We start from the raw sequence: 46,338 nt of genomic DNA on the forward strand, positions 1-46,338 counted from the left end.
TAACCATAACATTTTCAAAAAACTCTGCGATAACCTTATCTAAACAAGTCAAAAGCTCTAAAGCATAATTATATTCTCTATTACCTAGATACTTATCAAGATCAGCACTTATTTCTTCTATGCTATAAGCAAGAGCTAGCTCATACTCATTGCCTGCTGTTTTAGCTATCTCAATATTATAAGAGTACTTTTTATCTTCAGATGCGTTCTTAATAAGAATATTAGCAACACGCTTATTTGATGCTATAAGGCTCTGAGCTTTATCTGTAGATATAAAACTAGTTACAGCTATTATTCTAGCTGCAAAATCCTTGATTGAATCATATTTAGTATTAATTACTGATTCAAAGATATTTACAGCAACACCTTCATCTTTATATAGATTTTTTAGTCTATCTAGACAGAATGATACTACTTCTGCTTTTATATCAGAACTAAACTCTAAGTTATTCACTTCTTTATAGCTATCTAATGCAATTTCGATAACCTTTTCTAAAGCTATATCAATATTTGTATCTCTTAGAATACGCAGAATACCAATTGCTGATCTTCTTAGAGCAAATGGATCTTTATTTCCTGTTGGTTTTTGACCAATTCCAAATATCCCAACTAAAGTATCTAACTTTTCTGCTAGTGCAACACAAGCTGCGACATCAGTCCTTGGTAATTCTGCACCAGAATATTTTGGCCAGTACTGCTGTTCTATAGCATCAGCAACGATATCTGTTTCACCATGTGCTTTTGCATAATACTTACCTATTATCCCTTGTAAATCAGTAAACTCAAATACCATATCAGATATCAAATCAGCCTTAGCTAATAAACCAGCTCTGTAAGCTTGTTGGCTATCTACATTATTCAAATCTGCTAATTTCTGTGCTGTATTAGCAATTCTTTGAGCTTTTTGATACATATTTCCAAGTTTATTTTGGAATGTAACATTCTCTAATCTAGGTAATAATTGTTCTAAAGATTTCTTTAGATCTGTATCATAGAAAAATGCCGCATCAGCTAATCTTGCGTTCATAACTTTTTGATTACCAGATGTTACAAGCTCAGGCTTCTTACTCTCAATATTTGAGATTGTAATAAAGTTTGCAACAAGATTATTATCACAATCTAATAATGCAAAACACTTTTGATGCTCCTCCATTGAGGATATTAACGCTTCTTGTGGAACTCTCAAGAAATCATTATTAAAACTACATAGCATAGCATTTGGATACTCTACAATAGCGCAAACCTCTTCTACAAGATCATCATCTAAAACGACCTTATAGTTATTTTCTTTAGCTATCTTTTTAGCCTGTTCAATTAACATCTGCTTGCGTTGCTCCCAATCGATAAGAACTTTGGCTTCAGCTAATAATCTCTCATATTCAGCAATCTCATTGATAGATATTGCATCAGGATGATGAAATCTATGTCCATAAGTAATATTAGAAGCTTTATGTCCTAAAATTTCAATATCAACAATCTCATTTCCATACAACGCTAGTACCCAATGCACAGGTCTCACAAATTCAACAACAGAATCACCCCAACGCATCATTTTTGGAATTGGGAGCTGCTTAAGTGCTTTTGTAATAATTTCTTGCAACAAGGAAACAGTTAGTTGACCAGATTGTATAGTTTTATAAAAAAGTTTGTCACCTTTTGGAGTTTCGATTCTATCTAATTGATCAAGCTCTACTCCACAAGAACTTGCGAAACCTAAAGCTACTTTTGTTGGTTCACCATCTTTATAAGCAATACTAACTAGCGGACCCTGCTTTTCAACAACTATGTCTTCTTGAGACTCAGCTAAGTCTTTGATTATAAAAGATAATCTTCGAGGTGAAGCAAACCACTTGGTACCGCCAAAACCAACTTTTGCGTCTTTCAATTGAGTTTCTACACTATTTAACAAAGACTCTGCTAAGCCACGTAATGCTTTTGGAGGTAGTTCTTCTGTCCCTAATTCAAATAAAAAATCTTTTGTAACTTTGCTCATTTACAAACCTTATAGATAAATGTTTATTTTACTAATACTCTCAAGATGCTGAAAAGTATAATTGTTATGTATATTGCGCTATATTATAACTTAATAAACCAAAGAATTTAACTAAACATCTATGTTTATTGATACACATTGTCACTTAGATTTTGCTATTTTTGATAAGATACGAGATGCAATATTACAAAACTGTAATGAATTAGGTATTAATCACTTTATAAACCCTGCGACTCGAAGAGATAATTGGGATAATCTGATTCAACTTAATAAACAACACAGTAACGTCGCTATTTGTTTTGGTTTACATCCAGTATTTACAGTCAATCATAGTTTATCTGATTTAGATCATTTAGAAATATATACTCAGAAGTATTCAACTAAAATCATAGGGGAAATTGGTCTAGATAAAAGATTTGAAAATTTTGATAAACAGATAGAATTTTTTTCAGTGCAAATAGCTATTGCTAAAAATCTCAATAAACAGGTAATTATTCATGTTGTAAAATCTCATAATGAGGTATTACGAATCATTAAAGATTTAAAATTTACTAATGGTGGAATTATTCATGCTTTTAATGCAAGCGATACTATCGCACAACAGTATATAGATCTTGGCTTTAAATTAGGCATTGGAGGAATTATCTCTCACCCACAGTCAAAACTTAAACAAACTCTACAAAAAATCAACCCGAAAAATATTGTCTTAGAAACAGACTCACCTGACATGAGACTTTATAATAGTTGTGAAGATATTAACACTCCAGAAAATATACCTACAATTTTTGAATTGCTTAAGGATATTTATCAAGTAAATCCTGATATACTAAAACAACAAATTTATAATACTAGCTTAGAATTTATCTAAAAAATGTATATAGCCAATTTACGCTTACAAAACTTTAGAAATATTCCTATTAAGAGTTTTGACTTTAAAAATAGTATAAATTTTATAGTTGGTAAAAATGGTTCTGGCAAAACATCCATTCTTGAGTCGATATATTTTCTCTCACATAGTAGATCATTTCGTAGCTCACAGCTCAATCGCATAATTAACCATGATAGCGATGAGTTTATAGTCTATACAAAAGCTTATAACCCTGATGAAGTAGTCATATCACTATCACGTAAAAAAAATAGTAATAATATTTCAAAATTAAATAGCGAAATTCAAAAAAATCATACTGAAATAACGCGAGTTTTACCTATCCAATTAATGAATCCTGAAAGTTTCAATATCATAAACTCTGGTGCTCAACAAAGATGTAAAGTTCTTGATTGGGGCGCTTTTTATCTTGATAAAACTTTTTTAAAAATATGGCAACAAACTAAATTTCTTATCAAGCAAAGAAATTCTGCTCTTAAACAAAACTACCCAAAGGCTTATATCAACGGGATAGATAAAAAATTATGCGAGTTTGCTGATATTCTAGATTACAAAAGACAAGCTTATTTTATAAAACTAAAACCTAAAATATATGAAGTTCTGTCACAATTTAATCCAGATTTGAAACTTGATATAGATTACTTCCGCGGTTGGAACTCACATAAAAGCCTAGTCCAAGTTTTAGAAGAATCATTTGACTCTGATAACAGATACAATGTTACTAGTCACGGTCCTCACAAAGCTGATATAGTTTTAACTATAAATCATAAACCAATACAAGATATCTTTTCCCGTGGACAACAGAAACTACTAATTTGTGCAATCAAATTAGCACAAGGAGAGATTCATAATTCAGAAAATGAAAACAAATGTATTTATCTAATAGATGATATAACATCTGAACTTGATAATACTCATACAAAAACCCTTTTTAGCTATCTCAAAAATCTAAAATCACAAGTTTTTATTACGACTACAGAAAAAAATAAAATCATCGACTTTCTTAATTTAGATAGTCATATCATCGAAATATAGGATATAAGACAATGCTTAGAATAATACTCTCACTATTTCTACCAATACTAGTTTTTGCCAATAGTCCAATATGTGATGGTAATACCTATGAGATTAATCAATGCCTTAAGACACAAATGCAAATGTATGATAAAAAACTAGATTCTCTCAAAAACTCTAACATCAAAGAATTTAAAAAATACCGTGATAATATATGCTCAAACATTAGCTCTGCATATAATGGAGGAACTTATGAGTCTATTAAATATGGAAACTGTATAATTTCTCTTGATAGGTGGTTTTTAGAAGAAGTAAAGATGTAAATAAATACTAAATTTAATATTATTATTCTTCTTTAATAGCCGTAAAAAGATCTTGGAATCCTTGAGGCGCTTTTTCTAATGTTTTATTTTTCGCAGGATCTCCATAATCATAGTTTGAATAGACATTTTTTGAACCTAGCCAAGCATCTATACTACCATTATCATGTAAATTAATTGAATAACTATTACCTTCAGCATCTTTTAGACCCCAATAACGATCTCCCCAAGAGTATCTATATCCAACCTTTTCAGGAAGTTCAAGAGCAAGCCTCGAACCATCTGGTGCAGCAATTTCAAGATGTCCCTCCTCAGGAGTACCAACCCACTCAAATCCATGTGTACCCTCTTCATTTAAATAACTTTTCTGATCATTTAATAAAGATTTAGTTGGAATAGCCTGTTGTACAATATCACCAGATGCAATTAATGCTGCTCGAGTATCTTCAATTGTTGGAGCAGATGTTGTATCAGTTGTAGTGTTAGATGCTTCATCTGTTGTATCACTATCATTAGCTACACCAGGAACCATACTACTAGATAAATTCCCTGCAGATTTAGTCACTTCAAGATTTGCAGCATTTGAAGCAATATCACCCAATAAAAAACTACCTAATAAAACTACTATTTTTTTAAATTTCATAACTATACCTCTTAGTTTAATCTCCTACTCAGTCAATACCAAATCATACTGATAGTACGGTTCAGCAACATCAGGTATTAAAGTTGGTTCAACATAAACTTTAATATTTGCATTCTGAGCATCTACTCTTTCTTTACATACTTGTACAACATTATCTTTATTTACTTCAACACATCCCCAAAGTTGAGAGTTTTCATCGGGAAATTTTCCAGTTTCATATGTATAATGAGTAATCTCATTAATATAGCTTCGTGCCGCGATATCTGCACCAGAAAGTTTTGCTCTAACTTGATAGTTTGAATACATTGGTATTGCTATAGTGGCTATGATAGCAATTATCGCTATAACAATTATTAGCTCTATTAGAGAGAATCCTCTACTATTCATATACTCTTATATAGATAAATAAAAATTGACTTAGGATAACTACTATTAATTTACGTGTATATAGAAAAAAATAATGGCACCCATTAAAAGTTAATTAGCGAAGCTACATTTATATATAAAAAATGTTCTCTAAGAATATTTATTCATTAGCCTAATCTGATAATATGTATTATTAATCTTATTATTAATTAATAAAGTAATTTACAACTATGCTTAAGAAAATTGTAGGCTTAATAATTCTAACTTTTCTACTTGTAGGTTGTAAAGATTCCTATAAAAATAATCAGTGGAGCAAATTTCATAGAGATTCATCAACCAGTTCTGATCTTCACTCAAGACTTGTTGAAGTTCATAATCGTGAGAGCATAGGATTCACATACTCACCTTATGGAGCAGATTTCAGAAATAGTCTTAATTAGAAGAAGATCTTGTTTGACAATATTTATTTGCTTGATTTTCAGAGCAATAATTATTAATTTGTTCACGCACGGTTTCTTTTGAACAAAACCAACTACTTCCACAAGGCTTATTTATTATATCACTATCTTCCGAGTCTTGCGTCTCCAAAAAAGCTGCTATTGACTTCTCAAATTCATCAATAACATTAAAGTTGGGAGGATCATAAGGTGAAAAGTCAGTATTAGTATATCTATCAATAATATCTCCAGCATTATGTGCATATGGAGCTGGATTTCCTAATATACCACTATAAGTCTTTAATCTACCTAATGAATCTATAGAAATTCCAAAAATATTCCTATCAAGATAAGTATCTTCCCATACTTCTCCATTACCCGAAACAATATGGAAAACATCATTACCAATTTCCACATAAACTCCATTTGAGTATTTCTTGCAAACTGTTGTAGTTTCTCCACACCTACTAAACCAAGGCATACTAGTTATATTTCGAAAAGTAGGTGTATCATAAAGATAATCTAAACTAGAGTTCTGATTAGTTGTAGATTTATTAGAACCAACTCCTGTAACTAAATTATTAGGTATATTACCAGCAATTTTATTTATATAAAGAACAGCTGCATTTAGTAAAGATATATTCAAAAAAATTCCAATAGTAACTATTAGTGTTTTAGTAAACATATCACTTCTCCTAATATACTAAGGTTAAATTATATTGATAATAAGGTTGCTTTATATTAGGTAATATATCTTGATCAATATATACCCTCATAACAGCATTTTTTGAATCTATTCGTTCTATACATACCTGAATAACATTATCTCTATTAACTTCTCTACACCCCCATAATTCAGAAGTTTCATCAGGAAATGTCTTTTTCCCAGAGGTATAATCTGTGACTTGATTGAGATGGCTATTTGCTATTGCATCTGTTACCGAAATTTTAGCTCTAGTCTTATAATTTGAATACATGGGTATAGCTATAGTAGCTACAATAGCAACAACGACTATTATAACCATTAACTCCAATAATGAAAATCCTGCTTTTGTGCGCATCCAAATGATATATAGAACTATTTCGAAACTGATAATAGCAATTTTTTAATTCGAAACATACGGGAATAATTGACAGTCCTTGTTAAATTTTAATTGATCTAAGCTAGAACTAAATGTTAGAATTAATAATATATTATGTTAATTTAAGCATTAATAAAATATGCTACAGTCTATGATCGCTTACTAACTGCTGCGTTTGTCATATACACACCCAAAAACACAACACCACCAAAAAGTAGTGATAGCATAGAAATTGTTTCTCCATATAATACAAAACCAATCAAAATAACTAAAAATGGCATGGTGTTTTGAAAAACTGCCGTCTTATAAACTCCAATTTCCTCAAGAGCTCTTAGATACCACAAATAAGCTAATACAGTTGCAAATACGGCTATGTATAGCATACTACCCCAGAACTTAATATCTGTATGAGCAAGTTCTGAAAAGTCTGATTTAAATAAACTTACTATAGCAAACATTATCATGCCAACTATAGCACCGTAAGTATTGATTGTAATCATATCAACACCTGCTCTTACACAACATTTACCAAATATCGCATAAGCTGAAAAACATACAACAGCTAATATACTTAATATTTCTCCTAGGTTCATATTGATACCAGTTGAGCATTGCATAGAAGAGTTACTAGAAAACATCACAACACCGATAGTACCTAACAATGCAACCAATATACCAATCTTTGCTTGTTGATTAACTTTCATCTGAAACATATAACTAGACAAGATAGTTATCAAACATGGACTAAATGCAAATATAATCGCAACAATATTCCCAGATATTAGCTTCTCCGCCCATAAGAATACTATGTTATATAGAAACACCCCAAAGAATCCAACAGCTATAACATAAAGCCATTGTCTAAGATTTAAGCGTGGGAAAAATGTTTTGGTAAAAAAATAGTGAACTACAAGAAAAATAAGAGACGCCATAACATAACGAATTAAGCCAACCAAATATATATCTACATATTCTAATGGAAGCGGAGCTATATGATACAAACTAGCCCAAAATACTAAGGCTAGGAATATTTTGACATACCCTTGTAGTAAAGAAGAATTCATGAATTTTAGACTACCTGTTTTTTATCAGATACTCTACTATACTCGGATCTAAAAGTGTAGATGTGTCACCTAAATTATCAAAATCATTTGCAGCTATTTTTCTCAAAATTCTTCTCATAATTTTACCAGAACGAGTTTTTGGTAAATCTGGAGTAAACTGAATCACATCTGGACTTGCTACTGGACCAATCTCTTGTCTAATATAAGATACTAATGTTTTTCTGATACTATCAAGATATTCATCTCCAGCACCTTTGCCATCATGACCATCTTTTAGTATGCAATAGACATAAATCGCTTCACCTTTAATATCATGAGGCATACCAACTACAGCTGATTCTGCAACGCTAGAATGAGTATTCAACACAGCTTCTATTTCAGCAGTTGCCATTCTATGGCCTGATACATTAATAACATCATCCATACGACCTTCTATCCATATATAACCATCTTCATCTCTTCTGGCTGCATCACCTGAGAAATAAAAACCGTTGAAACTGCTAAAGTATGTTTGAATATATCTATCATGGTCACCATAAATAGTTCTAGCCATACCAGGAGTCGCAGTTCTAATACATAGAGCTCCTTTGCCAACTCCCTCAATCTCTTTACCATCAGTATCTAATAAAGCTACGTCAACACCAAAGAAAGGTTTAGATGCCGATCCTGGTTTTAGTTTATGAGCACCTGGTAATGGCAGAATCATATGTCCACCAGTTTCAGTTTGCCACCAAGTATCAACAAGAGGTGCTTGATTATTCGCGCCCTTCTCTACAAACCAGTTCCATGCTTCTGGATTAATAGGTTCTCCAACAGATCCTAATACTCTTAATGAAGTTCTATCTGAATCTTTAAGGTACTGATCTCCAGCTTTGATTAATAATCTGATCAAAGTTGGGGCTGTATATAGGGATTTCACATTATGTCTATCAACTTCTTTCCACATTCTAGAAGCATCTGGGTATGTTGGAACACCTTCAAAGATTAGAGAGGTACAACCATTAGCAAGCGGACCATAAACAGCATAACTATGCCCAGTAATCCAACCAATATCAGCGGTACACCAATATACATCATCATCTTTTAGATCAAAAGCTAATTTATGAGTCATACTTGCGTAAATAAGATAGCCTCCTGAAGTATGAACAAGACCTTTTGGAGTACCCGTTGAGCCTGAAGTATATAGCATAAACAATGGAGTTTCTGCATCAAAGAATTCTATCTTATGTTCATCAGAGACCTTAGCACACTCTTTTTCATAACAAAGATCTATATCGTTCCAAACCATATCTTTTGTCTTAGTTCTACTCACAACTAGGACATTTCTAACGAAGTCTAAACCAGAGATTGCTCTATCTACACTTTTTTTAAGAGGTATTCTCTTACCTGATCTAATACTTTCATCTGCTGTAATTACAAATTTACTATTTGCATTTATAATTCTCTGCTTAAGTGCTTCTGCTGAGAAACCTCCAAATACAACTGAGTGCATAGCTCCTATACGTGCACAAGCAAGCATCGCATATATTGCCTCTGGTATCATTGGCATATATATAGTTACGACATCTCCTTTTTTGACACCATTTGCCTCAAGTATATTAGCCATCTCACATACTCTGTGATAGAGATCTCTGTACGTAATATTCTTAGTGTGATATGGGTCATCTGCTTGCCATACAAAAGCAACCTTGTTCGCCTTGTCTACTAAATGCCTGTCAACACAGTTATAACAAACATTTAGCTCACCACCTTTGAACCATTGAATATCTACAGGATCAAAGCTACTTGCAAAAGCCTTATCAAAAGGTTTATGCCAGCTAATATAATTAGCCTGCTTCGACCAAAATGCTTCTGGATTTTCTATTGATTCTTTATACATAGCTTCATATTGCTCGGCATTAACATTAGCTTGAGCTATAAACTCTTCTGAAACTTGAAAATTTGAATATGACATATCTATTAATTTTAAAACACAATTAAAATCATATTAGCATATTTATTAGAATTTTTGACTATGTTTACCCTATCAATATTTAACAATATTTATCAAATATTGATAAATAATTATCTACTTTGAAGATATTCTTTGAATTTACTACCTAACTCTTTGTGCTGTAGAGCTATTTCATAGTTAGCGATTAAAAATCCAAGCTTACTACCACAGTCATAACGAGTACCTTTAAACTCATAAGATAGAATTTTCTCTTCTTGATCGAGTAGTTTAGCGATTGCATCAGTTAGTTGAATCTCTCCGCCTGCACCTTCTGAAGTTGATTCTAAACATCTGAAAATTTTGTTAGGCAATAGATATCTACCCACAACAGCATTAGTTGATGGTGCTTTTTCTGGAGCTGGTTTCTCAACTATTGCTTTGATAAGATTCTCACTATCTTTAGCTACGATACCATAAGAGCTAGTCTCTTCCTTTTTGACTTGTTGAGTAGCTATACACCCTCTGATATCAGTACCTTCTACAGCTTTCACCATTTGCTTAAGGGTACCAGTACCACAATCATGATTATAGATTAAATCATCCGGCAATATCACCGCAAAGTCTTCAATTCCAACAAGAGGTTTTGCACATAGCACAGCATGGCCTAAGCCTAGGGCTTCTGGCTGACGAACGAAGAAAAAGCTTACATCTTTCGGAATTATGTTTTTGACTAAATCTAATAGTTCATACTTTTGCTTTTTCTCTAACGAATACTCTAATTCAAAATTTCTATCAAAATGATCTTCAAGAGATTTTTTGTTAGAACTTGTAACAAAAATAATTTCCTTACAGCCTGCTTCGATAGCTTCCTCAACAGCATATTGAATCAATGGCTTGTCTACAACAGTTAACATCTCTTTAGGACATGATTTAGTTGCTGGCAAAAATCTAGTTCCCCAACCAGCAACTGGAAAGACTGCTTTTTTGATTTTCATTTAATCTCCTTGATATCAGATATCAGCTATCAGCTATCAGCTATCAGCTATCAGCTATCAGCTATCAGCTAGATGACAATATAAGCTTACATTAGTATTATAACCATTTACAGAGAGGTTGCTCAACATTTTAGACAATCTTTTTAGATCATTTGATCTTTTGACATATAGATCTACTAAGATTTCATTTTCAAAATAATATATAGACATCTTTTTATCTAAAATATTACTTTCATCAATATTATTTTGAGCAAATATCTCTTTTATTTTAGATAATATCTCTATGCGAGAAGGTTCAAAATTTTCAAGCTTAATAACACCGTCTTCATGATTTGTAACATCTACATGTACTGTAATATCCTTGATATTTTCGATATTATGATAAATATTACTCTTAACAATCTCAGCGATATAATGCCCCTCAGAAGCTGTACTATACTTATCAACTAAAATATGAACATCTAGTACAATTTTACCAGCCATTTTTCTAGTTCTTAAAAAATGAAAGTCTTGCACTCCTTCTGAATTAGTAATTATTTCTTTGATACTTTTACGTGTTTCAGCATCAACACCTTCATCGATAAGTTCAGCAACAGCAGAGTAACCCCACTTGACTCCCATCTTAACGATCATATAGCAGACTACTAAGGCGGCGATAGCATCCATCCATGGGAAACCTACAAAAGCGCCTATTAAACCAACTAATACTACTACTGAAGACCACATATCTGAACGACTATGCCAAGCATTCGCTCTTAGCATATCAGAATCAATCTTATTTGCGGCTCTCATAGTGTATTGATAAATAAACTCATTACCTAATATAGAGAAAATTGCTGCATACACAGTAAATCTATCTGGAGTTTCATACTCACCTACAATCAATGTAGCTAATGAGTGATAAACAATCATAAAACCTATAGATATAAGCAAACCAGATAATACTAAAGTTGCTAAGGTTTCTAATCTTTCATGTCCATAAGGATGATTATGATCCTCACCCTTATTAGCATACTTAGCAGCAAATAAAACCATAGCATCACTCAAAAGATCTGAAAATGAGTGTATTCCATCAGCAAATAACGCTGGCGATCGCCCTATGATTCCAATAAATGTCTTTGAAATAGCAAGTAATGCATTTATAAACATACCTACTAGAGTAACTTTTTTAGTAATTTGATATCTAGTATCTGACATCTTTAAGCCTCTTTTATTAGATTAACTAAACAAATTTTAAGCAAGATAATAATGTGATGTATCAAGAATGTCTATTATAAATATAAAATTTATGACTAATCTTTAGTCATAACAAGTTTAAATAATAATATATGTGCAAAGATTGAAAAAATTATTGTCCCTATCCACCAAGCTATAGGATTGTCCAAACCATGTACTGTTAGATAATAAGCTGCAAATATAGATATTACAAGCTGTAAGCTAGCCATTACTAATCCAGGATTCCAACTCTTACGCTTAATACCTTCTGCAATATGTGTTAAACAATTTATAATACTAAAAATTATAATCAATAATCCAAAACCAAGATTGATAAAGCTCAAAGTGCCAAAAACAGCAAATGCTAACCACACCATAAGTATATTTATCCAAAATATCTTAATGTCTGTAAGTTTTTCCTGACCTTGCGGCAGCCCCATAACAGTGCGATTCATAAAATCTTTAAAACCACCTGGTACATAGTGCTCTTCTGTCTGATGAAACAAATACATTGGAATATTAATTAATCCCCAAAAATGTGGATCATATACAGAAAAATTAGCAAATAATAATACAGTGAATAATATACCAGCCCATGGAGCTACTTTTGCCCAATTTTGATTTTTTGCTAAGAAATCTATCATCATCTGACCTCTAAATATAAGTATATTATCGATAATATATTATCTTTTCTAAAAGTTACTATATAAATCTTCAAATATCTTAGTATTTTTGTCAAAAATCACCTTGCAATGCAGACAAATAATTGTATAATATATTCCATCAGTTCGGAGAAATGGCTGAGTGGTCGAAAGCGGCGGTCTTGAAAACCGTTGACTGTAACAGGTCCGGGGGTTCGAATCCCTCTTTCTCCGCCATAAACATAGAGCTCGTCTACTTTGTAGCGGGCTTTTTTTTGTTTCTACCCTACTATAAATCATACTAAAAGATTCCACTAAAAATTACTCATAACTAGCTTTTGTACGTATAATTTCTTAAGCGCTTTCATTGTTTGCTACCACCATATGGAAAGAATACTCATACTCGAGCTAATTGAAAAAAATGGTGCCTAAAATATAGCTATAAGTACTATAGAATGAATGTTTATTTACAACTGCCTCTAAAAAACTAGATTAGAAGCTAGCATTGAATTACAAAAAATATTCAATAGGCTTACTAAAACAATAGAAACTAGATTTTAAAATAAACTACTAAACTGGCATAGCAAGTATGAAAACTTCTTAAATGAAATGACTGTTAATTATGAGACAAAGTGAAGCCACATATACTCATTATAAGCTTAGGGCTGCTTATACAAGTTTGTGTTCAAATTTAGACCATCTATTTACTATAAAAATCTTGCAAATTTATCTGTACTAAATACTACAAATCATCTAAATGGTAGAAAGTTTTTTGATCTGAAAAATAAGATTAAAATACATAAAGGTTTACCAACAAAACTAAAGAAAAAGTAGTAGATTTCTTAATGCTAAATAATGGTTAAAAATTCTAAAATAAGTACCCTTTTCTTCAATTAGCTCATATTTTATATTGGGTTGACAAACAGGTCAGCTCCTACATTTATTTACATTTCTATAATTTGGATTGTAGGGGTAGATTCTATATCTGCCCTTGTATATCTAATCCTGTTAAAAACTATTGCTATATTCTTCTAAAACTCTAAAAATCTCTCGTTCATGCTCCAATTGATTTAACTTCATGCGAAACTCTTTTGAACCAGGTAAATCAGCAAGATAAAAACTTGCATGAGTTCGGATTTCTTTAACAGCTACTTTGGCAGTTTTTAGCTTAATGAGTCTTCTTAGATGTTCTCCTAATACTTCAACACGCTCAACTGGTGTTGGTGGCGGTATTAGCTCGCCTGTATTTAGATACTCAGCAATTTGCCTAAAAATCCAAGGATTACCACGAGATGCCCGCCCTACCATCACCGCATCTACTCCTGTATGCTCCATCATAGCCTTAGCACTATGAGGACAAAAAACATCTCCATTACCAATTACAACTGTATCTACAGCTTTTCTGACATCACGGATAATATCCCAATTTGCTTTACCAGTATACATTTGTTCACGCGTACGTCCATGGATAGCAATAGCACTTACACCAGCATCCTCACATGCTTTAGCAACCTCTATAGCATTGATGTTTTCATCATCCCAACCAATACGCATTTTTACAGTTACTGGTTTATGTACTGCCTTTACTACAGCTGTTAGTATCTCATGGATTTTATCGACATCTTTTAGAAGTGCTGCTCCAGCTTGTAATTTCTTAGCAACTTTTGGCATAGGACAACCCATATTTATATCTAAAAAATCACATTCTGTATTCTCTGCGATATATTTTGTTGCGCCAACAAAACTATCAATATCTGTACCAAATATCTGTATTCCAAGTGGTTTTTCAATATTTTCCATATAGAGCATTTCCATAGTTTCCCAGTTTCGCTCCACTACAGCTTTGTTACTCACCATCTCAGTATATATCAGCCCTGCGCCATGCTCTTTACATATAGTACGAAATGCACTATCACAAAAGCCTGCCATTGGTGCGAGTACAACATTATTTTCAATTTCTATATCTGCAATTTTAAAGCCCATCTTTCACACCATCTAACAGAAACCATTGTCCCATTTGTTTGGGTTTATCAAATTTCATGCCGTATTTTTTAAACTCTTGTTGAACTTCATCAACTTGATTTTCTATGATTCCAGATAGAGCTAATCTTCCACCAAGCTTTAAACTACTAGTTATACTCTCAACTAAGCTTATAAGCACATTTGAGAAAATATTGGCCACTACTAAGTCAAACTGTTGTTTAGGTGGATTATCACTAAAGTGGGTTTTATTAGCTACGCTATTTTCTTGAGCATTTTTGATAGATGATTCTATTGAGTTTGGATCAATATCTATACCTTCAGCATACTTTGCTCCTAGCTTAACAGCCCCAATAGCTAGGACTCCAGTACCACAACCATAATCCAAAACTAAAGAATCTTTTGAAACATATTTTTCCAACCATTCAAGACACATTTTAGTTGTTTCATGATTACCACACCCAAAAGCAATACTAGGATCAACTATTATATAAGTATGCTCATTATCTTGAGGTGGTTGCCTCCAATTTGGATAAACAACTATATTTTTACCAATAGATATTGGATCGTAATCATATAACCATGCAGCTTCCCACTGCTGATCTTTAATTATTTCGTAATTTATTTCACTTTCAATTATGTTTTCAAACTTTTTTTGAATGTTAGCAATAATACTATCTATATTATGATGGTTCTCGTATAAGACTGTAATGCTGACTATATCATCGGATTTATCTATTCTTGTTACAGAACCTGCATCATTATCAAAGAGGTAATTCTCGACTATGTCAAAATATTTAGGTTTTAGTGTAAACTCTAACTGGTGCCATTGTTGCATTTTATAAAAAATAATTCAAAACTTCATATATCGTAAAATAATACTAAATATACTAATTAACAGCTAGATTAAATTACTTATTTGATATCCACTAATTGACCTTATTTCAATAATCTTTATTTTGATTTTTTATTTTGATCTAATTCTTCTTAACCAAAAATGATTAACAATCCTCAATACATGGACTGCTATATATCCAGCACTCGCCACTAAAAGACCAGCAACAAAACTACCTAAAAATAGTGGTTTCCAAAATTCATGTAAATGATTTAGCATATAAGAACCAAATGTTTCCCAGTTAGAGATATCTACCTGTTCTCCAAGCAAAAAGCATCCAAATATATAATTACCCAAATACATTGGCACCCATGTTAGAGGATTACTAATCCATACAGTTGAAATTGCTATTGGTATATTAGCTCTCAAAATTATAGCTGAAATAATTACTGGAGTCATTTGCAAAGGTAATGGAATCATCATCCAAAAAAATCCTATAAAGACACCTCTTGCAATAGTATTATAATTAGCAACCCATAGATTTTTATTTGTAAGTCTATGTGCTACAAAACCCAAAAATTTAGAATTCTCTAGTCTTTTTCTTTTCTTAATTAATTTTCGAGCTCTTTTCGTATTCATATCTCTAGATTTCTTACAAAAAAATGGTTCTATACAGAACTCTATAGTTATTGATATTCTATACTATGACCGTACAAAGTACCTTGAATTTAAACTTAACCAATATCGTCTAATTAATTACGGCTGACTATAAGACCAAAATAGTCTATTTGCATCATCACCAGGACTAAATTCTACTTGTCTATTGTCTATATACTCACCATATCTTGAGTTAATAAACTCTCTATCAGGTGGTACATAAGCAGCACCTTGTGCTCTCTCTTGCTCAACTTCTGGACCATAATACATTGTGTATGGATTAGCTGGTCGCATATAGGCATAGCTCATCGCAACACCCAGCAAACCTGCAGTGATTAAAATTATTTTTTTCATTTGTTTACATCTCCTTTAAAAGGCCTTTAGCCCAAAATTAATTATAACCTTTTTTAGTTAGTTATATGAAAAAAATTTAACTTTAGACTATAGATATTTTGCTACAATTATCCTTAGGTTAAATGTGTACACAAAAGATATGCAACAATACAGTACTAAATATAATAAAAAAGCTATTTTATTAGTTAATCTAGGTACTCCAGATAACTATGATGTAAAATCTATTAGAAAATATCTTAGAGAATTTTTGTCTGATCGTAGAGTAATAGAAGCTAATCCTTTATTATGGAAGCTAATCTTAAATTTAATTATTCTACCAATTCGTTCAAAAAAGAATGTGCATACTTATGAAGCCGTATGGAATAAAGAGCATAATAAATCGCCCTTGCTCTTATACACTGAAAATCTAGCAAAAAAACTAGATCAAAGACTCGATAATTACATAGTAGATTGTGCGATGCGTTATGGCAATCCAAGCATTGAAAGTAAGATTAAAAGCTTACAAGATCAAGGAGTAACTGAGATAATAGTATTTCCACTATATCCTCAGTATTCTGCGACTACTACTGCAACTGTTTATGATGAAATATACAGAGTCCTATCAAAGCTAAGATGGCAACCCGCTATCAAAGCAATAAATCCTTACTATGATAATAAGTTTCATATTCAAACTATTAGTCAACAAATTAGAAATTATCTTCAAGTTACAGACTCATATCTGGATATAATTTTATTTTCTTTCCACGGCTTACCAAAGGAATATTTTGATAAAGGTGATCCCTACTATTGCCATTGTCACAAAACTTATCGCTTGGTCAAAGAAAACCTGCAAAATGAATATCCTGATATAGATTTTGAATTATCATTTCAATCTCGTTTTGGTCCTAAAAAATGGTTAGAACCATATACAACTGTCAAACTAGAAGAATTTGCAAAGCAAAATAAAAAAGTTGTAGTTATAGCCCCAGGATTTAGTGCCGATTGCCTAGAAACATTGGAAGAGCTAGCAATCACTGAAAAAGAAAACTTTATTGAAAAAGGTGGTAAAGAGTTTGTTTTAATTCCATGTTTAAATGACTCTGATGAACATGTCGAAATGTTATATAATATTATAAATGAGGAAATATGCCTAAAAAAATAGCTATACATTGGTTTCGTCAAGACTTACGCCTTGCGGATAATCCTGCGCTACATCAGGCTAGTCAAGCAGATGAGACAATTACAATATTTATACTAGATGAGAATCAAGAGATTGGTGGAGCTAGCAAACTTTGGCTTCATCACTCTTTGAGCAGTCTAAGTAAATCTCTAAATAATAAGCTCAACTTTTTTAGTGGTAATCCCCTAGAAATCATAAAAAAACTTGTCAAAGAAAATAATATCACAGATTTTTATTGGAATAGATGTTATGACAAGTACAGTATTGATAGAGATACTCAGATTAAACAATTTCTGCAAGAGCAAGATATAAATGTAAGTAGTTTTAATGGAAGTCTACTTATCGAACCATGGCAATGTAAAAAAGATGATGGCACACATTATAAAGTATACACTCCGTTCTACAAGGAGCTTATCAAAATTAGAAAATATCGCTCAAATATTGTCAAACCAAGTTTTAATTCCCTAAAAAAACTAGAAACTGCTGATGAATTAGATTCTTTAAAACTACTAGAACCAAAACTTTCTTGGCAAAATATAATAGATCAATGGCAAATTGGCGAAGATGCCTCGCATCAAATCCTTGAGGAGTTTCTAGATGGTAAAGTAAAAGAATACAAAATAGCTAGAGACTTCATGAGTACAGACTCAACTTCTAAATTATCTCCATATTTACACTTTGGTGAGATATCACCTAACCAAATTTTTAATGCCGTGCAGAGTCTAGACTATATTGGTAACAATGAAGAGCACTTTATCAAAGAATTAGTTTGGCGTGATTTCTCTTATTATCAGATATATTATTATCCTGAATTACATAACAAGAACATCAACCAAAAGTTTGATAGTTTTGAATGGGATAACGATGCTACTCTTCTTAAAAGATGGCAAACTGGACAAACAGGTATTCCAATAGTTGATGCGGGCATGAGAGAGCTTTGGCAGACTGGCTATATGCATAATCGTGTACGTATGATAGTTGCTAGCTTCCTTATCAAAAACTGTCTTATCCACTGGAAATATGGAGAAAAATGGTTTTTTGATACTTTATTTGATGCTGATTTTGCTAGTAATAATGCTAACTGGCAATGGGTTGCTGGTTGTGGTCTAGATGCCGCTCCTTACTTTAGAATTTTTAATCCTGTACTACAAGCTGAAAAATTTGAAGCTTATGAATATATTCGTAAGTATGTACCTGAACTTAAGTTTCTACCAAATAAGCTAATTGCAAAGCCATGGGAAGCAAGCGAGCTAGTATTACAAGAAGCAGGAGTTAAATTAGGTGATAATTATCCAACACCTGTGATAGATCTCAAGAAATCTCGAGACAAAGCATTAGAGTTGCATAAGAAATTAAACTAATGTTATCCATATTATTAATTATCTATAGTCTATAGCATTTATATTTGAGATTATTAGTATAGCTGTAATCGAGGAGAATAGTTATGAGTGATAAAATAAAAGCTATTAAAGCAATGGAAATTTTAGATTCACGTGGTAATCCAACGGTAAGAGTTCATATAGAACTTGAAGATGGTACACAAGCTACAGCATCCGTACCTTCGGGAGCTAGTACAGGTGAAAATGAAGCTGTTGAGTTACGTGATGGAGATAAATCACGTTACGGTGGCAAAGGTGTATTAAAAGCAGTTGCAAATGTTAGTGAAGTTATAGCTCCTGCATTGATTGGAATAAATGCTCATAAACAATCACAAGTAGATCGTATAATGATTGAGCTTGATGGTACGAAAAACAAATCTAAACTTGGGGCTAATGCAATACTCGGAGTATCAATGGCTGTTGCAAGGGCTGCAGCATTATCTCATAAAATACCTTTATATCAATATCTTGGTGGTGCTGGAGCTAGAAGAATACCTGTACCATGTATGAATATCCTAAATGGTGGCGAGCATTCAGATAATAATGTTGATTTCCAAGAGTTTATGGCCATACCTATTGGTGCTAAATCCTTTAGTGAAGGCTTACGCTATGTAGCAGAGACTTTTCATACATTAAAAAGTATCCTTAAAGAACGTAACCTAGTAACTAGTGTTGGTGATGAAGGAGGATTTGCTCCAAATGTCGAAAGTAATGAAGGCGCTATTGAACTAATTATCGAAGCTATTAAAAAAGCAGGTTATACACCAGGTAAAGACATATCAATAGCTATAGATTCAGCAGCAAGTTCATTCTCTCCAAACATTGATGATAAATATGATCTAAAATGGTCTGGAATTGGTAAAAAAACTAATCAAGACCTAATATCTTTAGCTAAAGAATGGGTTAAAAAATATCCCATTATCCTATGGGAAGATCCTTTATCGGAAGCTGATTGGGATGGTTTTAGAGATTTTACAGCTGAACTTGGTAAGCATATAGAAGTTGTTGGTGATGATATATTTGTTACAAATACCGAATATATTTCTCGTGGTATAAAAGAAAAAACTGCAAATTCAGCATTAATTAAACTTAATCAAATAGGTACTGTTTCTGAAACTATAGAGGCTGTAAGAATGTGTCGAGATAATGGCTGGCGTTACTTTATATCACATAGATCAGGAGAAACAGAGGATGATTTTTTAGCTGACTTTGCAGTAGCTATGGATGGAGGACATCTAAAAACTGGTTCAGCTTGCCGTAGTGAACGTATAGCCAAATATAATCGCTTATTAGAAATAGAAAGTGAACTTGGTAATAGTGCTCTTTATTATTGGAAATAATATCAATTACTTTAATTTTTTCTAAAATTCAAGCTTAATAAATTGCTTATATTGCTGCCCTTTCTTGAGTTTGATATCTGAATTATCATAGTTTTTGCCAATTACTGGTATAAACTGTGGCTCAAAACATATTGCATGAAATTTCTGTGAATTTAAAACATTTGATAACTTCAAACCATCAGGGAAATTAGTAGTATATATCTGCGTAGCTGGATAAGAACTTGTTACTACAAGCTTTCGACCACTAATCTCATCTGTAAATTTAATAGCTCCATCAACAATATAACAATGATCTATCCCACCACCACTAAAATATTCAAAATTAGTTTCTAATTTATCTGCAATAACTGATTCTTGACTAAAATCCATTTCATAAGGAACTTTTATAATTTGCTTAGGTATACTGTTTGTATTAGTTATTACTACTCTCTCTGCAGATACTTGTAATTTGTGATTTTCTATAGTCGCTTTAAAATCTCCAGATAAATTATAGTAATTGTGATTTGTGAGATTTAGTAATGTATCTTCATTAGCTATGGCTTCAAAATGGATTACTAATGAATTATCTTGTAACTCATAAGTTATATCAATCTGTACATCTGCTGGAAAACCATCATCTGATGATTTTTGAATACGGCTAAATTTAACTTTATTTTGATTAACTCTATAATCAAATCTTTGATGAGAGATATTATTAAAACCTCCATGAAGAGTATTAATAGATTTCTCATTTTTACTAACACTATATTTTTTATTATTTAAGATAAACTCACCATCTTTGATCCTCCCAGCTACCCTACCGATACTAGCACCATAATATGATGGATTATTAAAATAATTTTCTATATCTGCATACTGTAAGACTATATTTTCAAACTTACCATTGTTATCTCTAGTTCTAAGAGAATATACAGTAGCTCCAATGTCTAATAGTTCTAATTGGATATTATTATTTTCTAATGAAATTACATTTAGGAAGTTTTGTGCGATTTTAATTCTTTTAGTAGATACTTTTAGCATAGTCTAATATCAATTTTGCAACTTGTGATTTTGATATATTATTATACTCTTTTAAATTATTTTCAGATAAGATTGTTACACTTGAACTATCATTACCAAATACTTCGGTTGAATTAGCAACTATCATATTTAGATTTTTTTTGACAAGCTTAGATCTAGCATATTCAACTATATTTTCAGACTCGGCCGCAAAGCCTATAGCAAAAATACTTGGATATGATTTTTTACAATTTGCTAAAACATCAGGATTTTTAATAAACTCTAAAGTTAAAGTTTCATCAGTTTTTTTAATTTTATTTGTAAATTTATTTTTGATCTTATAATCAGCTACTGCAGCACAACCAATAAAAATATCACTATCTTTAGCTCTCTCGAGCATTGCTTGATTCATTGCATCAGCACTTTTGGTATCAATGATTTCTAAGTTAGGATGTTTAATATTAAAATTAAAGCTTATTGTAGTTTTTGCTTTTAATACTACAACAATTGCTCCTCTTACAAGTAACTCTCTTACCAATGCAAAACCCATCTTACCAGAGCTGTAATTTGATAGATATCTAACACCATCGATATCTTCTACAGTTGCTCCTACTGTTATCACTACTTTTTTAGCTTTGAAATCTTGAGCAATATTCAATAACTCAAACAAAACTTCAGGCTCATGTAATCTGCCACTACCTATATCTCCACAAGCTTGAATGCCTTGATCTGGAGCAATCAAATTAAATCCTATATTTTGAAGTTTTGTAATATTCATCTGAGTTAATTGATTTTGCCACATATTTACATTCATAGCAGGAGCTATATATACTTTAGAATTATCCTCATTAGCTAATATTGTTTGACTTAATAAATCATCAGCTAAACCATGAGCCAATTTTGCAATAGTATTTGCTGAAGCCGGAACTATAAATATCTTATCAGCCCAACGTGATAAATTAATATGTGCCATACTTTGACTATATTCACTCATATTCAAAGATTCATCAGTGTAGACATTACAGCCTAAAGCTACTAAAAGTTCAGGCTTTATAAACTGCTGTGCTCCTTTAGTGACTATAGCTCTACACTCAACACCACTTTTAATAAAAAGTCTTATCAAATTTATAGTCTTAAAAGCTGATACACTACCAGTAATCCCAAATAAAATCTTATTACTCATAAATATTAATCTCTACTTATTTAATATCTTCTCTCTTTTATAAAACATAATTATTAGTAAAACCATAATAGCTACTAATACAGCTAAGATATTTACATTCATTCTAAATGTGCTTTCATTAGTAATCCAATAAGCAAAAATAATCCCAAAGAAAATACTACTAGTCCTACCTAAGGCAAATATCATATTAGTAGCTAATGAACGAACTTCTGTCGGAAACTCAGTTGCTGCATATTGTGCCCACATAATGTTATAACCACCACCAATAAGCCCAATAAGTATTCCATAGAAAAATATAAAATCACTAGATACATATTTATACGCAAAGATACTCACCAGAAATATAACTATATTTATTACAAAAAATAAACTCGGTGATTTAAAATATTGGTTATATATTCCGCTAAGAATACTACTAATAATATTTCCTGCAAAAAATCCAAATAAAAACAGCTTAACTAAACTTGCAAAATCGACATCATTCGCGATGAATTTCACCAATGCAAACATTACAGTTATCACAAAGAAATAAGGTAGTGTAATTAAAAAGTTAAGAATCAGCGGTTTATTATAATTTCTGATAAGAAAACCAATACTTCCCGCATTTTTAAATTTATCAGATTTATACAACTCTATAAAATATGGTGACTCTTCTAATACTCTTCGAAATGCGTATATTCCCAAACCAGCAAATCCACCAAAAATAAACATTACTTTATAAGATAAAACACCCAAAAGTGTAGCGACCACTCCTCCTAATACTCCAAGAATATATAAAAGACTCATTCCCCAAGCAGCTAATCTAGGCGGAAAAAATTCTACTATCAAAACACTAGATACAGCAAACTCACTTGCTAGAGCCAAGTATGCTAAAAATCTTAGTAGCATAAAAATGTAGATATTATTTACAAATATACACAATAAAGTAGTCAAAGAATAAAGCAAAATACTATATTTTATGACCGTAATACGCCCAAACTTATCGGCTAAAATACCAAAGAGGATTGCACCAACTAAGATACCAACCATTTGAATATTATTTATCAAGTAATAAGCTTGTTGAATTTTAGTAGAATCAAAAATTCCAAATTGTTGCTTTAGTAAATCAACATAAGAGACGCTAAATACAGTCAAATCATAAAAATCTATAAAGTAACCTAAACACAGTATTACTAAAATCCATTTTGCATTTTTCATTATTCAAAATAAATTGATAATATTAGAGATGTATTATAGATAGATAAAAGTTTAATGACTATAGCTAAAAAGCATTAATCGACAATAATATTCTTCTCATTTGCTGTAGACCTACAAAATGCTACATAACGCTTATCAGTCACAAACCAATAGAATACTGCACCAACAATAGCGTCAGCAAAATAGTTTGTTATAGGTGTAGTTAAACAAACAAAAATTATAAATGGTAATATAAGCATTAAAAGATTTTTAATACCAATTCTTCTAAACTCAAGGCTTGCATATATAGTTATTAAAACTACAAGTATTGCACTCATATTTATTTGTGTCTGAATCTCTACTGTATTAAGTAACAATGTCAAAACCACAAATACAACCAAACCAAATAGTCTAGTACGTGGCGCTAAAGCTCCCATACTTACAGGTGCTGCCATATATCCTATAATGTGAAAACCTGTCACAACCAACATCAAACCAGTCCAGTTATCTGAGAAAAACAAAAATATAACTGATAAAATAAAGTTTGCAAGAAGAGATCTACGCGAGATATTTACAACAGGAGTAATTTTAGCAAAATATCTAGGCATCTGTCCTTCTGAAGACATTGCATATAGCATTCTCGAAGAAGCTCCTAAATATGTATATCCTGTAGCAGATGGACTAACTACGCTATCAACTATAAGCAAAAATGATATATAACCAAGTCCTAATAGTGTCGCTAATTGTAATAATGGTGAATCAAAATCTAATCCAGCCCAACCACCTTTTTCTAAAAGGTATTGATGAGGAACTGCCTGCATAAATGCATATTGCAAACCTAAATATAAAACTAAAACTATAAGTAAAGCTAAAATAATTGCTAATGGAATATTTCTACCAGGATTTTTAACTTCACTAGCATAAGCAACAACTGTTTGAAATCCATTGAAGGTATAGATCAAACCACCAGCAACAATAGCAGTCAAAGCTGAGCCAAATCCAAACTGGGAATTGTTAGGAATATCTTCGGAAAACATACTAACATGATCAGAGCTATGTATAAATGCATAGGCTATAAATATAATAACGATTATAAATGGTACTGCCATTTTAAATACTGTTATAGCATTATTGACTCTAGCTAATAATTTAACACCATAAAAATTAATAACTAAATATATAAATAATACAGCTAATGCGAAAGTCATACCAGCTGTAGTCAAAACGCCATCACTCATTAACCATTGCATAGACTTAACACCAGATAGATACTGAGTAGTTGCTAATGCTTCAGATGAAATAACTACAACAATACCAAACCAGTTTGCAAAAGCAAATGGCATCGCAAAAATACTATTATGAGATATCGCACTCGATCTAGTTGTAGCTCCTCTTACTGGATACAAAGATACAACTTTACCAAGACATAGCGCAATCATTACAACAATTAATGCTGCTAAAATCCAAGCCAAAAAAGCCCAGTTACCAGCATTTTTAGCTGTAAGCTGAGCACTAAATAGCCAGCCTGAACCGACCATACAAGTAGTACCGATCAATACAGCACTAAACAACGACATCTTTTTTACAGATACATTATCACTCATATTCTTTCCTTATAATTAATTTAAAACTAGACAAAAAAATATTTGACATATTTTTTAGCTATAACTTTTTGATAATTTTTGATCATCGACTGACAAAAAATTTGACAAGGTAAGTTTTAAATTACCATCAAGAATATGAGTTTACAATATTTTTTACTCCTCTAAACTCATTAAAGATGCATTTCCACCAGATGCGGTAGTATCGACACTGACAGTTTTTTCTACAACGAATCTACGCAAATATAGAGGTGATGCTGTTTCTATTGCTAAGCTAGTGCACTTACCATCTTTAGCAACACTTTCTGCAACAAACGGGATAATTGCTCCTCTACGTAATGCCAAAGCTTGATGAACTTGTTTAACTGCTGAAATACTTCCTGAAAAAGTCACTAAAGCTACTTTACTATTGAACAGTAGCGCTGAAGTAATCTCTTCATCATCAGATAAAATTAAATTAATAACTTTAGGATCAACACCCGCCTTAAGCATTAACTTAACAATATTATAAGCTGTTAAACTACCTGTATATGCAGGTTTAGCTACAACAGTATTACCGGCTAATAATGCAGCTGTTGTTTGACCTACAAATCTTATTAATAAGTCACAACTTGAGCACATACTAACTACTACACCACGCCCTTTCAGGCTTAGCTCATCAATTTCACCTGTAGGTCCAGGTAACAACTCAGGATGTGCAAATTCCTTTTTAGCCTGTAAGCAATAATATGCTACTTGCTGTATAGTTTTATCAATCTGAATATGAGCATCTTCTACAGATACATTTGATTCAGTAACCAAGCATGATGCTATTAGATGACGCTCTTTTTCTAATAAATCCAAGAATTTTTCAACAATTAAAGCTCTATCTTCAGCATTTATATGATTCCAAGCATCTGCTTCTGCATAAGCTGCTTCTATAGCTTTATCGACGGTACTTACAGAGGCAACATATTTTTTACCAATATTCTTACCATCAGCAGATTTTAGATCTACAAATTTATCCTTCTTAGCTTTCTCACCAGCTACAATATTAGTGATACTATATTTATCTTTTATCAGTTTGTTTGTAGCTAGTTCATCATTAGCAATTTTTTCTGGATTATAAATCTCTTCTACCGCACCAACACCTGATAATTTTTCATTTGCCAAACGATGCATATAGTATGGACCACCTGCTTTAGGACCAGTACCAGATTTACCTTGTCCCCCAAAAGGTTGGACACCGACAACAGCACCGACAATATTTCTATTTACATATACATTACCAGCTTTGATGTTATTTTTAACATAGTTCATAACCTCATTAATTCTACTATGAACACCTGCAGTCAATCCATAACCAGTAGAGTTAATATCCTTTATAAGTTTGCCAAGTTCATTTGCTTTAAACCTAAGGATATGAAGAATTGGACCAAACTGTTCTCTACCAAGGTCAGATAACTTCTCTATTTCAAATGCAGTAGGCATTACAAATGTACCTTTTTGAGTATCCTCATTTGGTTGAGCTTGGTATACAAGTTTAAATTGTTTTTTCTTCTCTTCTATATATGCATTTAAGTTATCAGCTGCTTCTTTATCTATTACAGGACCAACGTCTGTATCAATATACTTTGAATCACCTATTTTAAGCTCTTTCATCGCACCAACAATCATTTTGATATAATTATCAGCGATGTCCTCTTGTAAGCATAATATACGCAATGCCGAACAACGCTGACCAGCGCTATCAAAAGCTGAACGTATCACATCTCCAGTAACCTGCTCTGGCAGAGATGAAGAGTCTACTATCATAGCATTCTGACCACCCGTTTCTGCTATAAATGGTACTATCTCACTAGATTTTGATGCTAATGTTTGATTTATAATCCCAGCAACTTCTGTTGAGCCTGTAAATATAACTCCTTTACATACAGGACTTTGAACTAAAGCACTACCAACAGTTGCTCCATCTCCAGGAGTAAACTGTAAGACACCCTTAGGAAGACCTGCTTTAAATAGTAACTTGATAGCTTTATAAGCGATAATAGGAGTTTGCTCAGCAGGTTTAGCAACAACAGTATTACCAGCAGCTAAAACAGCTGTAATCTGACCTAAGAATATTGCTAGAGGAAAGTTCCAAGGGCTAATACATACCATTGCTCCTCGACCTGTAAACTCAATCTGTTTCAAATGATCAGATAGCGCTGGTAAATCAATTGGTCCATTAAATTCTCTACGTGCCTGAGCAGCATAATAACGACAGAAATCTACAGCTTCTCTAACCTCATCAATAGCATTTGATAAAGTTTTGCCAGCTTCAATCATCGCTATAGCAATAAATTCATCAGTATTCTTTTCTAATAAATTTGCGAATTTTTCTAGAATATCAGCTCTTTGACTAGCTGGAGTATTATTCCAATCTTCAAATGCACTTTGAGCATTTTTTAACGCTCTTTTTGCCATTTTAGCATCAGCATTAATCACAGTACCAATTGTATCACCAGTATTTGGATTTATAACAGCTTCAGCTGTGCTCTTGTCAATATCAACATTAGAAACTATTGGCTTTGCTTTATATGTATTTTTAAGAGTATATTTCTCAATATTTTTATACATATCTGCTAACACTGCGAAGTCATTAGCATTATGACCTTGTGAATTTAACCTAGGAGCTACTATATCTTTTGGATATGGTATATTAGGATGCTGACCACAACCATAGTCAACAGCTTTTTTAACTGGATCTTCTATTAGCTCTTCAATTGGTAAGTTCTCATCAACGATTCTATTTACAAATGAGCTATTGGCACCATTTTCTAGTAATCTTCTGACTAAATAAGCAAGTAAGTGCTTATGTCCACCAACCGGAGCATATATTCTACAAGGAATATCTTCATAACCTTCTTTACCAACTATATTGTCATATAAAGGATCACCCATACCATGTAGACATTGAAACTCAAAATCTTTATTGCCATTAGCCAACTCCATCACTACAGCTACAGTTTGGGCATTATGAGTGGCAAACTGCGGATAAATATATTGATGATGTTCAAAAAGTTGCTTCACACATGCTTGGTAAGAAACATCTGTATGATATTTACGTGTAAATACTGGGTAACCTGCTAAACCTTGCTCTTGTGCATGTTTAATCTCAGCATCCCAATATGCACCTTTTACAAGACGAATCATAAATCTTCGATTAGTTTTCTTAGCAAGATTAGCTAAGTAATCTAATACATAAGGAGCTCTTTTCTGGTAAGCCTGAACAACTATACCAATCCCATCAAATCCATCTAAAGATGGCTCATGAGCCAATCTCTCTACCAATTCTAGTGATATTTGCAATCTCTCAGTTTCTTCAGCATCAATATTCATTCCTACATTATATTCTTTAGCTAACTGAGTAAGTTTAAATAACTTTGGATACAATTCTTCATGAACTCTTTGATGCTTTGCAACTTCATAACGCGGATGTAAAGCAGATAGCTTAATAGATATACCCGGATTCTTTTTAATCTCTTTATTTGTTGCATATTTAGCCAGCTCATTTATAGCATGCAAATACTGACTATAATAATAATCAGCATCAGCCATAGTCATTGCAGCTTCGCCTAGCATATCATAAGAATAACTATATCCTCTAGCAACTTTAGTTTCTGATACCTTTAATGCTTCTTCAATAGTTTCACCAAGTACATATTGCTTACCAACTATTTTCATAGCCTGCTTCATAGCTTGACGAATTACTGGTTCACTTGATTTTTTTAGCAAGTTTTGAAAAACCTTTCTATATGCTCCATGAGGCTTCTTCAAAATTTTACCAGTTAACATCAAACTCCATGTAGCAGCATTAACAAACAAATGTTTTTCTCTACCAACATGATTTTTCCATGCCGCACTAGTTAATTTATCTTTGATAAGTAGATCAATGGTGTATTTATCAGGTACTCTTAATAACGCCTCAGCTAAACACATTAGTACGATACCCTCTTCAGAAGATAAGTCATACTCAATCATAAAAGCATCAATACCAGATTTCTTTAGCCTATTTTTTCTAACTTTTTCTACTAAACCATATGCTCTTTCTCTTACTTGTGCTTTTTGCACACTAGACATATGAGCTTTATCTACGAGTTTAGTTACAGCCTCTTTTTCTTCTATAAGCCAATATTTAGAGATATTCATTATTTCATTTGAAATAGGATACTCACCTGAATGGTTTAATAAGTTATTCATATTGCTTCCTTTTATACTTACTTTAATCTATTTTTGTTAAATTTTTTCTTTTCTAGAATAATTTTGTTAATAAGCTCTCTGTATCTATCTGGTGGAGTAACTCCTTTAAACAACCAGTCAAACATGTCATTATCTTCGCTAGTCAAAAACTCGACAAACAACTTTTTACCGGCAAGATCTTCTTGCATATAACAATTATTTAAATATGGGGCTAATATTATATCAAGCTCTAGCATACCTCTACGTGCAGAGTATTTTATTTTTTCTACTGAGCTGAATATAAGATCATCATTTTTTATTATCATAAATAGTCAAGCTTATTAAATATAAGGATTACACTAGTTTATACTATACACTTAAGACAACCAATATCGTTAAAGGAATTATTTCAAAAAATACTCTTTTATTTAGCTAAACAATCCGGTATTATTTGCTCTATAATTTTAGGTTTATTCATAACTATTTATTACCTATCTAAAATAAGTTTATTCAAACTAAAAAATACTAAAAGGATTTAAATTTAATGGCTATCAGTCAAAATGTTACAAAAATACTTCAAGATATCGATGAACTAGATTTATTTAGCAATATTTCAGATGAGTGGTCGACTCTACTTAATGAATCTGATGATGAAATCAAAATCAAAAAACTATACTCAGCATTAGTAAAAGAGAGTATTCGCCGTGAGACAGCAGAAAGATTAGCTAAAGATGCTAAATCATACTGTGATCTTATTCAGGAACAATCTAAGCAACGTATATCTGACTTGAAAGAAAGCCTAGAGAGCCAAATTGCATTTCTCACTCAACAAATCAAAGATCTAAAAGTTGAGTCTTCAAAAAATCTTGATTACTACAGAAATGAGTTAAAAAAAGCTACTAGAAGTTTGATAGATAACAAAAATTAACTAGACTAATAAATTTGAAATATCTCAGAAAGCTATTTTATTTGTATTAGCCTTTAAAATTATAATATTTATCTTTCTTGATATCTAAAATTCCCAGTATAAGAGAATACTTCTCTATTATTGCATTTTGAAAAAACAGCTCTAGAAAATCTATCTTGATTATCTTTCTCTATTTCTAAATCAGCACAATTAGTTATAGCTTTACCTTTATCATCTAAAACAGTATAGCTTGCAAAAGAAACTCCCGACAATGAAAATAACAATATCCATACCACTAAAATTTTATTTTTCATATTTTAGAATCTTATATAAATCACTAATACAAATAGAATATCAATATAATCAATTATTTTCTATTAGAAACTTTCAAGAATAATTCTAAATCTTTTTTAGACTGCTTCTGTAAAGCCAAGTTTCCGATATCTTTTATAAGAATAAATTTTAACTCTTTATTACTATTTTTCTTATCCAAAAGCATTGCATCTAAAAACTCTTTTTGACAAATATCTCTAGGGAAATCAATAGAAATATCAAAGCTAACTATAAATTTTTTAAAATCTTTTGCTTGTTGTTGTGAAATTATATCTAGGTAGCAAGAAAAATCTATAGCCTGAGCTATTCCAACACCTACTGCTTCTCCATGTTTTAAACCTAGATATTTTTGACATTTCTCAATAGCATGACCAAATGTATGTCCGAAATTAAGGATTGCTCTAGCGCCTGTAGTTTCCTTTTCATCTTCCGCGACAACTTGAGCCTTAATGTGACAACTTCTTTTGACCATTTCTATCAAAGTAGAAGCATCTTTAGCTAAAATTTTATCTCTATTTAAATCAAGCCAATGATAAAAATCTTTTGAGATAAAAGCATATTTAATAACTTCAGCCATACCAGATATATATTCTCGTTGAGGTAAAGTTTGATAAAATTGCACAGATGTATAAACAAGTTTTGGCTGATAAAATGCTCCTATCATGTTTTTGCCTAAAGGGTGGTTTATTGCTGTCTTACCACCAACAGAAGAGTCTACCTGTGATAATAGTGTAGTAGGAATTTGGATAAAGTCTACTCCTCGCTGATATATAGCAGCAGCAAAACCTGTAATATCACCAATAACACCACCGCCTAGTGCCACTAAAACAGTTGAATTTCGAGTATATTGATTTTCTAGCAAAGATGATAATATTTTATCTAAGCTTGTTTGAGATTTATATTGCTCACCATCTTCAAGTACACATGTCTTAATGTCTAATTCATTAGGCATTGAATCTAAAAAACTATCAAGATATAAACCAGCTACTGTAGTATTAGTGACAACTAAGACTTGTTTATTTTCAATATGAGAAATAATATGAGAAAGATCTAGTGAAGAATCAATTATAATATTATAACTTTCACTAGACGTAGGATTTACTGATAGTTCACTAATCACAGTATTGTTTCTTCAACTAAGAATGTAGATATTTTGTTAACTATATTTTTTACTGTTGCTCCATTTGTTTCAACCACAACATCAGCAATACTTCTATATAAAGGCTCTCTCTCAGCCATTAATTGCTCTAAGACAGGTTTTTTATCATCAACTCTTAAAAGAGGTCTCTTTGTATCTTTTGCCGTTCTCTCAAGTTGTTGCTCAATAGTTGCTTCAAGATAAACAACTTTACCACGTGAAGATAACAATGATCTTGTATCTGGATCAAGTATAGCACCACCACCAGTAGCTAGAACTATGTTTTGTTTTTCTGCCAAAATTTCAGCAATAACATCTCGCTCACGCTTCCTGAAGCCTTCTTCACCCTCTAGATCAAAGATCCAATTAATATCAACACCACACTTTTTTTCTATTGTATCATCAGAATCTATAAACTCTAATTTTAACTGTTTAGCTAATTGCTTACCAATAGTAGATTTTCCAGCACCAACTGGACCAATTAAGAAAATATTTTTTGTTCTTATCATTTTTGACTCAAAATTATAAGTTGATTACACACTGTGATAGTTTGTTACTAATCACCCCTTGTACATAAAAAATTATAGGCTATAAGATACCTAAATATTAATATTATTGCAACTATTATCTGCTATCATTTTTGGACCTTCGACTCAATAATCTTAGGTGTTATAAAAATCAAAAGCTCTGCATCCCTATCTTCTATTTTAGTATAACTAAATAAATAACCCAAATAAGGTATATCACCTAAAAATGGTATTTTATTACGCGTTTCTGTTTGCTCTTTGGTATAAATCCCACCAATCACTACAGTTTCACTATCTTTAACCATTACTTTGGTTGTTACTTCTCGTTTATTGATTATAGGAGGTAAGTCTTCACCTGTTGAGGTTTTACCTGAAGATGCGCCAACACTATTTTTTGTTACAAGTACTTCCATCACAATATTACCATCTGGTGCAATTTGAGGAGTAACTTGAAGCTCTAGCACTGCCTCTTGGAATGCTACAGATGCAGCACCTGAAGCAGTTGCTTGTTGATATGGTACATCTTTACCATCTTTAATAAATGCTGTTTCATTATTAGAAACAACCAAATGCGGTGATGATACCAGATTAGCTAATGATTCATTCTCAAGAGCTCTTATCTCCATTTCTAACTGAAGCCCCCCTGCCAGAGTATAGGCAAGTCTTGCAGTACTAGCTACTACACTAGTATCTGTTTCTCCAGGCTTTGGAGTTGGATTACGAAATGTATCAAGTCCTACATTAAGTCCCGATGGGTGACTAACACCATAATTAAACCCTAACTCTAAACCACTTGTTCTTTGTACTTCTACAATTCTTGCTTCTATAAGTACTTGATCATTAGGTATATCAATTTCATTTATTACATTCCTGATAAGTGGAATTTTTTCCTCTGTATCGGTTACAATAAGCGTATTTGTACGTGCATCTGATGTTATACTACCTCGTGGCGACATAATTCCACCATTTTGTTTTGCCATAGAAGTAATAACTGTCTGAGCTGCTTGTGCTGTAGTATAGTTTAAAGGAATAAACTCTGTTACTAACGTCGCGTTATTTTCTAATGATCTTTTTGTTTGTAGCTCGAGTTGTTCTTGTGCTGCGATTTCAGCAGCTGTCGCAACATAAAGAATACTACTCATTTTTTTGGTAGCTAGTCCCTTACTAACAAGAACGATATTCATCACCTCATTCCATGGAACATTTTTAAGATCAATAGACACGTTTCCACGTACACTACTACTAACAACTAAATTTAATCCTGCAAATTCTGATAGGACTTGAAGAACTGTCTGTACAGGCGTATCTTTAAAAGATATTGTTATAGGCTCGTTAACGTTAAAGCCTTCAACACGGCTATTACGTCTATCAATTTTAAACTTAAAAGTATTACCCTCTTTAAAATCACTCAAAGCAATTCTATCTAGAGAATGTATCACAAAAATGACATTACCATTGTCTTTAAGAATTTTTATTGAATCTACTATCGTATTAAATACTTTAGTATCAATATTACTTACCCATTTATCAGATATGGTTGTATCATCAAAAGTTATAGTAAGAGTATAGCCATCTTGAGATACTTTTGTCTTATATCCAGCGAAATTGCTAATATTTTCTTCAAAAGCAACATCAAAAACAGCACTACCATTCAAACTTCGATGAAACTCTAGATCTTTAATATGTTTGCTATAATTAGTGGTTTTACTTTCATCTCTTCCAACTATCTTCGTTTCCGGCGGCTTAGCCTCTTGAAGCTGATTTGCTGGTGTTTGACTGCTATTTTGTGAGTCTGCAAATGAGGCTTCACAACCTAGCAATCCTCCCAATAGAGTCAAAACAGTTAATAATTTATTATTTCTAAAAAACATTAATTCACCCTAATGTATAGTAACTGGAGTTTTTTGCCAAACTCTCTTTTGATCATTTTTTTTCCATTCATCGACTACAATACCTTCTTTGGTAATATTTTCGACTTTCCCATAATTTTGTCCAATGAGTTCACCTTCTTTTATATATATTGGCTTATTCTCCATTGAGTTTTCAACTACACCCCATTTTTGATTATTTTGAGAAACTGTTCCTTTAAACTTAAAGGAATTTAATGGATACTGTTGTAAACTTGTAGGTTTATTACTCATAACTTCTTTAAGTTCCTCTGGAATAACTATTGGCTTAAGTTTAACAACTTCTTGTGTTTGTTTAACCCCTTTGATAGGTACTCTTTTTTCAAAAGGTAGCTTGTGATCTATATTAAAAATATTACGTATTTTTGATAATCTCTCAAAAGTTAATGTATCTCCTTTATATTCAGGAATATCAAGCTTTTCTGTACTTTTTGTAGTCTTAGTACTATTCTGAATAAGTTGATTAACCTGATCTATTCTAGTTTGATAAGAAGCATAACAATTACTATAACCAGCTATCAATAATATTAGACATAACAATTTTAATCTTTGATATTTACTCATTTAAATTACGCTCCTACTCCTTGACGTGAATAGGTCTGCAAATTTAGCTCAGTAACTATTTTAGAATCAGACTCTTTTTTAATATTTATATTAGTGATAACGGCGATATCTTTCATATCTATCAAAGCTACGAACAATTTAATCAACTGAGTAAAATCACCAACTAATTTAGCTTTAAAATCTAGCGCATATAAGTCTAAATATTTATTTTTTTCCACACCTGCTGGTGATAAATCAATAATTGTAATACCAGAACTACGAATAGCTTCATTTAGCGCGGATAAGAAAATAGGTACAGAATGACGTTCAGGAATACTAAATCTTTCCTCAATATTATGCTTTTCTAATACCTTCACTTGTTCTTTAAGAGCTTCTAAATCTTTTTCTTTCTTAATAAGTCTTGGTATTTGAGACTCCATTGAGTTTATATGACTTTCTCTTTGATTCGCTTGTGAAATCACAGGACTAACCAAAATACCATAGAAAATAAATATAAATAATCCAAAAGTAATTATTAATACTGGTAGCTTAATCTTTAATGGAGCATCTATAACTATTACAGCATACTTGTTAGATAAAACGAATCTTCTTATTTTATCTACCATTTCACACTCTCTCCCTTAAACGCATTACCTTCACCAAATTTAAACTCTAAAGAAAAACTCCTTTGCCCATTTTTCTCAGATCCTAAATTCTTAAGCTCAACTTTTTTAACTCTAAACTCAATTTCTAAGTTTTTCATAAAAATTGAAAGTAATTTCAAATCTCTCACTTCACCTGTAATAACAAGAATATCTGTATTTGCAACATAATTTATGTTTGTAATATATAACTGATCAGTTATTGCTCTAGAAATTTTTTCTAAACCAAGTAGTATGTAATATTGACTAGCTTTGATATTAGCTAAATCTGAAGATACATCCAATAGTTTATCTCTTTGACTTTTGACAGTTGGATATTCAGCTACATTTTTGTTTAGCTTAGTAATTTGAGTTTGGATATATCTCTCTACTTTAATATCTTCATCACTAGACCATGAGAACACTATAGAGAGAATAAACATAGATATAAAGGCCACTAATATCATAAACCCAAGATCTATGCCTATATAAGTAAGCTGTTTCTGGCGCCAACGACCACGTACAAAATTAAGATCCTTCATTACTTATAGAGCCTCCTTCATAGCAATTGCTATTGGTAAAACATACCTATATGGTTGCTCTATATCCCCAAACTTTTGGTAATCTATATTTATGAATGGATCAAGTATCTTACAATTCTTTTGTGATAAATCCTTTATCGATTCAAAAATGCTCTCAAAATTTTGCTTAATACCATATACATAAACATTATTATCTTGGATTTCATCAAAACTATCAAAGCTATTTTCACCAAAATCTAAGGACATAAAATCCATAAATCTTAGCAACAACTGAATAACTTCATCCACATATGCTACATCACTAATATTGTCATCAAAAATCTTTATAGATTCATAACTTTTTAGCTCGCCTTGAGGAGAAAAACTATAAATAGACAACTTATCTGAATATAACCCTAAAAAAACACTATCACTCGAATATTGAGATATCTCACCGATAAAAAGCTCTGAAACAAAACTACTAATTGCAAGTTTATCTAAAGTACATACAGATAAGGCCCGTCTTGCTTTACTTGCGATACTATATAATCTTTTAATTTTTTCAATATCTGAAATATAGTATATGATCAAAGTACCATTACTTTCTGATTCATCGTAATAGTCATACGCCATGTCTGTATACGTATCTGGAAAACGTTTCTTCAAGAAATACTCATTTATATAAAAGAATACACCCTCCTTTTTGATAATTTCCAATGCTCTTTTATCACAAGTAATTTCTTCTTTAGTGACATCAATTTCATTATAACTAGTAAATCCTAGTTTAACAAAGCGACCTAACTTATTTTCCTTTATGATTTCTGCAACAACGTTACCAACATACTCATTCGTTAATTCACCTTCAAAATAAGCTTCTGGAGCAAATACGTGACTATTACAACTTACTAATGTGTAACTATCTCCTTTTTTATCGAGCTTCACGCTAGCTAATGAATATCTGTCATATTCAATACCTAAAACTGTCTTTTGTGCTTTTTTGCGTCTTTTTTCAAGTAGTAACGATATCATAAAATTTCTTATAAAAACTATAGCCTAAAATTAGATACTCTATTTCTAGATATATAAGTTTGTTTATTTTATAATTAAAACCACATTAAGTAAACTATAGTTTAAAACGTTAAGGCTAAATTAACTATGCGTATAATACTTTTAGGTGCTCCAGGAGCTGGTAAAGGAACTCAAGCAAAGATAATCGAAGATAAATATAATATTGCTCACATATCTACTGGAGATATGATAAGAGAAACTATCAAATCAGGTAGTGAAATAGGTAAAGAGTTAAAAAAAGTACTTGATGCTGGGCAACTAGTCTCGGATGAATTTATTATCAAAATCGTCAAAGATAGAATATCTAAAGATGATTGCAAAAATGGATTTTTGTTAGATGGTGTACCTAGAACAATAATCCAAGCTGAAGAGCTAGACAAGCTAGGTGTAAATATCGATTATATTGTTGAAGTAGATGTCAAAGATAATCTGCTAATCGAAAGAATAACAGGCAGAAGAGTTCATCCTGCATCTGGTAGAACATATCACACTAAATTTAACCCTCCCAAAGTTGAGGGCAAAGATGACATTACTGGAGAGGATTTAATAACTCGTACAGATGACAATGAAGACACAGTTAGAGAAAGACTTTCTGTATACCATGCTCAAACCTCTAAGTTAATCGATTTTTATAGAAACTTCTCATCTGCAAATACAAAAACGCCAAAATACATAAAAATAGATGGTGACCAAGCAGTTGATAAAGTCTCTCAAGACATCTTTAATCAACTTAAATAAACTCTCTAATCTAAACATTCTAATAATAACTCTGTAAAAGATATATACTCTAAATGTCCATGATATGACAGACCTATCTGACAACTACGGTTAAAACTAACACCGATTTCACAATCACTGACTTGTGGTTTAAGAGACTCTAAACTCGTGGCATTTAACTCAGGAGTTGTAAAGCCTTTATCTCCGGCAAATCCACAGCAGTAGATTTGCTCAGGAACAATTACAGAAGTACTACATTTTTTCAGTGCTTTTAGATATTTATTATCAATATTCTGCTTACGTGTAGAGCAATCAATATGCAAAGCTATTTTACTAAACTTTTTATTTAAATTAATAGCATCTAGCTTATCTATAATTAGACTGTTGATATTTATAATATTTAAATTTTGATCTTTAGCAAAATTAGCACAAGAGCTATTATCAGTCACAACATAATCATATTGAGTATAATCTATACTTTGCTTCAATAAGTCCTGAGATACATGTTGCTGAATAAAATTTGCTTGTGAATGATACATCTGACCACAGCACTGACTACTTGTTTTCTGCGGGTAATTAACTTCAAAACCTAGTTTTTCTAATATTAATTGGCTCGGATACTTTGCATATTTTTTATTACTTGCAAAAATTCTATTTGGACAAGCAGGCAATAGTAATACTTTTGGTTTGGTATTCTCTTTCGAAGAGTTGATAAAGCTTGCTGATTGAACTTTTGGCATAGTTTCTAGATATACGGGAATAGATTTAAAATTATTATGTAATAACTTAGTCATATTCTGGAGATTTTTCTTTCCAACTAGATTGGCTGCTAAATTTCCTAACCTAACTTTTTGTTTTGCTTTATTTATTTCTTTGTCATGATTAACTAGCTTATTTTGTAGTTTTTTCTGACTAAGAATAAAATCACCAGTATCAATATCAACAGGACATCGTGTCTTACAGAGACTTGTTGTAGCACATGTTTGTATACCGTAATAATCATAATCTTTGAGCCATTGTTGTTTTTGCTCATTACCTAGCGTTTGAATTTTACGCGCAACAGTATTTCTTTGTCTTGGAGTTAAACTCAAATTTCTTGATGGACAAACTGGCTCACAAAAACCACACTCCATGCATTTATCTATTTTTTCATCAACACTATTTAGCTCTTTAAGATTCTTAATGTGTAAATTCTTATCCTTCGTAAGTTTAACATCTGAATTAAGAATATTTTTGGGATCAAAAAGTTTTTTAATACGCCACATAATATTTAAACATTTATCACCCCATTCCACTATCGCAAATGGTGAAATATTTCGACCACTGCCATGTTCTGCCTTTAGTGACCCATTATATTTTTCTGCAACTAATGAAGTAATATCTTGCATAAATTGATCATACTCAATTAACTGCCTTTCATCATTAAAATCTGGAGTAAGGACAAAATGAATATTGCCTGCTAAAACATGACCAAAAATTGCTGCATTAGTATAGTTATATTTGATGAATAATTCTTTTACATCTGTTATTAAACTAGGTAAGTCAGATATTTTTACTGCGATATCCTCAATCAATACAGTACTACCATTTGGTCTTTGTCCAGCGATTGTAGGCAAAATACCTTTCCGTGCCTTCCACATAGTTTGAATATCTCGTTCATCTTGCCTAAAACCTACTTGATGAACTATATTTGCCCGCTCAATACTTTGATTTACTATATCAAGCTTGCTATCTAAACTACCTTGACTATCCTCAGATACTTCAACCATAATTGCAGCAGTATCAGTATTTTCAAAATTTATCAAAAAGGGTTGTAATTCTGCCACATCTGCTACTGACTTTAATGATAAGTTATCAAGTAACTCAACAGATGATGGAGCATAAGGCTCTAATTGTGTAGTAAGTTTTACTAGTTCATCAAGACTTCCATATATTAAGTTCAAGGCTTTAAATTTATGATCTGCCACTGTATTTAATGTTACATTACTCACAAAACCAAGAGTACCTTCTGAGCCAATAATCAATCTTTCTATGATTTTTATGGGATCATCAAAATCTAGAAAAGCATTTAAACTATAGCCACTAGTATTTTTTATTGAGAATTTTTTTTTAAGAAAATCAACAAGCTCTACATCATTTTTGATTTGATTATGAATTGATAATATTGAACTTATAATATCTTGATTATTATCTTTAAAGTTTTTAATACTATTAGAGTCAGATGTATCTAATATCTGACCATCTGAAAACACAATCCGTATTGAATCTAAAGTTGCATAAGAATTTTTGGCTGTGCCACAACACATCCCACTAGCATTGTTTGCAATAATACCACCAATCTTAGCACTATTAATTGAACCTGGATCAGGACCAATTTTACGATTATATATTTTAAGATATTTGTTAGCATTTTCTCCTATTATGCTCGGCTCAAGCTTAATCTTTTGACCATCATCAATAATTTGATAATCTAACCATGCATCAGATGCTAAAACCACAAGCACTTCATCCGTAACTGCTTGACCAGAGAGACTAGTTCCAGCCGCTCTGAACGTTAGTTTAATATTATACTGATTAGCTAATTTAATGATCTGTATTACTTCTTGCTCTTTTTTTACAATAAGCACTAATTTAGGTACCATTCTGTATAAACTAGCATCTGTAGAATATGCGTAACGAAGTAGCTCATTTTCAACAATTTGATTACTTTTTAGATGGCCTCTTAACTGGGATTTAAATTCATTTAACATTAGAAAGAATCTGTGGATATATACTTGATGAAAGTATACCTAAGATTATACTGAAGATTAATTATTTTTCAGTAAATGAAATATATTTAGCCAAATCACGAATATCATTTTTATTTTTGAAATTTGACTTATGTAACCATATTTTGATTTTTTTATTAGAACCCTGCTGAACTGCGTAAATATAGATCCAAGCATTTATAATAATGTACTTTCTGATATCCCAAAAATCAGACTCATTGCTATTTATTATAAATATTAAAGATTCATTATCTGATTCATTTGGTAATAAAATTGCTTCGATTACTTGCCTATTTGGTCGAGATTCAAAAAATATTGATAATAGAATTAAAAATCCACCTAAATAAAAAATAATGTTTTGGTTATAAATAAGCACCAACCACAAAACTTGTTAGAAATATCAAACAAGAATAAACGATTGCTCTATACTTTCGCGACTTGTTGATTTCTAATCGCTGCATATATCAAAATTTATATTAGATCATATCCAAGTGACTTCAGAGCTCTTTCATCATCTGACCAGCCACTTTTTACTTTAACATGTGTCTTAAGGTTAACTTTCATACCAACTAATCTTTCGATATCTATACGAGAATCAGTACCGATTTTTTTAAGCTTGGTTCCTTTTGCTCCAATAACTATGCCTTTCTGACTGTCTCTTTCGACAAGAATACTAGCATAAATATCAACTATGCTTTTTTCTTGATCAACCTTATAGCTATCTATTTCTACAGTTATTTGATACGGTACTTCATTACCTATAGTTCGCATAATTTTCTCACGAATTATTTCAGCAACCATAAACTTAATACTTCTATCAGTAATTTGATCATCTTCATAGAAAAAATATTCTGATTCAGGTAAAAGCTTCTCTATTCTTGACTCAAGTTCATTTACATTATGTCCTTGCTTAGCAGATACATATATCACATCATAAAAGCTTAATTTCTCTTTAATTGACTCAATAAACATTGAAGCTTCCAATGATTTTTTCTTATCAACTTTATTAACAACTAAAAATATTGGAACTTGTGAATATTTTAATTTCTCTACAATATTATCTTCTAACTCAGTCCATTTGCCTAACTCAACCACAAATAAAATCACATCAACTTCCTTTACCATAGCTGTAGCGGCTTTATTCATAAACTTATTAATCGCTTTAGGTTCATCTATGTGGATACCTGGAGTATCAACGTAGATAAACTGAGTATCTCCAAGAGTTTTAATTCCCGTTATTTGATGTCTTGTTGTCTGAGGTTTGCGTGAAGTAATACTAATTTTATATTTTAGTATGTTATTTAGTAACGTTGATTTACCAACATTTGGTCTACCAATAATTGAAATATAGCCACATCTTTTCATAAAAGCTTTACAATAGAAATAATATATTTAATTTTAGCAGGTATGTGCTTTAGAGTCGAAAATATTTAGTAAAGTTTTCAATATAGAAGATTGTAATCTAACAATTTTTGTAGACTAAAAATCACTTAGAAACATGTCGTTTAACAAACCTAGAAAGTCTACTCATAGCCTCTTCTAATTCTGGCATTTCATTTGCACAACTTATTCTAGCAAATCCAGACAAGCCAAATGCTGTTCCTGGCATCATTGCAACATACTCTTCTTCAAGCAACGCATTACACAACTCTATATCACTGCTAAAGCCAGTATGCTTGATTAAATCGCGAATATCTGGAAAAAGATAAAAAGTACCATCTGCTCTTTTGACATCGATATAAGGCATATCTTTCAAGCACTTGGTAACAAATTGCTCTTTCTGCTTATATGAATCAGCAAAATATTGCAAATCCTGAGACGGCATTTGCATAGCAGTAATGGCTGCATACTGAGATATAGAACAAGCACAAGTGGCCGATTGTGATTGAAATTTTTTCATTGCATCGTTTAACAATTTTGGAGCAATAGTAAAACCAACCCTCCATCCTGTCATAGCAAAGTTTTTTGAAACTCCACTAGCAATTACATATCTATCTGCTAGATCAGGAGCTACTTCTGTTATTAGAGTAATTCTATTATTAAAATAAAGCTGATCGTATATATCATCACCAATTATCCAAATATTAGGATATTTTCTGAGCAAGTTAGCTAAATCTTCTATGCACTTTCTTGAATAAATTAATCCCGTTGGATTGTTTGGCGAGTTAATAATAACAGCCTTTGTTTTTTCTGTAATATGTTTTTCTAAGTCTGTAACATCTATCTCAAAACTATTCTCAAATTTAGTTTTAACTACAACAGGCTTAGCTCCTGTAAGAGCAATCATATCTGGATATGACACCCAGTAAGGAGCGAAGAAAATAGCCTCATCTCCTTCTTCTAAAATACAGTTAAATATATTGTGTAAACTATGCTTAGCTCCAGATGTTATACAGATTTGATCAGCAGCAAAATCAACGCCATACTCTCTTTTATATCTAGCTGAAACTGCTTCTCGTAGCTCCTTAAGACCATCTACATTAGTATATTTTGTAATATTATTATTGATAGCTTCTATACCAGCTTGTTTTATGATATCAGGAGAACTGAAACCCGGCTCTCCGATAGCAAGCGAAATAACATCATGACCTTGATCTTTAATTTGTTTTGCTAATGCTGCCATCGCATTAGTTGGTGAAGTCGAAACATTCTGAATCTTTGTATTTAGTGATGCCATTTTAGTTCCTTATAACTTTTCTACTTTAAACTCATTATGTTTAATCTCAATACAAGAATAATTATCTATATATGTGTACAAGTCAGAATCAACTAGGGGCTCTGATAGTACCAGATATCCATTTTTGAGCTTATGCTTTTGTGACAGTTTTAGAGTTTCTATAATATCTTTATAACTTATATAGTATAACGATGGTTGGTCACCAATGGTAGACATTTTTAGCGAATATGATGTATGTCCATTGGAATATGCAATACTTGCTTTGACCTTTTCTTTTAGACCATTTCTAGCTTGGATCTTAGTTATTTGCTCAATAGATTTAGCTATAGCTAAAGTTGGATTATCATCAATACCATTTGAAAGCGCTAATAAAAAAATAGCTTCTGAATCAGTAGAACCAAATCTTGCTTTAAAATACTGAGGTTTGATATGTTGTTCAATCTCTTGACGAATATCATCAAAATCACCTATAGAGCCATTATGCATAAAAAGATGATTATCAAATACAAATGGGTGAGAATTTACTCGAGATGTCGGAGCAATAGTACTTGCCCTGATATGTGCCATAAAGTTTCTACTTTTGATATGCTTAGCTATAGATATCAAATTTTGATTATTCCAAGCTGGTAGTGAGTCCTTAAAAACTCCTGGTTCTTTGTGCAAACTTGTATACCAACCGATACCAAAACCATCGCCATTAACAGAAACAGCACCTTGAGATGAATGTATACTTTGATGTATAAGTGAGTTCTCAGGGTCTACTAATAAATCACTCATTTTGATTTTATCACCATGGTACATTAACCATCTACACATAAGGTTATTCTCCTTTAGCTTTCCAGTGACTAGTACCTCTCAAATAAACAGGAAAGGTTTCTTGTGTTAAGCTTTGAGTTTCTTTTTGCTGCTGATACTTATCAAAAATATACTCTACAATATTACCCACATCAATCTTAAAATCTCTATTAACTATTTCTAACTCAGCAATAGATTCTCCTATTAATTCATAACCTGAATATAGTTCTTGTGAATATTCTTCAAGTTTATAAACATTCTCAGAGATTATTTGATTTGTCTGCAAATTATAGAGCCCCAAATAAAAATCACCCATTTTAGCATCGAGAATTACTGCTACTTTTTCGGATGCTGCTGGTGTACTTTTAGCTAAAGCAAACATACTTGAAAATCCTATAATAGGAATATCTAAGCCAACAGCGAAGCCTTGACTAATCGCTGCAGCAAGTCTTACTCCAACAAAACTACCAGGTCCAACACCATAAGCTATGAAATCTAGAGACTTAATATCAGTACAAGAACTATCAAAGACACCTTTAATCATTTCAAGTACATACTTATTGTGCTGACGAGGAATTTCTCTAGTATCGTTATATACTTGACCATCTACAGATAATACTATAGAACAATACTTACTCGATGTGTCTATTATTAAAAACTTCATCTTCTAATTAAATACCTGTTTGATTTGATAATACTTATCTAAAACAACAAGATCAGCATCATAGCCAACTTTGATATTACCCTTTTTAAAACCCAAAGATTTAGCTTGATTTGTACTTGTCAGCTTAACTGCATCATGTAAGCTACAGTTTGTAAATTTAATAAAATTTTCTAAAGCTTTATTCATTGTTAATACACTTCCTGCTAACACACCATTTTCTAATCTTGCTTGACCATCTTTAACTATAACTTTTTGACCTCCAAGATCAAATACACCCTCTCCTGCGCATTGTGCTGACATTGCATCTGTAATTAGAGCAATATTATCACTACCTTTGATTTCATAAGCAAACTTAACCATATCTGGATGAAGATGTATACCATCGACTATTAGTTCTGCTAAAACTTTCTTTGACATCAGTAGTGCCGTAGCGGCACCTGGATTACGGTGATCGATGGGACTCATTGCATTAAATAAATGTGTAGCATGTGAACATCCATGATCTATCGCTTCTAGAGCCTGCGCCATAGTACAGCTTGTGTGGCCAATCGAACTGACAATATTATGATTATTACAAAAATCTATAACTTGCTTAGCATTTTCTATTTCTGGAGCAATTGTTATTTTTTTGACTAAATTATTACAAGCATTGTGCCAACTTGCCATCTTAGCAACATCTGCCTGCTGCAAATAATTTGGATTCTGCGCTCCAATTTTACCAGGAGATATAAATGGGCCCTCTAAATGAACCCCAACAATTTTTGAACTGTCTGTATGTTGATGTGAATTATAAGATTTGATTGCATTCATTGCTCTTAAAATATGGTCGTTTGAAGCTGTCATTGTTGTAGCAAGATAACTTGTAACTCCCTGCTTATATAGTGATTTTGATATTGTCTGTAACGCATCTATATCAGCATCCATAACATCTGCGCCCATTGATCCATGTATATGAATATCTATAAACCCTGGAATTACATAATCATCAGAGCTTAGTTCTATTACAGGCAAATTATATTCAGCGACCTTTATATCTTCATCTATAGCACTTATAACATTGTTTTTGATTACAATATCCTTATGTTGAAAACCATTCTGAGCATAAATTTTGGCACCTTTTATAATATAACTTTGCATATAGTTTCTCCAATGGGTAAAATCACACTCTATATTAACCAAATTTATATTTTTTATCCACAATGTTACATTGGTTTCCTGGGCATATGCATAAAGCTACCAAAGAGTTTCGCAAAAAAATGCCTTCTACTGATATTGCTATTGAAATAGTTGATGCACGTATTCCTGACTCTAGCAGTAATCATGTTTTAGAAGATATTGTTGGTGACAAACCCATAATAAGAATTTTGTCAAAAAGTGATCTAGCTGATCCTCTAATAACTAAACAGTGGCTTGATTTTTATAAAGGAAGTGCTATCGCAGTTAATACCTTAGAAGATAAAAATATAGTAAAAAGAATACTTGATTTAGCTCAGAAAAAATGTCCCTCAAGAGGAACTGTCTTAAAACCTACAAGAGCTATTATATTTGGATTACCTAATGTTGGAAAGTCAACAATGATAAATAAGCTCGCTGGTCGTAAAGTTGCTAAGACAGGAAATGAACCAGCTGTAACTAAACTTCAGCAACGTATTGATATTAGTAAAAATTTCATGATTTTTG

The 46,338-nt window shown here is 31.9% G+C and carries 45 protein-coding genes and 1 tRNA gene (1 of these 46 running past the window's edge); 11 read left to right on the plus strand and 35 right to left on the minus strand.

Features of this window, described 5'->3' with window-relative positions:
• Nucleotides 1–1,993, minus strand: the 5' portion of a protein-coding gene (gene glyS / locus FTPG_RS07650; protein WP_004287866.1) for a glycine--tRNA ligase subunit beta. The gene continues 95 nt to the left of window position 1, outside the view; only the first 1,993 of its 2,088 coding nucleotides appear in the window; the start codon lies at nt 1,991–1,993; its stop codon lies off the left edge, out of view.
• Nucleotides 1,994–2,114: 121 nt separating this feature from the next.
• Here glyS and FTPG_RS07655 point away from each other — a divergent pair, with 121 nt between their 5' ends.
• From FTPG_RS07655 to FTPG_RS07665, 3 genes are read left to right on the plus strand one after another with little or no spacing between them, the layout of a single operon-like run.
• A complete protein-coding gene (locus FTPG_RS07655) occupies nt 2,115–2,861 on the plus strand; it encodes a TatD family hydrolase (RefSeq protein WP_004287867.1) in 747 nt (248 codons plus the stop codon).
• A 3-nt stretch (nt 2,862–2,864) separates the two neighbouring features.
• Complete coding sequence (gene recF / locus FTPG_RS07660; RefSeq protein ID WP_004287868.1) at nt 2,865–3,914, plus strand: DNA replication/repair protein RecF; 1,050 nt, start codon at nt 2,865–2,867, stop codon at nt 3,912–3,914.
• 11 nt (nt 3,915–3,925) lie between these two features.
• A complete protein-coding gene (locus FTPG_RS07665; RefSeq protein ID WP_004287869.1) occupies nt 3,926–4,216 on the plus strand; it encodes a lysozyme inhibitor LprI family protein in 291 nt (96 codons plus the stop codon).
• 22 nt (nt 4,217–4,238) lie between these two features.
• Here FTPG_RS07665 and FTPG_RS07670 read toward each other — a convergent pair whose 3' ends face one another.
• Together FTPG_RS07670 and FTPG_RS07675 are read right to left on the minus strand one after the other, a co-directional pair.
• Nucleotides 4,239–4,856, minus strand: a complete 618-nt coding sequence (locus FTPG_RS07670) for a hypothetical protein (RefSeq protein WP_004287870.1) — start codon at nt 4,854–4,856, stop codon at nt 4,239–4,241.
• A 24-nt stretch (nt 4,857–4,880) separates the two neighbouring features.
• Nucleotides 4,881–5,243 carry a prepilin-type N-terminal cleavage/methylation domain-containing protein gene (locus tag FTPG_RS07675; RefSeq protein ID WP_004287871.1) on the minus strand — a complete coding sequence of 121 codons (363 nt, stop codon included), beginning with the start codon at nt 5,241–5,243 and terminating at the stop codon, nt 4,881–4,883.
• A gap of 209 nt (nt 5,244–5,452) precedes the next feature.
• Between FTPG_RS07675 and FTPG_RS07680 the strand changes: the two genes are divergently transcribed.
• Nucleotides 5,453–5,662 carry a hypothetical protein gene (locus FTPG_RS07680; RefSeq protein ID WP_004287872.1) on the plus strand — a complete coding sequence of 70 codons (210 nt, stop codon included), beginning with the start codon at nt 5,453–5,455 and terminating at the stop codon, nt 5,660–5,662.
• Here the strand turns inward: FTPG_RS07680 and FTPG_RS07685 are convergent.
• The 7 genes from FTPG_RS07685 to FTPG_RS07715 all read right to left on the minus strand — a co-directional run bounded on the left by FTPG_RS07685 (nt 5,655) and on the right by FTPG_RS07715 (nt 12,595).
• Nucleotides 5,655–6,344: a hypothetical protein gene (locus tag FTPG_RS07685; RefSeq protein ID WP_004287873.1), complete on the minus strand. Its 690-nt coding sequence runs from the start codon at nt 6,342–6,344 to the stop codon at nt 5,655–5,657. The genes FTPG_RS07680 and FTPG_RS07685 overlap by 8 nt on opposite strands.
• A gap of 10 nt (nt 6,345–6,354) precedes the next feature.
• Nucleotides 6,355–6,720, minus strand: a complete 366-nt coding sequence (locus FTPG_RS07690) for a prepilin-type N-terminal cleavage/methylation domain-containing protein (RefSeq protein WP_004287874.1) — start codon at nt 6,718–6,720, stop codon at nt 6,355–6,357.
• 170 nt (nt 6,721–6,890) lie between these two features.
• On the minus strand, nt 6,891–7,805 hold the full coding sequence (locus FTPG_RS07695) for a DMT family transporter (protein WP_004287875.1): 915 nt from the start codon (nt 7,803–7,805) through the stop codon (nt 6,891–6,893).
• A 10-nt stretch (nt 7,806–7,815) separates the two neighbouring features.
• Complete coding sequence (acs, locus tag FTPG_RS07700) at nt 7,816–9,759, minus strand: acetate--CoA ligase (RefSeq protein ID WP_004287876.1); 1,944 nt, start codon at nt 9,757–9,759, stop codon at nt 7,816–7,818.
• A 110-nt stretch (nt 9,760–9,869) separates the two neighbouring features.
• Nucleotides 9,870–10,733, minus strand: a complete 864-nt coding sequence (gene galU, locus FTPG_RS07705) for a UTP--glucose-1-phosphate uridylyltransferase GalU (protein WP_004287877.1) — start codon at nt 10,731–10,733, stop codon at nt 9,870–9,872.
• A gap of 57 nt (nt 10,734–10,790) precedes the next feature.
• Nucleotides 10,791–11,930: a cation diffusion facilitator family transporter gene (locus FTPG_RS07710; protein ID WP_004287878.1), complete on the minus strand. Its 1,140-nt coding sequence runs from the start codon at nt 11,928–11,930 to the stop codon at nt 10,791–10,793.
• A 95-nt stretch (nt 11,931–12,025) separates the two neighbouring features.
• Nucleotides 12,026–12,595, minus strand: coding sequence for an HXXEE domain-containing protein (locus FTPG_RS07715; protein ID WP_144402367.1), 570 nt, complete (start codon nt 12,593–12,595; stop codon nt 12,026–12,028).
• 143 nt (nt 12,596–12,738) lie between these two features.
• On the opposite strand from FTPG_RS07715, the gene FTPG_RS07720 reads away from it, so the two are divergent.
• Nucleotides 12,739–12,826: transfer RNA gene (locus tag FTPG_RS07720), tRNA-Ser, on the plus strand.
• A gap of 771 nt (nt 12,827–13,597) precedes the next feature.
• On the opposite strand, the gene dusB is transcribed toward FTPG_RS07720, so the two are convergent.
• The 4 genes from dusB to FTPG_RS07740 all read right to left on the minus strand — a co-directional run bounded on the left by dusB (nt 13,598) and on the right by FTPG_RS07740 (nt 16,415).
• Nucleotides 13,598–14,572, minus strand: coding sequence for a tRNA dihydrouridine synthase DusB (gene dusB / locus FTPG_RS07725; RefSeq protein ID WP_004287881.1), 975 nt, complete (start codon nt 14,570–14,572; stop codon nt 13,598–13,600).
• Nucleotides 14,562–15,407 carry a 50S ribosomal protein L11 methyltransferase gene (gene prmA / locus FTPG_RS07730; protein WP_004287882.1) on the minus strand — a complete coding sequence of 282 codons (846 nt, stop codon included), beginning with the start codon at nt 15,405–15,407 and terminating at the stop codon, nt 14,562–14,564. The genes dusB and prmA overlap by 11 nt, the downstream gene beginning before the upstream one ends.
• A 129-nt stretch (nt 15,408–15,536) precedes the next feature.
• A complete protein-coding gene (locus FTPG_RS07735) occupies nt 15,537–16,043 on the minus strand; it encodes a DUF2062 domain-containing protein (protein WP_004287883.1) in 507 nt (168 codons plus the stop codon).
• 117 nt (nt 16,044–16,160) lie between these two features.
• Complete coding sequence (locus FTPG_RS07740; protein ID WP_004287884.1) at nt 16,161–16,415, minus strand: hypothetical protein; 255 nt, start codon at nt 16,413–16,415, stop codon at nt 16,161–16,163.
• 139 nt (nt 16,416–16,554) lie between these two features.
• Between FTPG_RS07740 and hemH the strand changes: the two genes are divergently transcribed.
• The 3 genes from hemH to eno all read left to right on the plus strand — a co-directional run bounded on the left by hemH (nt 16,555) and on the right by eno (nt 20,293).
• Nucleotides 16,555–17,556, plus strand: coding sequence for a ferrochelatase (gene hemH / locus FTPG_RS07745; protein WP_004287885.1), 1,002 nt, complete (start codon nt 16,555–16,557; stop codon nt 17,554–17,556).
• Nucleotides 17,541–18,935, plus strand: coding sequence for a cryptochrome/photolyase family protein (locus tag FTPG_RS07750; protein ID WP_004287886.1), 1,395 nt, complete (start codon nt 17,541–17,543; stop codon nt 18,933–18,935). Before hemH ends, FTPG_RS07750 begins: the two co-directional genes overlap by 16 nt.
• Before the next feature lie 83 nt (nt 18,936–19,018).
• Complete coding sequence (gene eno / locus FTPG_RS07755) at nt 19,019–20,293, plus strand: phosphopyruvate hydratase (RefSeq protein WP_004287887.1); 1,275 nt, start codon at nt 19,019–19,021, stop codon at nt 20,291–20,293.
• Nucleotides 20,294–20,314: 21 nt separating this feature from the next.
• Here eno and FTPG_RS07760 read toward each other — a convergent pair whose 3' ends face one another.
• The 6 genes from FTPG_RS07760 to FTPG_RS07785 all read right to left on the minus strand — a co-directional run bounded on the left by FTPG_RS07760 (nt 20,315) and on the right by FTPG_RS07785 (nt 29,778).
• On the minus strand, nt 20,315–21,313 hold the full coding sequence (locus tag FTPG_RS07760) for an aldose epimerase family protein (RefSeq protein ID WP_004287888.1): 999 nt from the start codon (nt 21,311–21,313) through the stop codon (nt 20,315–20,317).
• Nucleotides 21,294–22,475, minus strand: a complete 1,182-nt coding sequence (coaBC, locus tag FTPG_RS07765; RefSeq protein WP_004287889.1) for a bifunctional phosphopantothenoylcysteine decarboxylase/phosphopantothenate--cysteine ligase CoaBC — start codon at nt 22,473–22,475, stop codon at nt 21,294–21,296. Before coaBC ends, FTPG_RS07760 begins: the two co-directional genes overlap by 20 nt.
• A 12-nt stretch (nt 22,476–22,487) precedes the next feature.
• Entirely contained in the window at nt 22,488–23,672 is a 1,185-nt protein-coding gene (locus FTPG_RS07770; protein ID WP_004287890.1) for an MFS transporter, read from the minus strand.
• Nucleotides 23,673–23,746: 74 nt separating this feature from the next.
• Nucleotides 23,747–25,255: an APC family permease gene (locus tag FTPG_RS07775; RefSeq protein WP_004287891.1), complete on the minus strand. Its 1,509-nt coding sequence runs from the start codon at nt 25,253–25,255 to the stop codon at nt 23,747–23,749.
• A gap of 153 nt (nt 25,256–25,408) precedes the next feature.
• A complete protein-coding gene (putA, locus tag FTPG_RS07780) occupies nt 25,409–29,473 on the minus strand; it encodes a bifunctional proline dehydrogenase/L-glutamate gamma-semialdehyde dehydrogenase PutA (RefSeq protein ID WP_004287892.1) in 4,065 nt (1,354 codons plus the stop codon).
• A gap of 17 nt (nt 29,474–29,490) precedes the next feature.
• Nucleotides 29,491–29,778 carry an FAD assembly factor SdhE gene (locus tag FTPG_RS07785; RefSeq protein ID WP_004287893.1) on the minus strand — a complete coding sequence of 96 codons (288 nt, stop codon included), beginning with the start codon at nt 29,776–29,778 and terminating at the stop codon, nt 29,491–29,493.
• Nucleotides 29,779–29,996: 218 nt separating this feature from the next.
• On the opposite strand from FTPG_RS07785, the gene FTPG_RS07790 reads away from it, so the two are divergent.
• Nucleotides 29,997–30,380 carry a hypothetical protein gene (locus FTPG_RS07790; protein ID WP_004287894.1) on the plus strand — a complete coding sequence of 128 codons (384 nt, stop codon included), beginning with the start codon at nt 29,997–29,999 and terminating at the stop codon, nt 30,378–30,380.
• 68 nt (nt 30,381–30,448) lie between these two features.
• Here the strand turns inward: FTPG_RS07790 and FTPG_RS07795 are convergent, their stop codons facing one another.
• From FTPG_RS07795 to FTPG_RS07830, 8 genes are all read right to left on the minus strand, one after another.
• Entirely contained in the window at nt 30,449–30,673 is a 225-nt protein-coding gene (locus tag FTPG_RS07795; protein ID WP_004287895.1) for a hypothetical protein, read from the minus strand.
• Nucleotides 30,674–30,726: 53 nt separating this feature from the next.
• Entirely contained in the window at nt 30,727–31,812 is a 1,086-nt protein-coding gene (gene aroB, locus FTPG_RS07800; protein WP_004287896.1) for a 3-dehydroquinate synthase, read from the minus strand.
• The gene (gene aroK / locus FTPG_RS07805; protein ID WP_004287897.1) at nt 31,809–32,339 is read right to left on the minus strand and encodes a shikimate kinase AroK; all 531 of its coding nucleotides are present in this window, start codon (nt 32,337–32,339) and stop codon (nt 31,809–31,811) included. The genes aroB and aroK overlap by 4 nt, the downstream gene beginning before the upstream one ends.
• 125 nt (nt 32,340–32,464) lie before the next feature.
• Entirely contained in the window at nt 32,465–34,228 is a 1,764-nt protein-coding gene (locus FTPG_RS07810; protein ID WP_004287898.1) for a type IV pilus secretin PilQ, read from the minus strand.
• Nucleotides 34,229–34,237: 9 nt separating this feature from the next.
• A complete protein-coding gene (locus tag FTPG_RS07815) occupies nt 34,238–34,828 on the minus strand; it encodes a pilus assembly protein PilP (protein WP_004287899.1) in 591 nt (196 codons plus the stop codon).
• Between the two features lie 5 nt (nt 34,829–34,833).
• The gene (locus tag FTPG_RS07820) at nt 34,834–35,433 is read right to left on the minus strand and encodes a type IV pilus inner membrane component PilO (protein ID WP_004287900.1); all 600 of its coding nucleotides are present in this window, start codon (nt 35,431–35,433) and stop codon (nt 34,834–34,836) included.
• The gene (locus FTPG_RS07825) at nt 35,427–35,990 is read right to left on the minus strand and encodes a PilN domain-containing protein (RefSeq protein WP_004287901.1); all 564 of its coding nucleotides are present in this window, start codon (nt 35,988–35,990) and stop codon (nt 35,427–35,429) included. Before FTPG_RS07825 ends, FTPG_RS07820 begins: the two co-directional genes overlap by 7 nt.
• Before the next feature lie 3 nt (nt 35,991–35,993).
• Nucleotides 35,994–36,998, minus strand: coding sequence for a type IV pilus biogenesis protein PilM (locus FTPG_RS07830; protein ID WP_004287902.1), 1,005 nt, complete (start codon nt 36,996–36,998; stop codon nt 35,994–35,996).
• A 126-nt stretch (nt 36,999–37,124) separates the two neighbouring features.
• On the opposite strand from FTPG_RS07830, the gene adk reads away from it, so the two are divergent.
• Nucleotides 37,125–37,775: an adenylate kinase gene (gene adk, locus FTPG_RS07835; RefSeq protein WP_004287903.1), complete on the plus strand. Its 651-nt coding sequence runs from the start codon at nt 37,125–37,127 to the stop codon at nt 37,773–37,775.
• A 5-nt stretch (nt 37,776–37,780) separates the two neighbouring features.
• Here the strand turns inward: adk and FTPG_RS07840 are convergent, their stop codons facing one another.
• The 7 genes from FTPG_RS07840 to nagA all read right to left on the minus strand — a co-directional run bounded on the left by FTPG_RS07840 (nt 37,781) and on the right by nagA (nt 45,795).
• Complete coding sequence (locus tag FTPG_RS07840) at nt 37,781–40,504, minus strand: FAD-binding and (Fe-S)-binding domain-containing protein (protein WP_004287904.1); 2,724 nt, start codon at nt 40,502–40,504, stop codon at nt 37,781–37,783.
• A 61-nt stretch (nt 40,505–40,565) separates the two neighbouring features.
• Nucleotides 40,566–40,898, minus strand: coding sequence for a hypothetical protein (locus tag FTPG_RS07845; RefSeq protein ID WP_234367134.1), 333 nt, complete (start codon nt 40,896–40,898; stop codon nt 40,566–40,568).
• Between the two features lie 95 nt (nt 40,899–40,993).
• Nucleotides 40,994–41,887 carry a GTPase Era gene (era, locus tag FTPG_RS07850; RefSeq protein WP_004287906.1) on the minus strand — a complete coding sequence of 298 codons (894 nt, stop codon included), beginning with the start codon at nt 41,885–41,887 and terminating at the stop codon, nt 40,994–40,996.
• 121 nt (nt 41,888–42,008) lie between these two features.
• Nucleotides 42,009–43,199: a pyridoxal phosphate-dependent aminotransferase gene (locus tag FTPG_RS07855; protein ID WP_004287907.1), complete on the minus strand. Its 1,191-nt coding sequence runs from the start codon at nt 43,197–43,199 to the stop codon at nt 42,009–42,011.
• Nucleotides 43,200–43,208: 9 nt separating this feature from the next.
• Nucleotides 43,209–44,015, minus strand: coding sequence for a class II glutamine amidotransferase (locus FTPG_RS07860; RefSeq protein ID WP_004287909.1), 807 nt, complete (start codon nt 44,013–44,015; stop codon nt 43,209–43,211).
• Between the two features lie 4 nt (nt 44,016–44,019).
• Nucleotides 44,020–44,658 (minus strand): tRNA (adenosine(37)-N6)-threonylcarbamoyltransferase complex dimerization subunit type 1 TsaB, encoded by a 639-nt coding sequence (tsaB, locus tag FTPG_RS07865; RefSeq protein WP_004287910.1) that lies wholly within the window; start codon nt 44,656–44,658, stop codon nt 44,020–44,022.
• Nucleotides 44,659–44,661: 3 nt separating this feature from the next.
• Complete coding sequence (nagA, locus tag FTPG_RS07870) at nt 44,662–45,795, minus strand: N-acetylglucosamine-6-phosphate deacetylase (protein WP_004287911.1); 1,134 nt, start codon at nt 45,793–45,795, stop codon at nt 44,662–44,664.
• Between the two features lie 62 nt (nt 45,796–45,857).
• On the opposite strand from nagA, the gene FTPG_RS09910 reads away from it, so the two are divergent.
• Nucleotides 45,858–46,338, plus strand: a 481-nt coding sequence (locus FTPG_RS09910; RefSeq protein ID WP_035722604.1) for a GTPase, incomplete at its 3' end; no start/stop codon positions are given.

The sequence above is a fragment of the Francisella philomiragia subsp. philomiragia ATCC 25015 genome (assembly GCF_000156715.1).
Taxonomy (GTDB): domain Bacteria; phylum Pseudomonadota; class Gammaproteobacteria; order Francisellales; family Francisellaceae; genus Francisella; species Francisella philomiragia.

Coding starts and splice junctions, on each gene's coding strand:
- FTPG_RS07670 (WP_004287870.1), bottom strand. CDS start 4,856: ATGAAATTTAAAAAAATAGTAGTTTTATTAGGTAGTTTTTTATTGGGT.
- recF (WP_004287868.1), top strand. CDS start 2,865: ATGTATATAGCCAATTTACGCTTACAAAACTTTAGAAATATTCCTATT.
- tsaB (WP_004287910.1), bottom strand. CDS start 44,658: ATGAAGTTTTTAATAATAGACACATCGAGTAAGTATTGTTCTATAGTA.
- FTPG_RS07750 (WP_004287886.1), top strand. CDS start 17,541: ATGCCTAAAAAAATAGCTATACATTGGTTTCGTCAAGACTTACGCCTT.
- FTPG_RS07740 (WP_004287884.1), bottom strand. CDS start 16,415: ATGAAAAAAATAATTTTAATCACTGCAGGTTTGCTGGGTGTTGCGATG.
- FTPG_RS07680 (WP_004287872.1), top strand. CDS start 5,453: ATGCTTAAGAAAATTGTAGGCTTAATAATTCTAACTTTTCTACTTGTA.
- FTPG_RS07790 (WP_004287894.1), top strand. CDS start 29,997: ATGGCTATCAGTCAAAATGTTACAAAAATACTTCAAGATATCGATGAA.
- FTPG_RS07775 (WP_004287891.1), bottom strand. CDS start 25,255: ATGAGTGATAATGTATCTGTAAAAAAGATGTCGTTGTTTAGTGCTGTA.
- FTPG_RS07735 (WP_004287883.1), bottom strand. CDS start 16,043: ATGAATACGAAAAGAGCTCGAAAATTAATTAAGAAAAGAAAAAGACTA.
- FTPG_RS07655 (WP_004287867.1), top strand. CDS start 2,115: ATGTTTATTGATACACATTGTCACTTAGATTTTGCTATTTTTGATAAG.
- prmA (WP_004287882.1), bottom strand. CDS start 15,407: ATGCAACAATGGCACCAGTTAGAGTTTACACTAAAACCTAAATATTTT.
- aroK (WP_004287897.1), bottom strand. CDS start 32,339: ATGATAAGAACAAAAAATATTTTCTTAATTGGTCCAGTTGGTGCTGGA.
- era (WP_004287906.1), bottom strand. CDS start 41,887: ATGAAAAGATGTGGCTATATTTCAATTATTGGTAGACCAAATGTTGGT.
- FTPG_RS07675 (WP_004287871.1), bottom strand. CDS start 5,243: ATGAATAGTAGAGGATTCTCTCTAATAGAGCTAATAATTGTTATAGCG.
- hemH (WP_004287885.1), top strand. CDS start 16,555: ATGCAACAATACAGTACTAAATATAATAAAAAAGCTATTTTATTAGTT.
- FTPG_RS07840 (WP_004287904.1), bottom strand. CDS start 40,504: ATGTTAAATGAATTTAAATCCCAGTTAAGAGGCCATCTAAAAAGTAAT.
- FTPG_RS07690 (WP_004287874.1), bottom strand. CDS start 6,720: ATGCGCACAAAAGCAGGATTTTCATTATTGGAGTTAATGGTTATAATA.
- FTPG_RS07715 (WP_144402367.1), bottom strand. CDS start 12,595: ATGATGATAGATTTCTTAGCAAAAAATCAAAATTGGGCAAAAGTAGCT.
- adk (WP_004287903.1), top strand. CDS start 37,125: ATGCGTATAATACTTTTAGGTGCTCCAGGAGCTGGTAAAGGAACTCAA.
- FTPG_RS07710 (WP_004287878.1), bottom strand. CDS start 11,930: ATGTCAGATACTAGATATCAAATTACTAAAAAAGTTACTCTAGTAGGT.
- dusB (WP_004287881.1), bottom strand. CDS start 14,572: ATGGGCTTTAAAATTGCAGATATAGAAATTGAAAATAATGTTGTACTC.
- nagA (WP_004287911.1), bottom strand. CDS start 45,795: ATGCAAAGTTATATTATAAAAGGTGCCAAAATTTATGCTCAGAATGGT.
- FTPG_RS07815 (WP_004287899.1), bottom strand. CDS start 34,828: ATGAGTAAATATCAAAGATTAAAATTGTTATGTCTAATATTATTGATA.
- FTPG_RS07665 (WP_004287869.1), top strand. CDS start 3,926: ATGCTTAGAATAATACTCTCACTATTTCTACCAATACTAGTTTTTGCC.
- FTPG_RS07825 (WP_004287901.1), bottom strand. CDS start 35,990: ATGAAGGATCTTAATTTTGTACGTGGTCGTTGGCGCCAGAAACAGCTT.
- eno (WP_004287887.1), top strand. CDS start 19,019: ATGAGTGATAAAATAAAAGCTATTAAAGCAATGGAAATTTTAGATTCA.
- galU (WP_004287877.1), bottom strand. CDS start 10,733: ATGAAAATCAAAAAAGCAGTCTTTCCAGTTGCTGGTTGGGGAACTAGA.
- FTPG_RS07695 (WP_004287875.1), bottom strand. CDS start 7,805: ATGAATTCTTCTTTACTACAAGGGTATGTCAAAATATTCCTAGCCTTA.
- FTPG_RS07770 (WP_004287890.1), bottom strand. CDS start 23,672: ATGAAAAATGCAAAATGGATTTTAGTAATACTGTGTTTAGGTTACTTT.
- FTPG_RS07860 (WP_004287909.1), bottom strand. CDS start 44,015: ATGTGTAGATGGTTAATGTACCATGGTGATAAAATCAAAATGAGTGAT.
- FTPG_RS07810 (WP_004287898.1), bottom strand. CDS start 34,228: ATGTTTTTTAGAAATAATAAATTATTAACTGTTTTGACTCTATTGGGA.
- FTPG_RS07830 (WP_004287902.1), bottom strand. CDS start 36,998: ATGATATCGTTACTACTTGAAAAAAGACGCAAAAAAGCACAAAAGACA.
- putA (WP_004287892.1), bottom strand. CDS start 29,473: ATGAATAACTTATTAAACCATTCAGGTGAGTATCCTATTTCAAATGAA.
- acs (WP_004287876.1), bottom strand. CDS start 9,759: ATGTCATATTCAAATTTTCAAGTTTCAGAAGAGTTTATAGCTCAAGCT.
- coaBC (WP_004287889.1), bottom strand. CDS start 22,475: ATGAGTAATAAGATTTTATTTGGGATTACTGGTAGTGTATCAGCTTTT.
- FTPG_RS07685 (WP_004287873.1), bottom strand. CDS start 6,344: ATGTTTACTAAAACACTAATAGTTACTATTGGAATTTTTTTGAATATA.
- FTPG_RS07785 (WP_004287893.1), bottom strand. CDS start 29,778: ATGATAATAAAAAATGATGATCTTATATTCAGCTCAGTAGAAAAAATA.
- FTPG_RS07855 (WP_004287907.1), bottom strand. CDS start 43,199: ATGGCATCACTAAATACAAAGATTCAGAATGTTTCGACTTCACCAACT.
- FTPG_RS07795 (WP_004287895.1), bottom strand. CDS start 30,673: ATGAAAAATAAAATTTTAGTGGTATGGATATTGTTATTTTCATTGTCG.
- FTPG_RS07760 (WP_004287888.1), bottom strand. CDS start 21,313: ATGCTAAAAGTATCTACTAAAAGAATTAAAATCGCACAAAACTTCCTA.
- FTPG_RS07820 (WP_004287900.1), bottom strand. CDS start 35,433: ATGGTAGATAAAATAAGAAGATTCGTTTTATCTAACAAGTATGCTGTA.